This is a genomic window from Natrinema sp. CRL1 (genome assembly GCF_059162405.1).
This window is the reverse complement of sequence record NZ_JBLVOY010000001.1, coordinates 107,178-162,544: the sequence shown is the minus strand read 5'-3', so window position 1 is coordinate 162,544 and position 55,367 is coordinate 107,178. Positions and strand designations below refer to the sequence as shown.

56 protein-coding genes (1 of these 56 only partly in view) are annotated in these 55,367 nt (G+C 66.4%); 29 read left to right on the top strand and 27 right to left on the bottom strand.

The genetic code is table 11. From position 1 onward, the window contains the following. A protein-coding gene (locus ACJYUO_RS00885; RefSeq protein ID WP_494343540.1) for an amidohydrolase crosses the window boundary here: on the top strand, positions 1–463 show its 3' end. Its footprint begins 815 nt before the window's first position; only the last 463 of its 1,278 coding nucleotides appear in the window; its start codon lies beyond the left edge, outside the window; the stop codon is at positions 461–463. 119 nt (positions 464–582) lie between these two features. Here the strand turns inward: ACJYUO_RS00885 and ACJYUO_RS00880 are convergent, their stop codons facing one another. Next, positions 583–1,383, bottom strand: a complete 801-nt coding sequence (locus ACJYUO_RS00880; protein WP_494344412.1) for a DUF4397 domain-containing protein — start codon at positions 1,381–1,383, stop codon at positions 583–585. A 434-nt stretch (positions 1,384–1,817) separates the two neighbouring features. Next, complete coding sequence (locus ACJYUO_RS00875; protein WP_494343539.1) at positions 1,818–3,224, bottom strand: geranylgeranyl reductase family protein; 1,407 nt, start codon at positions 3,222–3,224, stop codon at positions 1,818–1,820. A gap of 189 nt (positions 3,225–3,413) precedes the next feature. Here ACJYUO_RS00875 and ACJYUO_RS00870 point away from each other — a divergent pair, with 189 nt between their 5' ends. Then, positions 3,414–3,749, top strand: coding sequence for a 2Fe-2S iron-sulfur cluster-binding protein (locus ACJYUO_RS00870; protein ID WP_494343538.1), 336 nt, complete (start codon positions 3,414–3,416; stop codon positions 3,747–3,749). Between the two features lie 4 nt (positions 3,750–3,753). Here ACJYUO_RS00870 and ACJYUO_RS00865 read toward each other — a convergent pair whose 3' ends face one another. Further along, positions 3,754–4,986: an MBL fold metallo-hydrolase gene (locus ACJYUO_RS00865; RefSeq protein ID WP_494343537.1), complete on the bottom strand. Its 1,233-nt coding sequence runs from the start codon at positions 4,984–4,986 to the stop codon at positions 3,754–3,756. 86 nt (positions 4,987–5,072) lie between these two features. Here ACJYUO_RS00865 and ACJYUO_RS00860 point away from each other — a divergent pair, with 86 nt between their 5' ends. Next, positions 5,073–5,705 carry a rubrerythrin family protein gene (locus ACJYUO_RS00860; protein ID WP_494343536.1) on the top strand — a complete coding sequence of 211 codons (633 nt, stop codon included), beginning with the start codon at positions 5,073–5,075 and terminating at the stop codon, positions 5,703–5,705. Between the two features lie 101 nt (positions 5,706–5,806). Here ACJYUO_RS00860 and ftsZ read toward each other — a convergent pair whose 3' ends face one another. Then, on the bottom strand, positions 5,807–6,976 hold the full coding sequence (ftsZ, locus tag ACJYUO_RS00855; RefSeq protein WP_494343535.1) for a cell division protein FtsZ: 1,170 nt from the start codon (positions 6,974–6,976) through the stop codon (positions 5,807–5,809). A 158-nt stretch (positions 6,977–7,134) separates the two neighbouring features. Further along, positions 7,135–8,469, bottom strand: coding sequence for a D-aminoacyl-tRNA deacylase (locus ACJYUO_RS00850; protein ID WP_494343534.1), 1,335 nt, complete (start codon positions 8,467–8,469; stop codon positions 7,135–7,137). Between the two features lie 593 nt (positions 8,470–9,062). Here ACJYUO_RS00850 and ACJYUO_RS00845 point away from each other — a divergent pair. Together ACJYUO_RS00845 and ACJYUO_RS00840 are read left to right on the top strand one after the other, a co-directional pair. Next, positions 9,063–11,507, top strand: a complete 2,445-nt coding sequence (locus tag ACJYUO_RS00845) for a PAS domain S-box protein (RefSeq protein ID WP_494343533.1) — start codon at positions 9,063–9,065, stop codon at positions 11,505–11,507. A gap of 67 nt (positions 11,508–11,574) precedes the next feature. Further along, positions 11,575–12,921, top strand: a complete 1,347-nt coding sequence (locus tag ACJYUO_RS00840; RefSeq protein ID WP_494343532.1) for a DUF7344 domain-containing protein — start codon at positions 11,575–11,577, stop codon at positions 12,919–12,921. Between the two features lie 50 nt (positions 12,922–12,971). On the opposite strand, the gene ACJYUO_RS00835 is transcribed toward ACJYUO_RS00840, so the two are convergent. Then, positions 12,972–13,916 carry a calcium/sodium antiporter gene (locus ACJYUO_RS00835; protein WP_494343531.1) on the bottom strand — a complete coding sequence of 315 codons (945 nt, stop codon included), beginning with the start codon at positions 13,914–13,916 and terminating at the stop codon, positions 12,972–12,974. A 250-nt stretch (positions 13,917–14,166) separates the two neighbouring features. Between ACJYUO_RS00835 and ACJYUO_RS00830 the strand changes: the two genes are divergently transcribed. The 5 genes from ACJYUO_RS00830 to ACJYUO_RS00810 all read left to right on the top strand — a co-directional run bounded on the left by ACJYUO_RS00830 (position 14,167) and on the right by ACJYUO_RS00810 (position 19,259). Next, the gene (locus tag ACJYUO_RS00830; RefSeq protein ID WP_494344411.1) at positions 14,167–14,970 is read left to right on the top strand and encodes a shikimate dehydrogenase; all 804 of its coding nucleotides are present in this window, start codon (positions 14,167–14,169) and stop codon (positions 14,968–14,970) included. Positions 14,971–15,045: 75 nt separating this feature from the next. Beyond that, the gene (locus tag ACJYUO_RS00825; RefSeq protein WP_494343530.1) at positions 15,046–15,852 is read left to right on the top strand and encodes a helix-hairpin-helix domain-containing protein; all 807 of its coding nucleotides are present in this window, start codon (positions 15,046–15,048) and stop codon (positions 15,850–15,852) included. Positions 15,853–16,022: 170 nt separating this feature from the next. After that, positions 16,023–17,630: an aminodeoxychorismate synthase, component I gene (gene pabB, locus ACJYUO_RS00820; protein ID WP_494343529.1), complete on the top strand. Its 1,608-nt coding sequence runs from the start codon at positions 16,023–16,025 to the stop codon at positions 17,628–17,630. After that, positions 17,623–18,387 carry an anthranilate synthase component II gene (locus ACJYUO_RS00815; protein WP_494343528.1) on the top strand — a complete coding sequence of 255 codons (765 nt, stop codon included), beginning with the start codon at positions 17,623–17,625 and terminating at the stop codon, positions 18,385–18,387. The genes pabB and ACJYUO_RS00815 overlap by 8 nt, the downstream gene beginning before the upstream one ends. Beyond that, the gene (locus ACJYUO_RS00810) at positions 18,384–19,259 is read left to right on the top strand and encodes an aminotransferase class IV (protein ID WP_494343527.1); all 876 of its coding nucleotides are present in this window, start codon (positions 18,384–18,386) and stop codon (positions 19,257–19,259) included. Before ACJYUO_RS00815 ends, ACJYUO_RS00810 begins: the two co-directional genes overlap by 4 nt. Here ACJYUO_RS00810 and ACJYUO_RS00805 read toward each other — a convergent pair. After that, positions 19,247–19,660, bottom strand: coding sequence for a hypothetical protein (locus tag ACJYUO_RS00805; RefSeq protein ID WP_494343526.1), 414 nt, complete (start codon positions 19,658–19,660; stop codon positions 19,247–19,249). The two genes, ACJYUO_RS00810 and ACJYUO_RS00805, sit on opposite strands and share 13 nt — an antisense overlap. A 103-nt stretch (positions 19,661–19,763) precedes the next feature. Further along, complete coding sequence (locus ACJYUO_RS00800; protein ID WP_494343525.1) at positions 19,764–20,873, bottom strand: saccharopine dehydrogenase family protein; 1,110 nt, start codon at positions 20,871–20,873, stop codon at positions 19,764–19,766. Positions 20,874–21,017: 144 nt separating this feature from the next. On the opposite strand from ACJYUO_RS00800, the gene ACJYUO_RS00795 reads away from it, so the two are divergent. Then, positions 21,018–21,440 (top strand): Rieske (2Fe-2S) protein, encoded by a 423-nt coding sequence (locus ACJYUO_RS00795; RefSeq protein WP_494343524.1) that lies wholly within the window; start codon positions 21,018–21,020, stop codon positions 21,438–21,440. On the opposite strand, the gene ACJYUO_RS00790 is transcribed toward ACJYUO_RS00795, so the two are convergent. Together ACJYUO_RS00790 and ACJYUO_RS00785 are read right to left on the bottom strand one after the other, a co-directional pair. Beyond that, the gene (locus tag ACJYUO_RS00790; RefSeq protein ID WP_494343523.1) at positions 21,437–21,805 is read right to left on the bottom strand and encodes a DUF7344 domain-containing protein; all 369 of its coding nucleotides are present in this window, start codon (positions 21,803–21,805) and stop codon (positions 21,437–21,439) included. The two genes, ACJYUO_RS00795 and ACJYUO_RS00790, sit on opposite strands and share 4 nt — an antisense overlap. A gap of 181 nt (positions 21,806–21,986) precedes the next feature. After that, positions 21,987–22,277, bottom strand: a complete 291-nt coding sequence (locus ACJYUO_RS00785) for a transcriptional regulator (protein WP_494343522.1) — start codon at positions 22,275–22,277, stop codon at positions 21,987–21,989. 136 nt (positions 22,278–22,413) lie between these two features. On the opposite strand from ACJYUO_RS00785, the gene ACJYUO_RS00780 reads away from it, so the two are divergent. After that, complete coding sequence (locus ACJYUO_RS00780; protein ID WP_494343521.1) at positions 22,414–23,388, top strand: nucleotidyltransferase family protein; 975 nt, start codon at positions 22,414–22,416, stop codon at positions 23,386–23,388. Between the two features lie 65 nt (positions 23,389–23,453). Next, positions 23,454–24,203 (top strand): hypothetical protein, encoded by a 750-nt coding sequence (locus ACJYUO_RS00775; protein ID WP_494343520.1) that lies wholly within the window; start codon positions 23,454–23,456, stop codon positions 24,201–24,203. 183 nt (positions 24,204–24,386) lie between these two features. On the opposite strand, the gene ACJYUO_RS00770 is transcribed toward ACJYUO_RS00775, so the two are convergent. The 4 genes from ACJYUO_RS00770 to sppA form a co-directional block, all read right to left on the bottom strand. Then, positions 24,387–25,277, bottom strand: a complete 891-nt coding sequence (locus ACJYUO_RS00770) for a hypothetical protein (RefSeq protein ID WP_494343519.1) — start codon at positions 25,275–25,277, stop codon at positions 24,387–24,389. Positions 25,278–25,592: 315 nt separating this feature from the next. Continuing rightward, positions 25,593–26,318, bottom strand: coding sequence for a diphthine--ammonia ligase (locus ACJYUO_RS00765; protein WP_494343518.1), 726 nt, complete (start codon positions 26,316–26,318; stop codon positions 25,593–25,595). Positions 26,319–26,366: 48 nt separating this feature from the next. Continuing rightward, on the bottom strand, positions 26,367–27,695 hold the full coding sequence (locus tag ACJYUO_RS00760) for a DUF373 family protein (protein ID WP_494343517.1): 1,329 nt from the start codon (positions 27,693–27,695) through the stop codon (positions 26,367–26,369). A 102-nt stretch (positions 27,696–27,797) separates the two neighbouring features. Continuing rightward, a complete protein-coding gene (sppA, locus tag ACJYUO_RS00755; RefSeq protein ID WP_494343516.1) occupies positions 27,798–28,793 on the bottom strand; it encodes a signal peptide peptidase SppA in 996 nt (331 codons plus the stop codon). Positions 28,794–28,903: 110 nt separating this feature from the next. Between sppA and ACJYUO_RS00750 the strand changes: the two genes are divergently transcribed. After that, entirely contained in the window at positions 28,904–29,263 is a 360-nt protein-coding gene (locus tag ACJYUO_RS00750) for a hypothetical protein (RefSeq protein WP_494343515.1), read from the top strand. A gap of 56 nt (positions 29,264–29,319) precedes the next feature. Here the strand turns inward: ACJYUO_RS00750 and ACJYUO_RS00745 are convergent, their stop codons facing one another. The 5 genes from ACJYUO_RS00745 to ACJYUO_RS00725 all read right to left on the bottom strand — a co-directional run bounded on the left by ACJYUO_RS00745 (position 29,320) and on the right by ACJYUO_RS00725 (position 35,679). Further along, positions 29,320–30,693, bottom strand: coding sequence for a carboxylate--amine ligase (locus ACJYUO_RS00745; RefSeq protein WP_494343514.1), 1,374 nt, complete (start codon positions 30,691–30,693; stop codon positions 29,320–29,322). Between the two features lie 90 nt (positions 30,694–30,783). Next, positions 30,784–31,218, bottom strand: a complete 435-nt coding sequence (locus tag ACJYUO_RS00740) for a nuclear transport factor 2 family protein (protein WP_494343513.1) — start codon at positions 31,216–31,218, stop codon at positions 30,784–30,786. A 209-nt stretch (positions 31,219–31,427) separates the two neighbouring features. Next, positions 31,428–32,309, bottom strand: coding sequence for a coiled-coil protein (locus ACJYUO_RS00735; protein WP_494343512.1), 882 nt, complete (start codon positions 32,307–32,309; stop codon positions 31,428–31,430). Positions 32,310–32,620: 311 nt separating this feature from the next. After that, complete coding sequence (locus ACJYUO_RS00730; protein ID WP_494343511.1) at positions 32,621–34,543, bottom strand: glycoside hydrolase family 2 protein; 1,923 nt, start codon at positions 34,541–34,543, stop codon at positions 32,621–32,623. 53 nt (positions 34,544–34,596) lie between these two features. Beyond that, a complete protein-coding gene (locus ACJYUO_RS00725) occupies positions 34,597–35,679 on the bottom strand; it encodes a tubulin/FtsZ family protein (RefSeq protein WP_494343510.1) in 1,083 nt (360 codons plus the stop codon). Between the two features lie 165 nt (positions 35,680–35,844). Here ACJYUO_RS00725 and ACJYUO_RS00720 point away from each other — a divergent pair, with 165 nt between their 5' ends. The 4 genes from ACJYUO_RS00720 to ACJYUO_RS00705 all read left to right on the top strand — a co-directional run bounded on the left by ACJYUO_RS00720 (position 35,845) and on the right by ACJYUO_RS00705 (position 39,901). After that, positions 35,845–36,270, top strand: coding sequence for a DUF5791 family protein (locus ACJYUO_RS00720; protein ID WP_494343509.1), 426 nt, complete (start codon positions 35,845–35,847; stop codon positions 36,268–36,270). Between the two features lie 92 nt (positions 36,271–36,362). Then, complete coding sequence (locus ACJYUO_RS00715; protein ID WP_494343508.1) at positions 36,363–37,622, top strand: sulfite oxidase; 1,260 nt, start codon at positions 36,363–36,365, stop codon at positions 37,620–37,622. A gap of 125 nt (positions 37,623–37,747) precedes the next feature. Beyond that, the gene (locus tag ACJYUO_RS00710; RefSeq protein WP_494343507.1) at positions 37,748–38,647 is read left to right on the top strand and encodes an SDR family oxidoreductase; all 900 of its coding nucleotides are present in this window, start codon (positions 37,748–37,750) and stop codon (positions 38,645–38,647) included. A gap of 63 nt (positions 38,648–38,710) precedes the next feature. Further along, positions 38,711–39,901 carry a DHH family phosphoesterase gene (locus ACJYUO_RS00705; protein ID WP_494343506.1) on the top strand — a complete coding sequence of 397 codons (1,191 nt, stop codon included), beginning with the start codon at positions 38,711–38,713 and terminating at the stop codon, positions 39,899–39,901. A 113-nt stretch (positions 39,902–40,014) separates the two neighbouring features. On the opposite strand, the gene ACJYUO_RS00700 is transcribed toward ACJYUO_RS00705, so the two are convergent. Continuing rightward, positions 40,015–40,185, bottom strand: a complete 171-nt coding sequence (locus ACJYUO_RS00700; protein WP_494343505.1) for an HVO_0758 family zinc finger protein — start codon at positions 40,183–40,185, stop codon at positions 40,015–40,017. A 171-nt stretch (positions 40,186–40,356) separates the two neighbouring features. Between ACJYUO_RS00700 and ACJYUO_RS00695 the strand changes: the two genes are divergently transcribed. From ACJYUO_RS00695 to ACJYUO_RS00685, 3 genes are read left to right on the top strand one after another with little or no spacing between them, the layout of a single operon-like run. Further along, positions 40,357–41,502, top strand: a complete 1,146-nt coding sequence (locus ACJYUO_RS00695; protein WP_494343504.1) for a glycosyltransferase family protein — start codon at positions 40,357–40,359, stop codon at positions 41,500–41,502. 33 nt (positions 41,503–41,535) lie between these two features. Next, entirely contained in the window at positions 41,536–42,036 is a 501-nt protein-coding gene (locus ACJYUO_RS00690; protein WP_494343503.1) for a DUF7109 family protein, read from the top strand. Next, positions 42,033–42,626, top strand: coding sequence for an NUDIX hydrolase (locus ACJYUO_RS00685; RefSeq protein ID WP_494343502.1), 594 nt, complete (start codon positions 42,033–42,035; stop codon positions 42,624–42,626). Before ACJYUO_RS00690 ends, ACJYUO_RS00685 begins: the two co-directional genes overlap by 4 nt. Positions 42,627–42,635: 9 nt before the next feature. On the opposite strand, the gene ACJYUO_RS00680 is transcribed toward ACJYUO_RS00685, so the two are convergent. Then, positions 42,636–42,869: a hypothetical protein gene (locus tag ACJYUO_RS00680; protein WP_494343501.1), complete on the bottom strand. Its 234-nt coding sequence runs from the start codon at positions 42,867–42,869 to the stop codon at positions 42,636–42,638. Positions 42,870–43,059: 190 nt separating this feature from the next. After that, positions 43,060–43,530: an MGMT family protein gene (locus ACJYUO_RS00675; RefSeq protein ID WP_494343500.1), complete on the bottom strand. Its 471-nt coding sequence runs from the start codon at positions 43,528–43,530 to the stop codon at positions 43,060–43,062. 190 nt (positions 43,531–43,720) lie between these two features. Between ACJYUO_RS00675 and trpC the strand changes: the two genes are divergently transcribed. Genes trpC through ACJYUO_RS00655 form a run of 4 tightly spaced genes read left to right on the top strand, consistent with a single transcriptional unit; the run spans position 43,721 to position 47,575 of the window. Continuing rightward, positions 43,721–44,512, top strand: a complete 792-nt coding sequence (trpC, locus tag ACJYUO_RS00670) for an indole-3-glycerol phosphate synthase (protein WP_494343499.1) — start codon at positions 43,721–43,723, stop codon at positions 44,510–44,512. 25 nt (positions 44,513–44,537) lie between these two features. Next, on the top strand, positions 44,538–45,857 hold the full coding sequence (gene trpB, locus ACJYUO_RS00665) for a tryptophan synthase subunit beta (protein ID WP_494343498.1): 1,320 nt from the start codon (positions 44,538–44,540) through the stop codon (positions 45,855–45,857). Next, on the top strand, positions 45,854–46,756 hold the full coding sequence (gene trpA / locus ACJYUO_RS00660) for a tryptophan synthase subunit alpha (protein WP_494343497.1): 903 nt from the start codon (positions 45,854–45,856) through the stop codon (positions 46,754–46,756). Before trpB ends, trpA begins: the two co-directional genes overlap by 4 nt. A gap of 24 nt (positions 46,757–46,780) precedes the next feature. Further along, positions 46,781–47,575 (top strand): 2-amino-3,7-dideoxy-D-threo-hept-6-ulosonate synthase, encoded by a 795-nt coding sequence (locus ACJYUO_RS00655; RefSeq protein ID WP_494343496.1) that lies wholly within the window; start codon positions 46,781–46,783, stop codon positions 47,573–47,575. Positions 47,576–47,674: 99 nt separating this feature from the next. Here ACJYUO_RS00655 and ACJYUO_RS00650 read toward each other — a convergent pair whose 3' ends face one another. Further along, entirely contained in the window at positions 47,675–48,622 is a 948-nt protein-coding gene (locus tag ACJYUO_RS00650; protein ID WP_494343495.1) for a cation diffusion facilitator family transporter, read from the bottom strand. Positions 48,623–48,806: 184 nt separating this feature from the next. Here ACJYUO_RS00650 and ACJYUO_RS00645 point away from each other — a divergent pair, with 184 nt between their 5' ends. Continuing rightward, positions 48,807–49,379 (top strand): SprT family zinc-dependent metalloprotease, encoded by a 573-nt coding sequence (locus ACJYUO_RS00645; protein WP_494343494.1) that lies wholly within the window; start codon positions 48,807–48,809, stop codon positions 49,377–49,379. A gap of 68 nt (positions 49,380–49,447) precedes the next feature. Then, entirely contained in the window at positions 49,448–49,987 is a 540-nt protein-coding gene (locus ACJYUO_RS00640) for a hypothetical protein (RefSeq protein WP_494343493.1), read from the top strand. Positions 49,988–50,024: 37 nt separating this feature from the next. Here the strand turns inward: ACJYUO_RS00640 and ACJYUO_RS00635 are convergent, their stop codons facing one another. Then, on the bottom strand, positions 50,025–50,699 hold the full coding sequence (locus ACJYUO_RS00635; RefSeq protein WP_494343492.1) for an HAD family hydrolase: 675 nt from the start codon (positions 50,697–50,699) through the stop codon (positions 50,025–50,027). 409 nt (positions 50,700–51,108) lie between these two features. Here ACJYUO_RS00635 and ACJYUO_RS00630 point away from each other — a divergent pair, with 409 nt between their 5' ends. Further along, complete coding sequence (locus ACJYUO_RS00630) at positions 51,109–51,975, top strand: HFX_2341 family transcriptional regulator domain-containing protein (protein ID WP_494343491.1); 867 nt, start codon at positions 51,109–51,111, stop codon at positions 51,973–51,975. Between the two features lie 53 nt (positions 51,976–52,028). Here ACJYUO_RS00630 and ACJYUO_RS00625 read toward each other — a convergent pair whose 3' ends face one another. Further along, positions 52,029–52,610 carry a hypothetical protein gene (locus ACJYUO_RS00625; RefSeq protein ID WP_494343490.1) on the bottom strand — a complete coding sequence of 194 codons (582 nt, stop codon included), beginning with the start codon at positions 52,608–52,610 and terminating at the stop codon, positions 52,029–52,031. A 233-nt stretch (positions 52,611–52,843) separates the two neighbouring features. Here ACJYUO_RS00625 and ACJYUO_RS00620 point away from each other — a divergent pair, with 233 nt between their 5' ends. Next, positions 52,844–54,046 carry a 3-dehydroquinate synthase II gene (locus ACJYUO_RS00620; protein ID WP_494343489.1) on the top strand — a complete coding sequence of 401 codons (1,203 nt, stop codon included), beginning with the start codon at positions 52,844–52,846 and terminating at the stop codon, positions 54,044–54,046. Positions 54,047–54,186: 140 nt separating this feature from the next. Here ACJYUO_RS00620 and ACJYUO_RS00615 read toward each other — a convergent pair whose 3' ends face one another. Further along, positions 54,187–54,624 (bottom strand): DUF7575 domain-containing protein, encoded by a 438-nt coding sequence (locus ACJYUO_RS00615; RefSeq protein ID WP_494343488.1) that lies wholly within the window; start codon positions 54,622–54,624, stop codon positions 54,187–54,189. 60 nt (positions 54,625–54,684) lie between these two features. Further along, entirely contained in the window at positions 54,685–55,359 is a 675-nt protein-coding gene (locus ACJYUO_RS00610) for a type I 3-dehydroquinate dehydratase (protein ID WP_494343487.1), read from the bottom strand. Positions 55,360–55,367: the final 8 nt, after the last annotated feature.

The window sequence follows — 55,367 nt, the reverse complement described above, 5'->3', positions numbered from 1 at the left end:
CGTCGTCGAGGGCGGCAGCGCGGCGAATGTCATCCCCGACGAGGCCAGAATCGTCTCCGAAGTCCGCGGCGAGACGACCGAGCTCATGGAGTACATGAAGGGACGAACCCGACAGGTGCTCCGGAGTGCCGCCCGGATGCACGACTGCGAGATCGACATCGAAACCGGCGCGGAGGCACCCAGCGCGACCAGCGACGAGGCACTCGTCTCGATCGTCGCCGACGTTGCAGGTGACACGGCGGGCGTCGAACGCGTCCTCGAGCGCGACGAACTCGGCGGCAGCGAGGACGCGACCTACCTGATGCGGGCGGTACAGGCAAACGGGGGAACGGCCTGCTACGTCGGCGTCGGCACCGACCACCCCGGCGGCCACCACACCGCGACGTTCGACATCGACGAAGTCAGTATTGGACACGGGATCGACGTATTGGCGGGGGCAATCGAGCGACTCGGCGATCGGTAGCCGTTACCCGACTCGAAACGCGCTTGGCAGCTTTCCCGACCCGTCGCTGTTCGGTACGCACCTGCCGACGGCGTCCTGGATCGAACGGCTTCGGTTCCAGTGTCGATCCGTATCACCGATCAGGCGTCCATGACGACCTCGAGGTCGAACGCCTCGTCGGCGGGAGCCGAGTCGGGCTCGAGGTAGCCGACGGCGAAGGCGCTGTAGACGCTGCCACCTTCCGGTGCAACGTCGAACGTCGCGACTACGTCGCCGTCGTTGGTCTCGGTCGCTGGCCGGACCTCGAGGGTGTACTCGCCGCCGGGAACCTCGGCCGTCGCCGTGTCGCCGAAGGCAGCGTCTTCGAATAGCACGGTTTCGCCGTCGCTGACCGTCACGTCGACCGCGGGGGCGTCCGGCGACGCGTGGACCAGTCGGATCCGCGCGTTGTCGCCGGGATCGCTGACGTCGTCCTCGAGGATCGCCGGCTCGAAAGGCTGGTTCTCCTCGGCCAGTTCACCCAGCGCCGCGATCGTGAACGACCCCTCCGCGATCTCGAGGTCCTGGTCGAAGACGACGGTGTCTGCGTCGCCGGCGGCGGTGATCATCACCTCGTAGGTACTCGGCTCGAGTTCGAGATAGTCGCTGACGTCCCGGAAGGGAACGTCCTCGAGGACGGCGTCGCCGTCGACGTAGACGTCGACGTTGGGGGCGTCGGGCGAGAGGTGTGCGACCCGGACGTTCGACATCGAGGAGTCCATGCCGTCGTCGGAGCCGGAATCCTCTCCCATGTCTTCGTCTTCGTCCATCCCGTTGCCGGAGTCGTCGCTCGAGTTGTCGTCGCCATTGCCGTCGTCGCCGCCCATACAGCCGGCGAGTGCGATACCGCTTGCAGTGCCGATCAGTGTCAGTGCGCGTCGACGCGTGTGGTTCTGTACCATCATAACCCCTTATTTGACCGATAGGAAAGCCAAAATACCCTAACAGAGTAGGGGAATGTTCACGGGAATCGATAGTACAACTCTGCGAACTGTCCGCCGGCGGCCGAATCGGACGGATACTCGAGATCAGGATCGATGCGGCCCGCTCGAGCGGTCACTGGCCGGGAGCGGGCTCCGAGCGCCGCGAGGAGCCCGCGACTCGGGGGAGGGCAGGCCGCCACCCGATACCGACCGCGAGCGAACCCGAAGGGTGAGCGAGCGGGCCGACGACTGACCCGGAAGCCGCGCGACGCGCGGCTGGCGGGGAAGGAGGAGTGTTCTCGTGAACGGAGTGAACGAGAGCTCGGAAGACGCGAAGCGTCTTCCGGTGCTTTTCATCAAAGTTTTGCCGAGTGCGGTCGCTTTGCGACCGCACGCAGAGCAAAAGTTTGGCTCTAGTACTTCGGGTCCGCCCCTGTCGTCTCGTAGACCGCCTCCATGAGGTCGTCGCGGCGGGCCTGCCAGCCGGCGAGGCCCTCGGGGCTGGTCGGGTAGTTCTCGTAGTGCGAGAGGAGTTCGTCGGCCCGTCGCTTGGTCTGGTAGAGGTTCCAGATGGTTCCCCAGTGGCCGCGGCTCTTGATCAGGGACTCGAGTTTGAGTTTGAGCCCGATGTCGGCGCTGCCGGAGTAGAGTGCTTCGGCGAGTTTATCGCCGGGCATCGCGGCGAGCAAGCCCATCAGGTCGTCGACGTCGACGGCCGTCGAGAGGATGTTGTAGACGTCCAGGGCGGCGTAGCGCGCGCCGAAGTGGTCCATCACCTTCTCGTTGTACTCCCAGAGGGTGTCCTCGCTGAAGTCGCCGGTCTCGAGAGCCTCGATGGCCCGTTCGGCGGCGTACTTGCCGCCGTAGGCGGCCCCGGCGATGCCGCCGCCGGTGGTGGGGTTGACGTGGCCCGCGGCGTCGCCGATTGCCATGTAGCCCGGGTGGACGGCCGAATCGTAGGGCCGTCGGGTCGGCAGCGCCGCGCCGAGTTTGTCCTCGACCTCAGCGCCCTCGAACTCGGGGCGGTTCTCGAGGTCGCGTTTGAGGTCGTCGACGAGTTGCATCGGCTCCTCGGTCATCTGGAAGCCCAGGCCCGCGTTGATCTCGGTGTCGGTCCGCGGGAAGTACCACAGATAGCCCGCGGCGCGTTCGGTCGGCTTGAAGACGAGCGCGTCGTCCCACTCGACGGGTTCGTCGACGCGGACGATCTCGCGGTAGGCCGAACAGAAGTGGCTGTAGTCGACGTTGGTGTCGAACGTCGAGTTCGAGAAGTCGACGTTATCCTGGAGCACGGAGAGCGAGCCCGCCGCGTCGATGACGATGTCGGCCTCGTACTCGAGGGGGTCGCCTTTCCGGATCGCCTCGACGCCCGTGACGCGGCCGTCGTCGTTCTGGACGACGTTTTTCACGACGGTATCGTAGTGGAAGTCGACGCCGGCGTCGCCCGCGCCGTCGATGATCCGCCGGCCGTACTCCCAGCGGTCGATGACGGCGAGTTCGCCGGGGACCGGAATCTCGAGGACGGTGTCCTCCTGGGGGATCTCGAAGCGGCCGTGATCGACGCCCGTGTTGGTGAAAGCCGGCTCGAGTTTGGACTTCGGGATCGCCTCGGGGAAGGCGTCGGCACCCTTCAGCGCGTCGCCACAGGCGATGTGACCCGCCTCCTCTTCGTCTTTCCGCTCGAGGATGACGACGTCGTACCCCTCCCGTGCGATGGTCGCTGCGGCGTAGCACCCTGCGGTGCCCGCTCCGACGACGACCGCGTCCGGCGACTGCGTTACCGTCGTCGTGGCGGCGGCCGACTGTTCCTGCGTACTCATACCAACAGTGTGGACACCGCGGTAAGAAAACGTTTTATAGTCGATTCGTCGGACTGTCAGGGGCGAAATCATGCGGCGGGGTCGATCGAGGAGTCGGGAGACGAACCGCGACGCCGTCTCGCGGAACCGGCACACTGGTTTCCCGCGGGTAGATAAAGAGTTTTAGTGAGGTCTTCCGTACCGGGCTGTATGACTGCGTACACCATCGAGTTCGTCGGGACGGGTGAGACCATCACCTGTACCGACAAGGAGACGATCCTGAGCCGGTGTCTCGAGGAAGGGATCGCCCAGGAGTACTCCTGCCGAGTCGGGATGTGTCTGGCGTGTTCCGCCGAGATCGTCGAGGGCGAGGTTACCCAACCGGCCGCGCGGGGACTCACCGAGCAGGAGGCCGAGAACTACGCGCTGACCTGTATGGCGCGACCCCAGTCCGATCTGAAACTCGACCGCGGCAAGTATCCGCCGAGCATCGAGGACGACCTCAAGTCGGGTGGCGCGAACGACAGCGCAGTGGCGGACGACTGACCCGTCAGTCGGCAACTGCGCAGTTGTTCGGTCCCAACTCGAGTTCGAACGCCGTCTCCTCGTCGACGTCTTCGCGCCCGAGGTTGACGGCCACGATCCGCTCGTCGTTTGCCGGCCGCGGCGGGAGGTCGCTCGTGGCGTGTTCGACGAACTCGTCTTCGGCCATCGAGAGCGCCGGGAGCCGGTCGCGTAGGGTCTCGAGTCGGGCGATATAGCTCCCGTCGTCTCGCGGCTCGGCGGCGTCGCTGTAGTGACCCGGCGCGATCGTCGTATCGGCCGGCTGCTCGAGGATTCGATGCTGAAGCGTCTCGTACAATCGCCGCGCAGCCGCGGCCGCGTCCTCGGCACCGCGCTCGAGGTCCGGCCGACCGACGCCCTCGAGAAACAGCGTGTCGCCGGTGAACAGGAGCGGGGCGTCGTCGCCCTCGAGACGAAACGAGACGGATTCGCTCGTGTGACCCGGCGTTGCCAGAACGGTCAGCGTCGCGTCGCCGATTCGGATTTCGTCTCCGTCCTGCTGGGCGTGCGAAGCAGGGCTCGCGGAACGCAGTTCCGCGGCGTCGGCGACGGTCGTGGCGTCGAACGCGAGCCCACGGTCGCGAGCACCGTCGGGGACGACCGCCTCGGCGTCGGCCCGCGACGCGAGGTCCCGGACGCCGCTGACGTGGTCGGCGTGGACGTGGGTATCGATGGCGTACTCGATCGTCGCGCCCCGGTCGGCAGCGTCAGCCTCGTACCGGTCTACAAACGCCCGCAGTGGGTCGATCACCGCCGCCTCGCCGCCGCTGACGAGCAGGTAGGCGAGACAGCCACTCGAGGGGCGGTCGTACTGTCGGACCGTGGCGGGCGCGTCGACCTCGAGTTCGCGGGCCGTGTACAGCTCCGCCCACGCGTCCATGCCCCCGGCGAGGTTGCGCGCCTCGATGCCCGCGTCCCGGAGGAGTTCGACGGCGTGGCCGCTCGCTTCGCCGTGGCCACAGACCGCGACGATCGGCTCCTCGAGGTCGGCGACGAGGTCGGTCACGCCGCCGGTAGCCTCGGCTTGGATGAACTTCGCGTGGGGAATCTGGACGGCCTCGATCCCCTCGCCCGTGAGGTGCCAGCGCTCGAATTCGTCGCGGTTGCGGACATCGAGGACGGTCGCGCGGTCGCCAGACTGCAGCAACTCGGCCAGCGCGCCGGGAGCGATCGAGGACGGGTCGTCGGCCGGATCGGCGGCGTCGCTCCGGTCTGTCATATCGTTCGATACGAGCCCGGTTCGGTTAAAGCCGCGGCCGGGCGACCCGCACCAACGTTCAACAGCCTCCGCGGTGTCGGTTCGGTATGGACGCCGCCGACTTTCAGGACTCGATCGCGGAATCGATGGCCGTCGAACTCGAGCGGCTCGGCTCGTCGAAACTCCTCGTCGCGCTCACCGACGCGGACCTCGCCGAACCGACCGTCCTCCGGATCGCCGCGGCGAGCGAGCGGGCGGCGATGGAGACCTTCGAGGCGTGGGCCGACGACGAAGCGCACGCGGACGCGCGACGACTCTTCGGCGAGCATCGCGAACAGGAACGGGACCACTACGATCGGATTGCGGCCGACCTCGAGGACGAGTCAGCGATCGACGGGGACGCCGGACCGATGCACGAACACCTCCGATCGCTGGAGGCAACGGCGGCTCGACTCGGTGGGCTGGTCGGGCGAGCGATGGTCGGGGATCGAACCCACCTACAGCTCGTGAACTTCTTCGTCAACGAGGGCGACGAGGGACGCGCCGATCGGTTCCGGGAGTTGCGGACCGAAACGAACGCACAGGGAGAGCAGGCGGCCGCGTTGCTCGCAGACGTCTGTACCGAGGACGACGAGTGGGAGCGAGCGCGGACGGCCGCCGAAGAGACGATCACCGCGGCCTACGAGTCGTACGCCGATTCGCTGGACGACCTCGGTCTCGACCCGAAACCGATCTGTTGAGGGGTGAGACGTGAGCGGAGAGCGATCAAAACCGCCGTCGATTCGCGGAGAGAAACAACTGCGTGGACTCGAATCGCGACGCAGGCTCGTCGAGCGCTCGATTACTCGACGAAGTCGATGTCTTCGCCCTGGGCGGGCGCTTCGGGCTGGACGGCGTCCTCGCCGTCGGGGCGACCGTAGATCTGTGGCGATTCGACGCCGGTGACGACGATCATCGTCCGCATGCTGCCCTCGAGGGACTCGTCGATCGAGGTCCCCCAGATGATGCGGGCGTCGGGGTCGATCCGGTCGTAGATCTCCTCGACGACGCCTTCGGCCTCCTCGATGGCCATGTCGTTGCCGCCAGTGACGTTGACGAGCGCGGAACTCGCACCGGAGATATCGACATCCAGCAGCGGCGAGCGTAGCGCGGTCTTGACCGAGTCCTCGGCTTTGGCTTCGGAGTCGGATTCGCCGAGGCCGATCATGGCGACGCCGCCCCGTTCCATGACGGTGCGAACGTCGGCGAAGTCCAGGTTGACGAGGCCCGGTTTCGTGATCAGTTCTGTGATTCCCTTGACACTACGCATCAGCACCTCGTCGCTGACCTTGAACGCCTGCCTGACAGGGAGTTTGCCGACCGAGTCGAGCAGCCGGTCGTTGGGGACGACGATGACGGTGTCGGAAACGTCGCGCAGGCGCTCGAGGCCGGCTTCGGCGTTCGTCCGCCGAACTTCGCCCTCCGCGGTGAAGGGCGTCGTGACGATTGAAATCGTGAGCGCGCCGGCCTCGCGGGCGGCTTTGGCGACGACCGGTGCAGAGCCCGTGCCGGTGCCGCCGCCGAGGCCGGCCGTGACGAAGACCATGTCGGAGCCGTCGATGGCGTCGTAGATGTCCTGTTGGCTCTCGAGAGCGGCCTCCTCGCCGACTTGGGGAAGCGAGCCGGCCCCGCGCCCGCCGGTCTTCTCCTCGCCCATGAGGATTTTGGTGTCGGCGTCGATCTCCACGAGGTGTTGGACGTCGGTGTTGGCAGCGACGAGTTTCGCGCCGTGGATGCCCTCCTCGTGCATGCGGTTGATCGTGTTCCCGCCGGCACCGCCACAGCCGACGACCGTAATATCGGTCTGGAGATCCTGCAGAACGTCCTCGAGTTCGTCGTCGGTCATCGTCCCGGTTTGTCGGCCGTCCGACTCGGTCCCGCCGGGCGATTGCCCGCCCTGTGGCGCGTCGGCGGGGTCCGCGGCCTCCCCGTCCTCGGCCTCGTCGATCGCGTCGTCGATTAGAGAGTCCATTCTTGGCCCTGTCTAAACGATGGAGCATAATTACCTTTCCCCTACACGTCAGCCGCCTGTCTGACACGTTAATAGCGTCTTATGTGTCTGGACGAGAAGAGATCGAATCAGCCGGACGGGAGGCCGTAAGTGTTTCTTACTGTCGGTCCACAATCCGATCAGATCGGAAACCGGCGCGTCCGTTCGGTCCGAACTCTCTCGGGACTGACCGTTTCCCCGTCGACTGTGACCGAGTCGCCGTCGGCGAGCGCGCCGAACTTCGGTCCTTCCGGCACGCCGACCTGCCGCGCCAATCTGGGATCGAAAGCCGTCTCTTCGACGACGACGGCGTTGTCCTCGATCCGCACCGCGTCGTACTTTTCAGCGAGCACCTCGGCCAGTCTCTCGATGATGGCCTCGAGTGGCTCGCTCGAGTCGTCCTCGGGTTTGGGAACCGCCGCTCGCGAGCCGACGCGGCTTCCGCCGTTGTCGGTCGTGAAGGCGACGGACTCGGCCTCGACGATCGCTCGAACGCGGTCCGGAGCGATCCCTTGTGCGGTGCTCACGAGGTCGGCCGGCAGCTCGACGACGGCAAAGTGGTCCGCGAGTCGGTCGCCAAAGCGGACGCCGTCGTCGACGGTTTCCAGCTCGGACTCGACCGCGTCGACCATCTCGAGCGGCCGGTCGTCGACCTCGCGCAGCCACGTCTCGCTGACGATCCGGCAGTCCATCGACTCGAGGGTCTCCTCGAGAACGGGCCACTCGCCGTCGAGCAGCGCGATGTCGGCCTCGCTGGCGTCGAAGGCGCGCTCGAGGACGTCGCGATGAGCCGTCGGGTGGTCCATCGCCTCGAGCGCCCAGTCGGCCGCGACGTGGCCGACCGCCCACGACGTTTTCCGAACGATTCGCTCGAACCGCGGGGCGTAGTGGTTGCCGCCGAAGCCGACGACCTGTTTCGGGCGGTGGGGGTCTGCGTCTCGAAGCTCGAGGATGGCGCGGGCGACGGCGTCGGCACCCGCGGGGTCGTCCCACTGTTCGTCGCCGCTGCCGAGTTCGGCGAACAGCGACGGGCAGCCGACATCGGTGGGGCCGTGGTGGGTGGCCTCCATACCGACCTCGTAGTCGTCGGGGGCGTACTCGTCGAAGGCCTCGAGCAGGCGGGCGAGCGCGTTTGGGGCGGCATCGGCCAGCGCGTCCGGCTCGCCGCCGAACTCGGCCGGGCCGAAGTTCCCCGTGAAGTGGCCCGTCAGCAGCGCCCCGGTGTCGCCCGAATGCCGTGAGGCGAAAACGAGCAGGTCGGGGTCGCAGTCGAAGGCGTCGGCGGGGCGCTCGAGGTCGATGTGGAGGTCGTCGAACGAGCGCAGTTCGGCTCCGTCGGTCCGGTAGACCGTGCCGCCGCCGTCGGCCGCCGGCTGAGTGTCGTCGGTCCGTTCCGTCCAGTCGGCGCGCTCGCGGAGGCGGTCACAGATGTGCACTGAGGCACGGTCGGCCCGGCTCTCGACGATGGCGATCACGGGATAGCGTCGGTGACGGGACGATGAATAGGCTACGCTTTCGCTGCATCCGAGTTTTTCCGAGACATGAACACCCGGTTCGCCCCTTTCCAAGCACATAAGTTTTGTATATATATATATATATATATATTGTAGTTTGTAAATCGGGCATGTTGATCTGAGATCTCCACTGAGGTCCAATTACGTCACAAACTTCACAATTAAAGATAGTGTACAGACAAGAAATCCAAGTAGACCCAGTGATTCGCCCCAAATCTGGTATATAATGTCAAAGTGAAGCGAAAATGTAGAAAACACAATTGTTGAAAGCCCATACAGCATTAGGCTATCTATTTCGTCCATACAGCGTTCTTCTATTCGAATGCCAAAATAATTTTATACTTTATATATAAAACTTTATTAATTGTATTATTATAAAATTTATAATTTTAGTCATGATATAAGTTACTGAGAGAACCGGTCTATCAACGGTTCCGAAACGATACGGAGATTCCTGTTGAATACGGTACAGACTCAAGAAACCGTGGCAAGAGCGGCCTGTAGTTTTTCAGGTGTGGTGAGATAACATGCACCACTATGGGCTGGTGGCTAGCATGAGCGAGAACCCTTCTAAGCGAACGGACTCATCGCAGGAGGCGGATCGATCCGACGACTGTGGCGATAAATCGGTTGACTGCCAGTTTGACATTTGCGATCTCAGCGCGCTCGTCAGTGACTGCGCCATCACACTGCTGGATGCCAGCGGCCGCGTCGCCGCGTGGAACGATAGTGCACGTCAGCTCATGGGGTACGACGAAGCGACGATCGTTGGCTCGCACTACCGGACGTGCTTTCCGCGGGACGCCAGCGAGTCCGGTCGACCGGAACGGATACTCGAGCGAGCGCGCACGAGCGGGAGGACAGAAGCCGACGGCTGGCGGCTCCAGAGCGACGGCAGCCGGTTCTGGGCGCACGAGGAGCTCGCGCCGATCCGCGGGGGCGGCGCGGTCGGACGCGCCGCGTCAGACGAAACCGATCTTCGGGGGTACGTCTGGTTCGTCCGCGATCGTACCGAGGACCGCGAGCGCAGGCGGCGGCTCCGCGAAGCGAAAGCCTTCGCCGAGAGCGTCTTCGAGGCACAACCGGACGTCGTCTACGCGTTCGACGCAGACGAGAACTACCTCGAGTGGAACGACCGCGTTCCGGAGGTGACGGGGTACGTCGGCTCCGAACTGACCGAGATGAGCCCGCTCGAGTTCGTCGCCCCGGAACACCGAGAGCGGATCGCCGAGGCGATCCGCCGAGTTCTCGAGGAAGACGAGTACGTTACCGTGGAGGCGGACCTCCTCACGAAAGACGGGCGTCGAATCCCCTACGAGTTCAACAGCGCTCGGATCACCGACGACGACGGCAACGTGCTGGGGTTTACCGGCGTCGGCCGGGACATCACCGACCGCAAGGCCCGCGAACGGGAACTCCGCGAGGAGAAGGCGTTCACGGAGAGCCTCCTCGAGGCCCAACCGGACATGTTCTACGCGTTCGACACCGAGGGAAACCTGCTCGAGTGGAACGAGCAGTTCCAGCGCGTCACCGGCTACGATCGGGACGAACTCACCGGGATGCATCCGCTCAAGTTCATCGCGCCGGAAGACCGGGCGCACATCGGCGACGCGATCGATCGAATCCTCAAGGACGGCGAGCGCGTCACGGCCGAGGGACGGATCCGTACGAAAGCCGGGCGGCGGATCCCCTACGAGTTCAACAGCGCTCGAATCACCGACGACGACGGCAGCGTGCTCGGGTTTACCGGCGTCGGCCGGGACATCAGCGACCGCAAGGCCCGCGAGCGGGAACTCGAGCGCCTCGAGCGGCTCAACGCGGTCGTCCGGACGATCGACGAGACGATGGTCGCGGCGGAGACCCGCGACGAGATCGAAACGGCGGTCGTCGAGGAATTCGCGGCCACCGACGTCTATCGGTTCGCGGTCATCGGGCAAGCGGATCCCGCGGCGACGACCGACGGCTACTCGTGGGAGCCGGAGGCGTGGGCGGGGATCGACGCGGCCGTGGCCGAGGGCGTGCTCTCGTCGTTCGTCGACCCGCCGGTTGACGGCCCTGGCGAATCGCCGTTCGAGACGCGGACCGTCCAGTGCTACCGGAACCTCCGCGAGAGCGCGGTCGATATGTGGCGGGTCGACGCCGAGGATCGGGGCTACGGCTCGGTTGCAGTCGTGCCGATCGCCGCGAGCGATCGCGTCTTCGGCGCGCTCGTGATCGCCGCCGACGAGCCGACGGCGTTTGCCGACCGGGAACGGGGCGTGCTCCAAGAGTTCGGCGGCACGATCGGTCACGCGATCAACGCGATGGCGGTCCGGCGGCTGCTCTATATGGACACCGTCGTCGAACTCGAGTTCGAATCGACCGACCGCGGGGACGTCTGTATCGATCTCTCGAACCGGGGGAACTGTACCCTCTCGATCGATCACGTCCTGCCGCTGACCGACGGCGTGTTCGTGTTCTACCTCACAATCTCCGATATCGATCCGGCTACGGTTAGAGACCTCGCGCGGGACGACCCCTCGATCACGGAACTGCGCCGTATCGACGACGCCGAGGCGGAGAGCTACTGGGAGGTCGTCGTTCGCGGCTCGACGATCACCGACCTGCTCGGAGAGTACGGCGCGCGGCTGCAGTCGAAAGTCGTCCGCGACGGCGTCGCGACGTTTACGGTGCAGGTGAGCCCCGACGTGAACCTGCGCGAACTCGTCGGCGCGGTCACGTCGGCCTACCCCAACACCCGGCTCGTCTCGAAGCGAACCGTCGATCGGCCGGTCGAAACCCGCGGCGACTTCCGGCGCACCGTCGAGTCGATGCTGACCGAGAAACAGCGGCTGGCACTCGAGGCGGCCTACCATGGCGGTTACTTCGAGTGGCCGACCCGAAACAGCGACGCGAGCGAGATCGCGGATCGGCTCGATATCGCACGCCAGACGTTCCACCAGCATCTCCGAGTGGCCCAGTCAAAGCTTCTATCGGCGTATTTCGGCGGGGATGACTGATAACAACTCAGCGATACCAGAGCATGCTGGTACACTTCTTTCCCCCGGCAACCGTCTCTAGCGACCAATGAGTTCGCTCCCGGACACCGAAATGGCGACCGCGTTGGACATCCTCGCGGAGCCCGAGCGGCGATACGTACTCGCTGTGCTGCTCGATCGCGAAGGGACGTCCGCCGGCGATGTGACGCCGGTGTCGGCGTCGGACCCGATGTCGATCGCCGCGCTCGCGACCGAGGTCGCGACGCTCGAGCACAACTGTCCCATCGTCACCGACGACCAGTGTGAGGGGGTTCGCGTTTCGCTGCTTCACAACCACGTTCCGCGGCTGATCGACAGCGGTGTCCTGTGCAACCCCGCTAGCGATGACGCGACGAGGGTCGCGCTCGCTGACCATCCGCTGTTGGATCTCGACTGGGTCCAATCACTTCTCACCGACCCGACCGGCGAGACGGTTGCCGTCGACGAGGCGACGCTGAACCGAACGCTCACGGCGCTTCGAAATCCGCGTAGCCGTGCCGTCTGCGCCGCGCTCGCGAGGCGGCGCGGATCCGTCGCGGTCGCCGACCTCGCTGCGGCGGTCGTCGCCCGAGAGGGCGGCGACGGAACGCAACTGGTCGACGTCACCGAGGCGGAGTGTCGAACCGTTGCGACGGCGCTCGCCCACGAACACCTCCCCGCACTCTCGGACGCGGGGCTCGTGGCGTACGACGACCTCGCGAACGGGGTCGAACTGGCGACCGACGCGCCACAGTGGCAGGTCGACTGGCTCGCCGACGGCCCGCTCGACGATGCCGCCAATCTCGTCCGAGACGCGGCGGACCGGCAGGCCGACACGGCCGAAACGGGTGCCGCGATCGAGGAGTTCGGGACCGCGTCGACCGCGCCGAAAACGGCCGGAAACGGCGACGGCACGGACATCCGTACGGATACCTGCTGGACGCTGCAGGGGCGAGCGAACGTCTTGGACAGGGGCCGGGAAATCGCCGACGAGGCGGACGAGGAGCTGTTCGTCATGGTGCCGACCGGCGAGATGATCCGGCCGGCGTGTCTCGAGCGCTGGCTGGCGGCGGCCGACCGGGGCGTCGACGTCTACGTCGCATCGCGGTCGCCGCGGGTCCGCGACACTGTCCGGTCGGCGGTGCCGAGTGCGACCGTCTGTGAGCCCCAGTTCGACTGGCTCACCTTCCCGATGGAGGGGGAACGCCACGGCTGCGTGGTCTTCGCCGACCGCGAGTCGGCCATGTTGGTGACGATCGACGAATCGGGACCCGGCGGGGAGTCGCGGGTCGGCGCGATCACCGGCGACGACCGGGCGAACGCGCTGGTCTCGGTCGTCCGTGAGCAATTGGGGCCGCGTCTCGATCGGCTGACGCCGACCGGCGACGAACGCGACGGGACGCCGCTGCCGTTGTGACTCTCGAAGAAGCGACGCGGGAATTCTGACGGACGCTTCGAAGCGAGCGATCAGGGAACTAATAGGGAGATAAAGCCGAGATAGCCGGCGATGAGGACCGCACCGTCGATCCGGGTGAGCCGACGGCCGTACCCCATCATTCCGACCAGCACGACGGTAAAGCCGATCATAATCGGGAGCTCGAATCTGAGCGTCGCGGGTTGGATCTCGATCGGGGTAATCAGGGCCACAATCCCCAACACCGCGAGAATGTTGTAGATATTCGAGCCGACGACGTTACCGATCGCGAACTCGGTCTCGCCCCGGACAGCCCCGACGACCGAGGCGGCCAGTTCCGGGAGCGACGTGCCGAGGGCGAGCACCGTCAAGCCGATCACGAGATCCGAGACGCCGAGTGCCGACAGCAGCCCCGTCCCGCCGGCGACGAGCCACCGCGAACCGATGACGAGCGCGACCAATCCGCCGATCACGAGCGCTACGTCCCGGAGCGAGACGCCATCGCCCGCGTCGGGATCGTCCGCCATCGGCGCGGGATCGACGTTGGCATAATAGAGGAGAAACGCCGTGAATCCGGCGAGGACGAGGAGGAAAATCGCTCCCTCGAGGCGGCCAATTCGGCCGTTCGCACCCAGTGCGACCAGCAAGACTGCGGCGAGAATCATGACGGGGACGTGCCGGCGCATGACCCGTTCCCCGATCGGAAGCGGTTTGATCAGGGCGGCGGCCCCGAGCACGAGCCCGATGTTCGCGATGTTCGAGCCGACGACGGCACCGAGGCCGATGTCGGTCGAGACGTTCAGCGCGCCGATGGTCGAGACGAACAGTTCGGGCGCGGTCGTCGCGAACGCGACCACCGTCACGCCGACGGTCGTCGCCCGGAGTCCGATCCCGAGCGCCAGCCGACCCGCGCCCGCGACCAGCAATTCGGCACCGCCGTACAGCGCGATGATTCCGCCCGCCAGCAAGAGGAGAAACAACGGCGTTCCGGAAAGCATGCGGTCGGCTACTCAGGACGCGGTGAAAAACGGCCCGAAACGGGACCGGCTCGCGTGACCGCCGTTGGCCCGATACCGAACGGGACACGCTCGCGACTCCGCCGACGCGTCACGCTCCGTCGAAACGGCGAGCGCATCGCGTTCGACGACGGCTCGAGCCGCCCCTCGAGAGCCGACTCGACAAGCGACGAGACCGTCCGAAGCCAGACCGATTATAGTCCCGCCGCCTCGAGTGTCAGGCGAAATGGCTATGGACGTATACGGTCTGCTCGGCAACCCGGTCGGCCACTCGCTGTCGCCGCCGATGCACGAGGCGGCCTACGACGAACTCGGGCTCGAGGCGCGCTACGTAACCTTCGAACCCGACGAGGAGGATATCGAAGACGCCGTTCAGGGTGCCGACGCGCTCGGCATCGCGGGGCTGAACGTGACGATCCCGTTCAAGCAGGACGCCCTCGAGATCGTCGCACCCGAGGATCTTGCGGCCCGGATCGGCGCAGTCAACACGATTGACTTCTCGGGGTCGGGACCGCCGACGGGGTACAACACGGACGCCGTCGGCGCGTTGCGCGCGTTGCGCGATCACGACGTAGACATCGAGGACGCCCGAGCGGTCGTTGTCGGTGCCGGCGGTGCCGGGCGGGCAGTCGCCTTCGGTCTCGCGGACGCCGGTGCGACTGTCGCGATCGCCAACCGGACCGAGCAGACGGCCCACGAACTGGCCGACGAGGTGCCGCGGGCTACCGGCCACGGGCTCACGGCCCTCGAGAAATTGGTCGGCAACGCTGACATCCTGATCAACGCCACGAGCGTGGGGATGGAAGAGGACGCGACGCCGGTACCCGCCGACGCGCTCCACGGAGATCTAGCGGTACTGGATGCAGTCTACCGGCCGCTCGAGACGCGGCTACTGGCCGACGCCGCCGAGGCCGGGGCGACGACCGTCGACGGCGCGTGGATGCTGCTCTATCAGGGCGTCGAGGCCTTCGAGATCTGGACGGGACTGGACGCGCCGGTCGCGGTGATGAACGAGGCGCTGCGCTCGCGGCTGTAAGCGAACGGACACGATAGCTCCCCTCCCTGTCAGTATCAGGCGAATTTAAGTGCCGGAGCCGACTACATCGAGATAATGGCAATCCTCCAAAAGCTGAAGTCCCTGTTGGGGTTCGACGAGTCGGACTCGGAGCGGGGAGGCACTCGAGAGGTCGGGGTAACGGTCGAACGGGAAGGGTCGACGGGCGACGGGAGTGGTGTCGGCCCGGATCGAGACGACTCGGCGACCGGCGGGCGTTCGACGGGAGCCAGCGAGCCACCACAATCGGCCGCGACGGGCTCGGGGACATCGAAGTCGACCGAACCAGAGACGGAATCGGCCGCGGCTTCGGCCGAGACCGTCGAACCGGCGGAAACGGCTGAGACGGACACGGACGAGGCTTCGGCGACGACGGAGCCGCCGGCGGAAACCGCAGAGTCGTCGCCGGTCGAGGAGGCCGAACCTGACGCCGAACCGGCCGCAGACACCGAGACGGACGAGGCGGACACAGCCGCCGAGAGCGAGCCGGACGCCACGGCCGAGACCGACGAGGACGCGGCCTCGAGCGGCGGTGACGACGCCGACGAGACTGTCGACGGACCCGACGCGGAATCGGATACCGGCGCTGCAGCGGTCGACGCGAGCGAGGCCGAACCCGAAGAACTCGAGGAATCCGAGCAGGCCGAGGCTGAGACTGAAGCCGAACCCGAGACCGACGAGTCCAGCGGGGAGTCGGTCGACGTGATCAAGGGAATCGGCCCGGCCTATGCTGACCGGCTCGCCGGGGCGGGTGTGGACACCGTCGGCGAACTCGCCGCCGCGGACGCCGCCGAACTATCCGAACAGACCGACATTTCCGAGAAGCGCATTCAGGGCTGGATCGACCGCGCCGAAGTCCGGTAATCGACCCCGCCCCGACCGTCGACCCCATTCTCTCGTCTCTGCTTTCTCGCTCTCTCTTCGACGTTGTTCTCGCTCGTCACTCGCGCTGTGTTCGCCCGTTGTGCAAATCTTCGCCGTTGGCGAGGCCCGGAACCGCAAGCGAATTACTGACCGGGTCCGTCTCGACGCACATGAGCGAACCGCGCGTCGTGACGACGCTCGACTCGTTTCGGGCCGCCGTTCGCGACCACAGCGGCGCATCGGCTGCGGACGAGGTCGCGTCGCCGACGCAGGCCGGACTCCGCGTCCCGGTCGAAGTCCGCGCGACCGTCGACGATCCGTTCGTCGCCTACCGGCGAGCACGCGACAGCGACGGGGGTGCCTTCCTCGAGACGACCGGCGGCCAGCCCGGCTGGGGCTACTTCGGCGTCGATCCGGTCGACCGGCTCACCGTCGGTGCCGACGCGACTCTGCGGGCTCGAGACGACGAGCGGTCGCCGAGCCTCGCCGCGCTCGAGGGGCTGCTCGCGGGCGACCGGCTCGCACGCGGCGACTGTGACGTGCCCTACCCCTGCGGGGCCGTCGGCTGGCTCGCCTACGACATCGCCCGCGAACTCGAGGCCCTGCCCGACTCGGCCGTCGACGACCGGGGACTGCCCCGGCTCGAGGTCGCGGTCTACGACCGGCTCGTCGCGTGGGAGGAGCCGACCGAGGGCGACGTGACGCTGCGGATCACGGCCTGCCCGCGGGTTCCCGTCGATCCCGCCGACGGTGAACCCGCAGCCGCCGCCCTCGAGGCGGCTTACGAACGCGGCCGCGAGCGGGCGCTGGACCTCGCACGAGCCGTCCGCGAGGGCGACGCCGAGATCGGCGAGCCGCCGGTCTCGAGCCCGGAAGCGACCTTCGAAAGCGACTGCGGCCGCGAGGCGTTCGCCGACCGTGTGCGCCGAGTCAAGGAGTACGTCCGCGACGGCGACACCTTTCAGGCGAATATATCGCAGCGGCTGGTCGCACCCGCCGCGGTCCATTCGGTCGCCGCCTACGACGCCCTGCGGCGGGTCAACCCAGCCCCTTACTCCTGTCTGCTCGAGTTCCGAGCGGCCGACTTGGTGAGTGCGAGCCCCGAACTGCTGCTCGAGCGCGAGGGTGACTTCGTCCGAACCGAACCCATTGCCGGCACGCGCCCGCGGGGAGACACGCCCGCGGACGACGACGCGCTCGAGGAGGATCTACTGACGGACGAAAAAGAACGCGCTGAACACGCCATGTTGGTCGACCTCGAGCGCAACGACCTCGGCAAAGTCTGTGCCTACGGTTCCGTCGACGTCGAGGAGTACCGCCGGATCGACCGCTACGCCGAGGTGATGCATCTGGTCTCGAACGTCACCGGCCGGCTGCGGCCCGACGCGACCCTGGCCGACGCCGTCGCGGCGACGTTCCCCGGCGGCACGATCACCGGCGCGCCGAAGCCGCGGACGATGGCGATTATCGACGAACTCGAGGCGACTCGTCGCGGTCCCTACACGGGCAGCGTCGGCATCTTCGGCTTCGACGGCCGAGCCACCCTCAACATCGTCATTCGGACGCTGGTCCGTCACGCCGACGAGTATCACCTGCGGGTCGGTGCGGGCATCGTCCACGACTCCGATCCCGACCGCGAGTACGACGAAACCCTCGACAAGGCCCGCGCGCTCATCACGGCCGTCGACGACGCGCTCGGCGAACGGGCCGAACTGGGGCTCGAGGCAGCGGACAAAGCGGACTCGGAGCGAGCCGACGGGGGTGAGACCGGTGACTGAGTCCGCAGCCGAAACCCGGATTCTCGTCGTGGACAACTACGACTCGTTCGCGTACAACCTCGTCCAGTACGTCGCCGAAGCGATCGCTTCGGCGGGCCCCGCGGCGTCGCCGCGGGACGTTGGCGAACTCGCGGACGAGGTGATCATCCGACGGAACGACGAGATCGACATCGCGGGCGTTCGCGACCTCGAGCCGACCGGGATCGTCGTCTCGCCAGGACCGGGAACGCCACAGGAGGCGGGCGTCTCGATGCCGCTGTTTTCCGAGACCGAGTACCCGATTCTCGGCGTTTGTCTCGGTCATCAGGCGCTGTGTGCGGCCAACGGCGCGCCGGTGGTCCACGCGCCCGATGTCGTCCACGGAAAGCCGTCGGCGATCACCCACGACGGCACGGTGCTCTTCGACGGACTCCCGTCGACGTTCCAGGTCGGGCGCTACCACTCGCTGTCGGTCGAGCGCACGGACCTGCCGGCGTCGCTCGAGGAGACCGCCCGGACGGCAGACGAGCGCGGCGTCCTGATGGCGGTCCGCCACCGCGAGAAACCCCATATCGGCGTGCAGTTCCATCCTGAGAGTATTCTCACGCGGGCCCACGCCGACGCGACGACCGGGTCGGACGGGGCGAACGGCACAGATGATACGAGCAGCACGGACGACGGGACCGGCGACGACATCTCGCTCGAGCTCGGCAAGCGGATGATCGAGAACTTCTGTCGGTTCGCCGCGGCGACCGATCTGGGTGCAAACCGAGAATGAGCGACGACCTCATCTACCACGTCGACGGCGACCTCGTCCCCGCGGGCGATGCCACCGTCAGCGTCGACGACCGCGGGTTCCGGTACGGCGACGCCGCGTTCGAGACGCTTCGGGCCTACGGCGGCACGGTATTTGCATGGGACGACCACGTCGAACGCCTCGAGCGAACCTGCGAGTCCCTGTCACTTGAGCACGGATTGTCGGCCGCGGACCTGCGCTCGCGGATCGACGAGACGCTCGCGGCGAACGACCTCGCGGACGCCTACGTTCGCCTCTCGATTACGCGCGGGGTGCAGCCGGGCAAACTCACGCCCCAGCCCGAGGTCGATCCGACCGTCGTGATCTACGTCAAGCCGCTTCCGCGGGGCGGCCTCGAGGGCGAGTCCGTCTGGGACGTCCCGGCGACGGCCCAGACGGTCGAAACGCGGCGGGTCCCCGACGAGGCGATCCCGGCCGGGACCAAGACCCACAACTACCTAAACGAGATCCTCGCTCGCGCGGAACTCGAGGGCGACGCGGACGAGGCGCTCATGCGCGATCTCGAGGGGAACATTGCGGAGGGAGCCACGAGCAACCTGTTTTTCGTCCGCAACGGGACGGTGCACGCGCCGTCGACCGACGGCCCCGTGCTGCCGGGAATCACGCGGGAGATCGTCCTCGAACTGGCTCGCGACGCCGGGATTTCGGTCCGGGAGGGACGGTACGAGCGGGCGGCCGTGCTCGAGGCCGATGAAGCGTTTCTCACGAATCGCACGTGGGAAGTTCGGCCGATCGCGACCGTCGACGGGCACGCTATCGGCGGTGGTCCGGTCACGGATCGACTGGCGGGACTGTACGACGAACGCGTCGAGGAGTCATGTTACGAAGGCTGAGGCCGATCACCGACCCGACGATGCAGCCAGGGCAGGGAACCGCCACCGAGATACGTCCACAGGAACGCGACCATCGCGCGATGGATGGACTGGGTGAGCAGGGTTCCGGCGAGAAAATAGCCGCCCGCAAACAGACCGGTGGCGACGGCCGATGCGGCGAACGTCCACAGAACACCTTGCGACCACGACTGCCCTCGCGGGCCGTACGCTTCGTGTGCGGAGGGGACGAGCACGCCGATCGTGACGAGCAGGAGAAAACCGGCCGCGAACTCGCCCCAGTACCACGCGCTGCCAATGCCGACCGCCATCGCGACCGGAATCACCGTGAGCAGGACCGGCAGAGATCCGGAGCGGAGATCGTCACGGAACCGGTCGCGCAGGGTCTGCCGAGTGGAAGGCATCTATACCGATTGATACAAACGGTGGGATAAAAACCCGTTCAGTGACTGAACGGGTTCGATTTCAGTTGCGGGTCGTAAAATTCGACGCGATAGCGAGGGTGACTCAGTCGTCAGATTCGACGGCCGGCGGACTCGCCCCACCAGACTCGGCCGGTGTCTCGACCAGTTCTCGCTCGGTTCCCGTGAACTCGAGTGCGAACTCGCTCCCGAACGCGCTTGCCGGCGTCTGGAAGCCGGCCGGGATCACATCGTCGCCCTCGATCACTCGCTCGGCGGCCGTCACCGCCGACTCGACGGTGAGCGCGTAGGGGTTCGGCGTTCGCAGTCGTGCGCGGGCGCGCCGGTCGCCGGCCTCGTCGCGGACCTCGCCCCAGACGACGGCGCTGCCGGTCGCCAACTGCTGTTCGTCCGGCCCGTCGAGGCGGGCGTCGATCAGTCGCTTCAACAACCCCTCGACGGGACGACTATCGAGAAGCCACTCGAGGGAGTCGACGGCCGACAGGGCTCTGGTCGCCCACGACGGCGCGGCGGCGTAGACTTCGACCGACTCGATACCGGTGCTGTGGGCGGCGGTGACGACGTCGCCCCACGGGACCGTGACGGCGTGTTCGGGGCCGTCGCCGAAGTCGACCTCTCGCGTTCGGAACGCGGTCGGGACCTGAATGAGGCGGCCGTTCCGCCGGACGACGCCGCCGCTTCCGAGGTGCTCGACGAGCGTTCGGGCGGTGCCCCGCGAGATCCCGCCGCCGCCTTTGATTCCGAGCGCCAACCGGTCGGCATCGGGGAGTTGCTCGGCGAGAAAGGCCGCCAGACAGTCCGAGGGCACGACGTCGAAACCGACGCCGGGAAGCAGCGTGATCCCCGCCGCTCGAGCCGCGGGGTCGCGCTGGCGGAGACACTCGAATACCGGAAACTCGCCCGTGATATCCAGATAGTCCGTCTCGGTCTCGAGGCAGGCCTCGACCAACGGTTCGGCCGTCTCGACGAACGGACCGGCGCAGTTCAAAACGGCATCGAACGTCGCGAGATGGGAGGCGACATCGGCCGACTCGAGGTCGAAGGTCCGACCCTCGACGCCGAGGTCGTCGGCTTGGGCGGCGACCGCACGGCCGTTCCGACCCGCGAGAGCGGGCGAGCCACCCCGCGCGACGGCCTCGCGGGCGATCAGCTGCCCCGTGTAGCCGTAGGAGCCGTAGATGAGAAGGGAGTCCATAGGCGGCGTTGGACAGAGAGTGGGTTAAAACTCCGTCAGACATTTGCTCGCTCGTTGTCTTGACATCCTCCCCGCGCTAAAGCACGGGGCTTTCTCCTTGATTCTCCGTAACGTTCAGGATGACCGACTCGTAACTGGTTGATGATGGAGACAGGACGGATCACGGCGCTTTCGGCGGTCCCCGATGACTCGACGTTTCTGTTTCGCGTCGCCGACGAGGCCGGCGAGGAACGGGAAGCGATCCTCGTCGCGGACGCGGACACAGACGAGGGCGTCGCCTGCTGGCTGAACTACTGCCAGCATCTCACGCACATCAAACTGGACAAGGGATCGGGCGCGCCGATGCGAGACGGCGAACTCGTCTGTGCGAACCACGGTGCGTACTTCGAGGCCGACTCCGGGCGCTGTACGTTCGGACCCTGCGAAGGCGCGTATCTCAGCGACCTCGAGATCACCGTCTCGGACAGTGACATCTACTTGACCGACGAGGCCTACGAGTTCGTCGGCACCGGCCCACTCGAGAGCGACGACCTCGACCGGACCTCGACCTCGAACGTCGAGTTCTAGACGGCGTTAGGCGCGACGAGGTCCCGCTCCTGATCGTACTCGAGCAGGCCGGCGTCGACGAGCCGCGGGAGGTGGTCGTGGTAGAGGGAGAGATAGACCTCTTGGACCCGCTCGGCCGAGATGTTCGTCACGCTGTGGCCCGTCTCGCGAACGGCGACTTCCTCGGCCGCATCGGGGAGTGTGAGTTCCTCGCCGTAGGTCCGCATGACTGCGAGCAGCAGCCGACGGCGCTGGTCCGCGAGGAGTGCGAACGCGTCGTCGAGGGACTCGGTCGACGCGTCTGACTCGTCGTGGTCGTCGAGCCAGTCGAGTACCGTTCGGACGAACTCGACGCAGTCGCGCTCCGAGTGGGATTTGGAAGTCATGTATTCGTGGGTCTCGAGTCGAACGGCCGCAGCGGAGAACGGACGATATCGCGGTTCGACGGCCGCCGTTCGCTCGAGTGTTCGTGTCGGGTTCTCGCCTGCGCCCTAAATATTAGTATCGAATCGGACCCGCAATTATCGCTCCTCGGTGACAGTCACCTCGCGACGACTGTGCACCCGTTCACTCGATCGTAAAGGTCGGCTCGTCGATCGACTCGCTCTTGCAGTCGGGACACCGCGAGGGGAGATTCAACAAGTCGTCGTAGTCGTCGAACCCGCAGTCTCGACAGGTCGGCGGCGCGACGAGCAGCCGTTCGTCGGTCCCCTCGACCGATCGGGAGACGTGTTCGACGTGGCCGATCACCGCGTGGGGTGTCAGATCGAGTCGGGTCGCCAGTTCGCTCGGGGTCGCGGGTTCGGCGCGGAGGGAGTCGGCGAGTCGCTGTCGCGTCGTTTCGTCGGCCTCTCGCATACCTTGGCTCACGGCGGTCGCATATTTATACTGTCCGCCGTCGGTCACCACGTGGGGGCTCGCGTCGGCGACTCGAGCGGCGTGACAAACCGGTGAAAGGGCAAGTAACTTACCCGGTGCAGGTGAACATCGACGCATGAAGGCCGTCGTCCTTGCAGGCGGGTACGCGACGCGAATGTGGCCGATTACCAAACACCGGCCCAAGATGTTCCTCCCGATCGGCGAGTCGACCGTCGTCGATCGCATCTTCGCCGAACTCGAGGCTGACGATCGGATCGAGGAGGTCTACGTCAGCACGAACGAGCGATTCGCGCCCGATTTCGAGGCCCACCTCGCCGACAGCGACTTCGAGAAGCCCCAGCTCTCGGTCGAGGAGACGACCGAAGAAGACGACAAGTTCGGCGTCGTCGGCGCGCTCGCACAGCTGATCGACCGCGAGGATGTCGACGACGACCTGCTGATCATCGCCGGGGACAACCTGATGAGCTTCGACGTCTCCGCGTTCCTGGACTACTTCCAGGAGCAAGAGGCCCCCACCCTCGCAGCCTACGACGTCGGCTCCCGCGAGAAGGCGAAATCCTACGGGCTGGTCGAACTCGACGGCGACCGAGTGGTCGACTTTCAGGAGAAACCCGAGAACCCGAAGAGCACGCTCGTTTCGATCGCCTGTTATGCGTTCCCCCGCGAATCGCTCGATCTGCTCCCGACCTACCTCGAGGACGGGAACAACCCCGACGAGCCGGGCTGGTTCGTTCAGTGGCTGCAAAACCGCGAAGCGACCTACGCCTACACGTTCGAGGGCGCGTGGTTCGATATCGGCACCCCCGAGAGCTACCTCGACGCCGTCGCGTGGCACTTGGATGGGGAGTCGCTGGTCGCCGACTCGGCGACGCTCGAGGATACCACGATCGGCGAGAACGTCCACGTGATGGACGGCGTGACCCTCGAGGGCACCGACCTCGAGCACACGGTCATTTTCCCAGAAGCGACGGTCCAAAACGGCGATATCCGCCGCTCGATCATCGATCAAGGGACCCACATCGAGGATCTGGATCTCGCCGGGGCGCTCATCGGTGCCCACACGACGATCACGAACGGCGCGGACAAGTAACGGGCTCGAGCACGTTACTACCCGTACAGCTATACGCCGCCCGTGTGACATGTTCGAACAACGCGATGAGCTCCGACCAGACGGTCCGAGCGGTCCTCGAGCCGTACGCCGACAACGTGCCATACGAGGAACTCGCGGCCGACTTCCGCGAATACCGGCGCTGGACCGGTAACGATCCCGTATTGCTCCTCGCCGAAGCCGCGGTCTCGACGACGGGACAGGATTTTCTCGACGGTATCGTCCCGGCCGTAACCCGGTTTCACGAGGCGTTCGTCGCGACCGGTCCCGTCGACTCGTTTGCAGCCCTCGCCGGACTCGAGCGCGAGGACGAGGCGCTCGCGGCCGCCTTCGGTGCCGAGCGAAACCGATACGTCCTGCTCGAGGCCGCTCGCGTTTTCGCGGAGCGACCGGAAGCCGACGATCTGGACGCGCTGGTCGCGTGGGCGAGCGAGGCGGATCAGTACCGATACGCCGACGATCCCGTCGGCTCGATCGCCGGCGTCGGCCCCTCGAGTTTCCAGTACCTGCGCCAACTCGCCGGCGTCGGGACGATCAGACCCGTGCCGGCAGTCGCGGCCCTGATCGACGCCATCGATGGCGAACTCGCGTCGTCGTCGCTCGATACCGCGACCGACCTGCGGACGATCGCGTCCGGCGAGTGGCTGTCGATCACGTCGCCGTATACGGCACTCGAGATCGATCGACTCGCGTGGTGGGCGGCGACGGATCCGGACGAACGGGAGGCGGTGGCCCGAAGACACGAAACACCGATCGACGAGGCGGCCCGTTCGGGCTCTGCGGACTCACGCGAGTAGATCCCGCACTTCGTCGAGTCCGGTCTTCGCCGCGTTCGTCGTCTCGAAGGGCTCGATGATTGCTGCGGGGAAGGTTCATCCGATCGGCGAGGGTCATTAGCGCCTCGAGTGTCGTGCTCCCGACCGGCGCGGGCTTTGCCATTGGGGCTGTTGCATTCCGGCCACTGTGGCTCCCGGTGGCTCTCAGGGGAGATTTAGCGTCACGTTCTCGGGCGCTGTTTCGACGGTAACAGTCACCGTTCGACCCTCTCGTACGATCTCGGTGACGGTGGCAGCGTCCTCCGCGAAGTCGTCGGCCGCCGCCTCGAGGTCAGCCGCGTCGGCGGCGGCCTCGTCCGTGTACCGGATCACTCCGACGGTGGTCAATCGGTCGTCGGCGAACCGCTGGGACGAGCCGACCCCGACGTGCGGGTCGGTCCCGCCGACCTCCACCTCCGTCTCTCTCGCGACGGACCCGCTCACGATCGCGCCGGGCGGTAGCTCCGCGACCAGCCGTGAGAACTCGTCGTTTTCGTCGACGAACCGATCGCCGTCGCCGTTGGCGGCGTCGATCGCCGACTCGAGGGCCGCTCGAGGACCGCGCTCCCGGCCGGCCGGATCGGTGGCGGCGACGAGGTACTCGTCGGTCGCCGCGAACGCGAACCCCCCGGGAGCGCCGGTGTAGACCTCGAACTCCCCGTACCGCCCGTCGTCCTCGAGACCGCGGTCGGCCGCAATCGTACTCCCGTCGAACTCGCCCGACAGAACGGACAGCCGGTCGACGGTAAGCGAGTAGGCGACAGACTCGATGTCGAACCGCTCGCCGAACACGTCCCGATAGGACTCTCGCATCGCGTCGGCGTTCGCGAACGCATCGGTCTCGAGGAGTCCAGCGACATCCGTGTAGCCAAACCGGACATCGGAGAGGTCGCGATTGGACGGATCGAACAGCCACTCCGTGTAGCTCGTGGGTCCGCCGTCAGTTTCGGACTCCGTATCCCTCGCCGTGGTATCGTTACACCCGGCGAGGCCCGCGACGCTTCCGGCCGCCGCGAGTCCGATCCCCCGCCGAAGGAGGTGCCGCCTCGAGGTCATGCGTCGCTACTACGACAGTCGCGTTATAAAACACGTTCGAATCGTGACAGCTTTCGGAGGGCGTTATTCTAATTTCGCATCCGTAATCCGCAACCGTCCTCGCGTTCCGTCCTACTCGGTCTCGTATTCGAGGTCGATCCGTCGATCCATGTGCGGCCCGTCGACCACGAACGTCTCAGAACCACCTTTTTTCCTTCTCGGGTCAGCCTCCGGCTGACCGCTCGAGCAAAAATTTGGACCAAAAAACCCCGCTCGTTCGCTGTCTCACGGCCGATGGCCGTTCGCCGCTTCCCCGCTCACTCGCGGTACAATAGCCTATTCTAACCGTGCATCCGTAATCCGCAACCGTCCTCGCGTTCCGTCCCACTCGGTCTCGTATTCGAGGTCGATCCGTCGATCCATGTGCGGCCCGTCGACCACGAACGTCTCGAACTCGCCGCCCTCGCCCAAAATATGGACGCCGTACTCCTCGTTGAGCGCCTCGAGTTCGTCGATCGCTTCGCGGTCGAGGGTCCGGCCGAGCCACGACTCGTCTAATCCATGGGCCGCGACCTGGATGATCGTGATCTCGAAGCCGGCCTCGAGCATCGCGTCGGCCAGTTCCCGCGGCTCCTCTTGCCAGAGCGGGGCGAAGAGGTCGCAGTCGAGTCGGTCGCACATCCCCCGAATGCGACTCGTCTGGTACTCGCTCTCGACGGCTCCCGCAGTGACGCCCGCGATGCCGCCCGGGAGTTCCTCGTCGAGTTTCTCGAGGGCAGCCTCGAGGGGCTCGAGTTCGTCGTCGCCCTGCGCGCCCGAGTCGGTGGCCGCGTCGGCCGCGAAGTCGTCTGGTTCGACATCGATCAGTTCGATACCGGTGCTCTCGGCGGCCAGTGCCGCCAACTCGGTCGCGGGGACGTGATACATGTAGGAGTCGCCCGCCGGGTGGACCGTAACCAGCCGTTCGACCGGGAGCCCCGCCTCGAGGGCGCGGTACAGCGCCCACGAGGAGTCCTTGCCGCCCGAGAAGAGGCTCACCCACGCGCCGTCTGCGTCGCTCATGGTCGGTGGTCGGCGGGGACGGGTAAATGGATACCGAGTCCGACCCGATCAGCGGTTCCGGTCTTCGGACGAATCCGGGTTCGCGTTCGCGTCGGAACCGCCGTCGGTGCGCTCGGGATCGGCTACATCCGGTATCGGATCGGCCTCGGTGTTTGCGCCCGCGTCAGCGCCGGGGTCCGGTTCGCGGTCGCCGCCCGTATCGGCCGCGCCGCCGTTTGCGAGCGGCGCGTCCGAGCCGCCGTCGCTGCGTTCGGCGGCGTCGCTCGAGCCGCTGACCGAGGACGCGATTCTGGCTCCGACGAGGCTCACGACGATGGCGGTGACGACGAACAGCGCGAGTCGCTCGCCGGCCCCCATCACGAACTGCTCGTTCGAGAGAATGCCAAGTTCGTACGCCGGGACGACAAAGGAGTCGATGACCTCCTGTTGCTCGAGGAAGTACGCGGCGAACCCGCGGACGACGAGTCCCACGGCGACGACGATAAACGGCAGGTTGAGAAACGACGTCCGGATCGGGTCGTCGCTGATCGCCTCGTCGAGCAGTCGGCCGGCGCTGGCGGTCAGCGCGGCCATCGCGAGCCACGGGACGCTATCGAATGCGAATCGGGTCGCGGGGATCACGAATCCCGGCGTGTCGCCGAGGTTCGAGACGGCGAGCGCACCGACGAACAGGCCGACGAAGGTTAGCCCGGCCGCGACCACGTAGGTGACGACCGAGACCTGTCCGGAGTACAGCGATTCCCGCGTCTGGTGGGCGAATCGGGTCAGGAATTCGTCGATATTGAAGCCCTTGTAGAGCAGGAACAGGCCGATGACGGTCGTGATTGCGGCTGCGCCCATCGCGGGGCCGACAGTGGTCGCGAGCACCGGAAAGACCAGTAGCGTCAGCCCGATCGGGACGAGGACAGTCTGGCGGAGCTCCTCGTCCGCGAGGAACTGCTTGAGCAAGTAGTACGTCGACTCGATGTCGCGGGCCTGCCGGACGACCACTCGATCGACGGAGTCGACGCGGACGCGGCTCTCGACGATCGGGATCAGCCGCTCGTCTTCGGCACTGTCGGTCACGACGATCGCCGAGTCCGGCTCGTAGTCGGCGATGAGGTCGTCGAGTTGCTCGGCGACCGCCCGATCGGCCGACACCATCGATTCGTGATCTCCGGAGACGACCGCGACGACGACCTCCTCGTTTTCGTCGCGCAGGTTCTGGGCGACCCGCAGCGACTCGAGTAAGGTATTGACTCCCGAGTCCTCCGGATCCGCGAGGCCGACATCGGTCACGAGCGCGCGGACTGCCTCCCAGCCGACGACGGGCGAACGGAGGCCGGTCTTGCGGCCCACGTCGTCGGTCCGGTCGAGACAGACGACCAGCGTTGTCACGGTAGCCGATCCATTCTGTGCAACGATAAAACCACTTACTCGTTCGAACGGTCTCGGTCCGTCTCGACTGCGAGGACGACCGCTCGAGCGGCCGATCTCGAATTAGCTCCGCAGTCGGAAGCCGCGCCCGTCGCCGAGCCCGGCGATGCCGGCCCCGAAGGCGTAGGCGACCTGCTGGGCACCCGCACCGACGCGGGCCATCAGCGGGCGCTCGGGTTCGAACTCCTCGACGGTCACCTCGTCCGTCTCGAGACGGTCAGCGAGTTCGGTTTCGATCTCCCGGCGCGTGCCGAGATGGTCGACCAGTTCCATCTCGTGGGCTTCCTCACCGAGGTAGATCCGCGCCTCGGTGTCGCGGACGAACGCCGGCTCGAGATCGCGGCCGTCGCTGACCCGCTCGACGAAAGTGTCGTAGTAGTCGTCGATCAGTCCCTGCAGGTACTCGCGTTCCTCGTCCTCGAGTTCCTTCAGCGGGGTGCCGGCGTCCTTGAACTCGCCCGCGGCGAAGCGCTCGTAGGAGAGGCCGACCTTCTCGGCGAGGTCGCTGGCGTTGACCCGGGAGCCGATGACGCCGATCGAGCCGACGATCGAGCCCTCGCGGGCCCAGAGTTCGTCACAGCCGCTTGCAATCCAGTAGCCGCCGCTGGCACAAACGTCGGTCGCGTAGGCCACCGTCGGCCCGTCGAAACGCTCGGCCGCGAGCCGGATGTCGTCGCTGGGGACGACCTCGCCGCCGGGCGTGTTGAGCTTCAGGAGGAGCGCCTGGACATTCTCATCTTCGTTCGCACGGTCGATTTGGTCGACGACGTCGTCGGCCGGCGTCGCGCCGGGACTCGTCGGGAGCGGTCCGCCGCCGCCGTCGCGACTGATCGGCCCTTCGACGGCGACCTCGGCGACGTCGTAGCTCGGGTACAGCGACCTGGCGGCGTTGCTTGTGAACCGCAGACCGACGAGGACGGCCGCGAGCGCGACCAGCACGCCCAACAGATCCGTCAGCGTCTCCGGGTAGATGATAAAGAAGGCGATGGCGACCGCTGCGGACGCGAACCCGCCGAGGACGACCGTCAGGAGTCGATTGAGACCGTCGCTACTGACCACGGATAGCACCTCGAGTCATACCGATATCTGGGAGCGAGTCCCGTTAAGCGTTGACGTTCCGAGAGGAACGTATTAGATTTTTAACTAACGGCGAACAATATTCCCAATCGATGGATCAGCTGCAGAGAGAACTACTCGTCGCAGGGGGCGGGATGTTCGTCCTCGGAACGTATGCCGCCATCACCGGCCGACTCGGCGAGATCGAGACGAATACGGTCGTTCTCCTCGCCGCTGCCGCTCTCGGAACGGGCGGCACTGTCATCGAGTACGTGTGGGATCGGACGATACTACGGGTGCTATTGGCCGCCGCTGGCGGGGGGAGCATCGGTGTACTCGTTTCCAGCGGCGCGTGGGTCGAAGTCCTCGGAGCGTTTTTCTCGGGTATCCTTCTCGCTACGGGCGGCCGGTATTCGCTCGAGCGGTGGCTCTCTGACTCGAGCTCTCCCGCGGAGTCGGCCCCCTCGAAATAACACGCGAACGAACCACTCGTTCGCGATCGCATTCGGCTACCCGCGGGTCCGCCCCGTCAGCGCCGCCTCGAGTCGGATCTGGACCCGCCGTCGGTCTGGGCCGACCGCGTCGGGTCCCCCTCCGCCGGCGGCCCCGTCTCGGACGGCTCCGTGCCGCCGTCCCCGATTTCCGTCTCGATCTCGGCTCCGGTTTCGGCGTCCCGCTGGGTCTCGGTCGCGGGCTCTTCGTCGGACCGGCTATCTAGCCACGCCCGAACGAGGTTCACGCCGTCCTGGAAGAACGGTACCGGATCGTCGGCGACCGCGTAATCGAATCGCGGGTGATCGACGAGCGACGTGGCCACCTCGCGTGCGGCCGCCCCGAGCGACGGCCGCTCAACGAGCGGGTACTCCTCGGTCGCGACGCTGTGTAAGTAGCTGAGTTCGCCCCGGAGGAGGTGCCCGCCCATCCCGACCTCGTAGGTCGGGTCCGTCGCGATCGGCTCGTCCATCGCCAACTGCCAGTAGTAGGCGGGAAAATCGGCACCCGCTCGCACCGAAAACGGGAGCGACGACCAGAACCGCGGGTTGATCTCCATCAGCTTGAACTCGCCGTCGCTGGGATCGCGCAGAAACTCGACCATCGCGAGCCCGTGCCAGTCGAGTTCGCTGAGCAGGGCCCGGCCTGCGGTCTCGAGTTCGGGAATGTGGACCGATTCCCGGTAGGCGCTCGGACCGCCGCAGTATTTCCAGCCCCGGCGCTGGCAGTGCTGGAAGGTCGCGACTGGCGTCCCGCGGTCGTAGAGCGCGAAAAAGCCGAACTCCCGCGAGTCGGGGATCCGCTCTTGGACGATCGGAACGTGCCCGCGCTTCTCGAGGACCGCCTGCGGATCCGGCCGGGTGTCCGGGCGCTGGTACTCCGTCGAGCCGATCTCGGCGTCGGCGAACCGTGCGCCGAGGTAGGCGGGCGAGGCCACGGTGTAGCGCGGTTTCACGATTGTCTCCTGACTCCAGTCGTCCCACTGATCGAGGAGGGCGGTCTCGGGGGCACCAACCCCGGCCGCGTCGGCGGCCGCGAAGAGTTCGACGCGGTCTTGGACCCGTCGGAGCGTCTCGAAGTCCGGCCACGGCGTCGCGATCTCCGCGGCAAACTCCTCTTTGCGTTGTGAGAGAACGTAGATGTCTTCCTCGCGGACCGGAATAATCGTCTGTACGTCCGGGCGCTCGGCGAGCGAAAGCAGCGCGTCTCCGTAACCGGAGAGATCCGTCTCCGGATCCGGCAGGCGAACGAACTCGTCGCGATAGCTCGAGCTGGCCGCCGGAGTCGACCGTGACTCCGAACCCACGATAGTCCGAACGCCGCGCGGGTGGAGCGAGCGGAGACAGGCGACGGTGCTCGGCGCGTCGATGCCGGGCACGAGCACGCTCGCGTCGTCCCTGTGTCGTTGCATAGCCGATAGCTGGGGGTCTTGTTGCATTGTTATAGATCGGATACTTAGCGGCCTCGAGCGGCGCTCCCGTTTCCTCCGAGAGACGCGGCGTTAGGCATCGAATACCCGCCGTTCAAGCGCGGAATCCCTGTACGCCGTCCACCGCCGTATCCGTCCGTCTCGCAGGTCGAAGACGTGGGCGAACGCGATGTCGAAGGCGTCCTCGCCGACCGTTCCGACGTAAGCACCGGCTACGACCGCCGTTTCGCCGGCGTCGATGAACCGTTCCGGAAGCGCCTGGAGGTGGTCGGCTCGTCGGGCCGGTTCCCGCACCGCGCTCTCGAGAACGCTGTCGATTCCCGAACTGGTCCGCTCGGCCCGCTCGCCGGGCGTGGCGTCGATCCACGTCACGTCATCCGTCAGTGTCGCTTCCAGTTCCGCCGCGTCGTCCCGGCCCGTAACGACGCGGTTGAAGGCGGCGTAGAACTCGGTGAGCCGTTCTTCGGGAGTCGGGCGCTCGGCCGGTCGCTGCTCGTTGGCTGTCATATGGGGACTCGAGCGGATCGAATACGCGGGCGGACAAAAGAATACGATTCAATTACACGAAATGAGAACGTCATCGAACGTGTCACGACGGGCGGCCGGACGTCGCACCCGGGCCCGGTCGCGGCCGGCCGAGACACAGAGCGGGCGCTACACGAGCGCTCGAGAACCCCGAAAACTCGGGGAGCAAAATCGCGGTAGACGGGATCGACTTAGAGCAGTCCGGTCTTCTGGAGCTTCATCAGGTCCTCGGTGTCGAGGGTCTCGCCTTCCTTGAACTTCTGATAAATTTCCTCGGCCTCTTCTTTGGCCTCTTCTTTCTTCTTGTCGCGCTCGGACTTGCGCTCCTCTTCTTCCTTCTTGTCCAGTTCGCGCAGGCGCTTCTGGACGCGGACGAAGTCCTCGTGATGCCGGTCGGCGGCCTCCTGGGCCTCGACGAACTTCTCGTGCATCTCGTCGGCCTCGTCACGGATGTCGTCGGCCTCCCGATAGGCCTCGATCATCTGGTTGTGGTGTTCCTGAGCCTTGTCCGCGAGCTCCGTGACCTTCTGGTGGTGCTGGGAGGCGTCCGAACGGACCTGCTCGGCCTCTTCGACGAGTTCCTCGAGATCCTCGTTCTGATCGAGTTTCTGCTTGCGCTCCTCGTACTCCTCGCGCTTGTTCTCGATCTTCTCGATGAGTTCCTTCTCGTCCTCGCTCGAGAGGACCTCGGTCTGTTGCTTAAACTCGAGTTCCTCGATCTCTTCTTCGAGTTCCTCGAGGTCCTTGCCCTCGTCGAGCTCCATGTCCGATTTGAGCTGCTCGACCTTGTCGAACAGTTCGTTGGCCTCGGCGTTGAGATCGTTGCGGCTCTCTTTGTGTTCTTGGACCTGCTCGTTGAGCTCGTCGCGTTGCTCGCGGTGCTCTTGGGCCTCGTCGACTTTCTCGCGGGTCTTCGCGTTGAGATCGTCGCGTTTGGAGGCCCGGTCGGAGGCCATCTGGTTCAGCTCGTTTCGCCGGTCTCGGAGTTGACCGGCCATCTTGATGAGCTGTCCCTTCGATTTGTTTTCTAAGTCGTCCTCTGTCAGTTCGATGTTCTTCGATTCGTCTACCATGTTAGTCAAACCTCTGTGCCATACCCGCACCGGGGGAACAGTCGAGCGATCGCTCGAGTCGGATGCCGACGGCTCGGCGAGTGACTCAGGAGAGATCGGTCGACTGTTCGGAGCGACTGCTCACGATCTGCGAAACCTCGGTGAATAAGATTTCCTGTCATCGATCGTCGAGCGATACGCGCCCCGGTGGCGTTCTGGTGACAGATACTACTGGCCCCTATAATTTAAATGTACCGGTCGCCAGACCCCTGAAACCGGTTGACAGGGGCCTCGTTACCCCTTGTTGAGGATTAACACGGCCCGACGGTAGCTTATAAATGATACCGGTTACGGATCGTCCGATCGTCGACCGCGACCTCGAGGTCGACCCGGTCGGCGTCCCGCGGAATCCGGGCCGTTCCGGCGGCCGCCGTCTCGAGCGGGTCGACGCTAACTCGTTCCGTCTCCGTCGTCTCACCAGCCCGCCAGCCGACGACCGCCTCGAGTGCCTCGTGGGTGTCGTTACAGAGCGTCACGCCGACCGTTCCGGGGGCTGCCGGCCCGTCGAGGACGGCCTGAATCGGTTCGTACGACTGTGCGATCGCCTCGGCGGCCGGCTTCGGCTCGCCGTCGGCCGTGTGGATGCCCATCCCGCCGCCTGGTGTACCGTCCCGCAGCGTCGACGCCGCGAGGACCCCACAGCCCCGCCGCCGGAGCGCCTCCGCGACCGTCTTCAGCGTTCGCGCCTGCTCACGTTGGGACCCCGCCGCGTCGTCGGCTCCCCGCTCGAGCAGCGCCGGCTCGAGCCCCGGAATCGCCGCGAGATCGGCGTCGTCATCCACGATCGAGCCGGCACCGAAGCCGCCGACGACCTCGCCGAGCGACGGGTAGGTCTCGAGCAGCCAGTCGATATCGGCGGCCTCGAGGTACTGCCAGCCCGGAAAGAGCCGGGCTGCGTCCGGGTCGGTCCCGGGCGGGCCGGTTACCGGGACGATCGGTACCCCGTCGGGGAGCGCCTCGGCGATCGCGGCGGCGGGGTCGCGATCGATCGAGGTCTGCCACGCTCGGTACCGGAGGGCGAGCTTGGCGAGCAGGCCGCTCCCGAGGGGGTCGGCGTACGGATCCGTCGGGAGGTCCCGAACGCCGTACACCGCGAGGCTGGGGTGAGAGCCGTATTCGCGCGCCACCGCGGCCGCCAGTTCCCTCCCCCGATCGGTGGGAAGGGCTGCCCCGCTCGCGGGCAGGTCCTGCCAGACGAGGAGCCCGGCCTCGTCGCAGGCCTCGTAGAACGACTGCGGCGGGACGTGTGCGCGCGGCCGAAGCAACGTCGCGTTCGCGTCGACGGCGCGGCGGACGTCCTTGCCGGGGTCGCCGCCGGGCAGGCGCGTAAAGCCGCGTGCACGGACCCGTCGACCGTTGACCAGGAGGCCGTCACTATCGCGTTCGACCCGGCGGAGGCCGACGGTCCGTTCGACGGCGTCGCCGCCGAGTTTCGCTCGGACGGTGTACCGGTTCTGCGGGCCGTGCTCGCGGGGCCACCACAGCGACGGCTCCCGGATCGGGATCGTCTTCGAAACCGTGGTTCGCTCGCCCGCGTCGGCCTCGACCGGGACGCGCTCCATCGACGCGCCGCCGCGGAATCCCTCCGGGCGCAGCGACAGCGTCACCGCGTCGTCGATCGAGGCTCCGGCGTCGATCTCGAGTGTCACGTCGATCGCGGCACCCGCACCGTCGGTGATCGCGTTCGCAGCCGCGATTGCGGTCGCGTCGATGTTCTCCCCCGAGTTCGAGTCCGGCCCTAACCGAGGCCGGGCCTCGACGGTCCGAAGGAAGGTTCGCGGTCGCGACTCGACCTCGAGACCCCACCAAATCCCCGGCGTGCCGAGGCGGTCGGGAACCGCGTCGGTGCCGTAGATACCGGCGAAGGCATCGGGCCGCTTGCAGACGATGAGGAGTTCGTTCTCGGGTTCGGGATCGAACTCGAGGTGGGCCGGAACGAAGTGTGGCTCGTGTGTGGTCAGTCGCGTGCCGTTCATCCAGATTGTCGCCCGGTCGTAGGCCCCGCGAACGTCGAGGAGGGCGCGCTCGGTCGCATCGGTTCGGGGATCCGCGACCGTCGTTCGGTACGCGATCGGTCCCTCGCCGGCGACCGCGGCCGGTCGGCCGGGGACCGAAACCGGTCGCCACTCCGCGACGGACGGCGGGTCGTCACCGCCGCGGTCCGTGACGACCCCGGCGGTCCACTCGTCGGTCATTACGACCGTGAGCGAACCCGAGGTAAAAAGCCCTTCCGACGGTTCAGAACGGTCTAAAAGAGGTTCTCGAGCCGGTCGTCGGTCAACTGGTCGGCGTGGTCGGTCGATTCCGCCTCCTGTTCTTTCTTGGCCTCGCGAGCGCGGTCCATGAACCGCTGGATGCGATCCGACCGCTCCGCGCCGCCGAGCAAGACCAGGGCACCGAGGCGGTCGCTGTCGAGCGGGAAGTCGCCGCCGCGGACCTGCATGCTGCCGGTCTCGTCCTCGAGCCAGTGGCGGGCCTTTTCGACGCCCTTCCGCGGAATCGCGTCGGGATCGCCGGCGATCACCAGCAGAGCCGAGTCGGCCTTCGTGGCGTCGGGCAGGCTCGTCCCGGTCAGCAGCGCCTGCCGCGAGACAGTCATCGTGGTGGTGATGTTCTCGCTGCTGTCCTCGCTCGCGATTTCGGTGGCATACCCCAGCGCCGCGACGCCGCCCGCACGGAGGGTGTTGATGACCTCGCTCGAGTCGACGACGCTCTCGCCGACGCCGTCGACGGCCTCGCCGGAGGCAAAGAGCAGGCCGACCCGCGTTGCGATCTTCTCGTTGATCGTGTCGAACGCGCCTTCGACGCTCTCGCCTTGTTCGTGCCACGCGTCGTTGTCGATCAACAAGGTCGAATCGGCCTCCCGCAGCAGCGTCTTCAGCGAGCGGCCGGCGTTGGCCTGATAGAGCGCTCCCTCGTTGCGGCCCGGCAACACGCCGAGGGCGTAGACTGGAACGTCGTAGATCTGCTGGAGGTGGTGGACCAGCACGGGCGCGCCGCCGCTGCCGGTACCGCCGCCGAGGCCGGCGACCACGAAGATCGCCTCGGATTTCGAACTCACGCGGCCGTCGAGCGAGTTCAGCACCTGCTGGATGTCCGACTGCATTACTTCCGTGCCGAGTTCGTTGTCGGCACCGACGCCGTGGCCGTTGACGCGGTCGGCACCGATCAACTGCGTGTCGACGAACTGGAGGGACTGGAGGTCGGCTTCCGCGGAGTTGACGGCCAGCGCACCTTGGACGGCTCCGAAGCCCATGTCCGCGTCGAACCGGGCGAGCCGTTCGGTGACGTTTCCGCCGGCCTGACCGACTCCGATCAGGGAGACTTTCATGTCACGTCCATATGAGTGGCTCCTGTTTAACGTTTCGGTGATCTGATACGCCGCATCGCCGCTCGAGCAGGCATCCGTTCTCCACCCGGTGATTGGTAACGACTCTCGTTTCGGAGGTCGGCGAAGGTCACAATACCTTTCTGCCGTATTCCCGTCGTCTCCGGTATGTTCTACGAACAGCGGATGACCGTCCCCGACTCGCCCGCGGCGCTCCGGGCCGAGTACGAGGACGATCTCGCAGCGGTCGTCGAGCAGCGTGGGGCCGCGGACGCGGCGGCCGACACCGACCTCGAGCGAGAGACCCTCGAGGCGCTTTCGGCGGGTGACTTGCCCGATCTCACGCTCGAAGAAGCGGCGCAGGTACAGGCGCTCGCGGAGGGCACGCCCGATCCGGAGACGATCGTGACGATGGCGCTCGAGCACCTGCTGTTGGGAATGTCGACGGCGGTCCTCGACGTCGACGCGGTCGAGAGCGACCTCGAGATCGACCTAGATGCGAAAGAGATCCACCAGAAGATCGAGGGACGAGCGCCGATGTCGTTCGCGGAGTTCGTCCACATCCAGCACGTGATCGCGGACGGCGCGCCGTAGGCGGTCTCGACCGTAGCGGAGCGCGTTGCTGAGGTTCGTAATGGGTGGTACCAGCCCCCAGGATTTATCGCGATCGGCGGTGTCCGAACGGCATGTCGAATTCGGAGCGCAGCGAGAACCGGCGGCGCGAGATCGACGCGATACTGGATCGTAAGGACGGCACCGAGGCCGTCACCGACCACGCGGATCGATATCGGGTCGTCGGGGCCGCAGACCGGAGCACCTACGCGAATTGGCTCACGCCCGTCGAGGACCACTACGTCTGTCACCGCAACGAGACGCTCGATCCCGAGGCCGACTCGTGGACTGTCTCGTTGAGCGGCGCGGTCGATCGGGAAAGCGACCTCGGGATGGACGCGATCCGGGAGGAGTATCCCACGGTCGCAGTCGCGCACACGATGGAGTGTGCCGGCAACGGGCGCGGGTACTTCGAGCCCGAGACGGGGAGCGTCCAGTGGGAGTACGGTGCCGCGAGCACCGCGTTCTGGACGGGCACACCGCTGCGCTCGATCCTATCCGATCACGGCGCGGCGACCGACGACGGCACGTGGCTCACCGCGGTCGGCGGCGACCGCCCCGAGGTCGACGGCGAGAACGATCTGTTCGCTCGCTCGGTCCCGATGGCCAAGATCCTCGAGGACTGCATCCTCGCTTACGAGATCAACGGGCAGCCGTTGCCACCCGAGCACGGCTACCCGGTCCGATTGCTCGTCCCCGGCTGGTACGGCGTCAACAGCGTGAAGTGGGTCACCGAACTCCGCGTGATGGACCAGATGGTCCACGGCCCGGCGTGGACGGACCGCGACGGGGACGATTACACCCGGTGGCAGCAGTCGTCCTACCGCATCCACCCCGAGGGCGTCGAGCCCGACTCAAACGCGACCGTCTCGACGTTCGACACGTGGGAGCAGTGGGAGTCCGACGAGATCGATCACCCCTACACCTTCGACGAGAACGTCAAGTCCACGATCGGCTTCCCCGAGGACGGCGCGACCGTCACCCCGCGTGCGGACGGCGTAATCGAGGTCCTCGGCGTCGCGTGGGCCGGCGACGACGACGCGACGGCGATCGAGATCTCGACCGACGGCGGCGAGAGTTGGGCGGAGGGCTCGTTCTTCGGCCCGGACTACGACTGCGCGTGGCGGCTGTTTCGCTACCCCTGGGAGCCCGACGAGGGCTCGTACACGTTGGTCTCCCGCGCCACGGACGAGCAGGGGCGTCGACAGCCCGCGCGCATCTCGCAACCCGAGGACGCCGACGAGGCGGACGCAGAGGAGGAATACCCGTTGAATGAGGGCGGCTACGCGGAGAACGCGTCTCTCCCCCACGCAGTTGAGGTCACCGTCGAGTGAGTGCAGGCACATCCCTGACCGAGGGGGATGTTGGGAGAGTTTGGATTCTCGAGAAACTGTGCGGTATCGACCGAAAATGCGCCCTCGAACGGTGAAATTATGTGCAGTCGACAACGAGAACGGGTATGAACGTTGCAATTCTCGGCTGCGGGCACGTCGGCATCGAACTGGGCCGACAGCTCGCGGCGCGGGGCCACGATCCGATCGGCGTTCGCCGGTCGGCCGACGGCGTCGAGCAGATTAGGGACGCCGGCTTCGAGGCGGTCCGAGCGGACGTTACCGACCGCGAGGCACTCGGGGCGGTCCCGGACATCGATGCGATCGTCTTCGCCGCCAGCAGCGGCGGGCGCGGGGCCGAGGCCGCACGGAAAGTCTACGTCGAGGGGTTACGGACGGCGATCGAGGCATTCGGCGAGCGCGAGAACGCCCCCGACAGGCTCGTCTACACCTCCTCGACGGGCGTCCACGGCGACCACGACGGCGGCTGGGTGGACGAGGAGACGCCGCTCGAGCCGACCACGGAAAAGACCGAAGTGCTCGCCGAGGCAGAACGGATCGCGCTCGAACTGCCCGAGGAGTACGGCTTCGACGGCACCGTCGCGCGCTACGCCGGGCTCTACGGCCCCGGCCGGTACCGACTCGAGCGCTATCTCGACGGCCCCGTCACGGCGGGGTATCTGAACATGGTCCACCGCGACGACGCCGCCGGTGCGGTCCGCTACCTGCTCACCGAGGACCTTGCGCGCGGCGAGATCGTGCAGGTAGTCGACGACGAACCGGCCTCGAAGTGGGAGTTCGCGGACTGGCTGGCCGACGAATGTGGCGTCCCGGAGCCGCCGAAACAGACCAAAGACGAGCGGCTCGAGGATGGCGACCTCTCCGAGGCGGGGCGACGGCGGATCCTGACGAGCAAGCGGTGTTCGAACGAGAAGCTTCGGAGCCTCGGCTACGAGTTCGCCTATCCAACCTTCCGCGAGGGGTATCGCGACGCGATCGAAACGTACCGCGAGGCGTCTGCTTACTGAGGATTCCCTCGTATCGGGGGAAATCGGGGCAAATTTCATGGTGGTTGGATTTGATTTGCCGGTATGAGCTATCGGCGCGCCTCGGCGGGCGGTGCATTCGTCGGGGCGAACCCGTTGGTGACCGAGTCGCTCGGCGACTCGGTCCGGTCTCTCGAGCCACTCGTTCTCTCGCTTCTCGTTCTCGCCGTCGTCGGGGTCGTCCTCGGCGGCTGGTGGGTGATTCGGTGGTTCCGCCGGCCGCCGGGCGCGCGGCTCCAGCGCACGCTCGCCGGGCACGACGCGGTAACGGTATTGATGCACCCGAATCCCGATCCGGACGCCATGTCGTGTGCGATGGGCGTCGCACGGATCGCGGAATCGGTCGACACCGATGCGACGCTGCAGTTTTCCGGCGAGATCCGCCACCAGGAGAACCGCGCGTTCCGGACCGTCCTCGACCTCGACCTCGAGTCGATCGAGGCGAGTTCACAACTGGCCGCCGACCCCGTGGTGTTGGTCGATCACAACACGCCGCGCGGGTTTACCGGAGCCCAGACCGTCGAGCCGATCGCGGTCGTCGACCACCACCCCGGCAACGGGGCCGGGACGAAGTTTACGGACGTCCGAACCGACTACGGCGCGGCGTCGACGATCATCGTCGAGTACCTGCACGATATCGGCGCGACGATGGCCGACGAGGACGGCTCGAGCGGGTTTCAGGTATCACAGGAGCTAGCGACGGGACTGCTCTACGGCATCCAGTCGGACACGAACCACCTGACGAACGGCTGCTCGCGGGCGGAGTTCGACGCCTGCGCCGCGCTGTTTTCCGGCATCGACGAGGACCTACTCGACCGGATTGCCAACCCGCAGGTCAGCGACGACGTGTTACAGGTCAAGGCAACGGCGATCACCGAAAAGCGGGTCGAAGGTCCCTTTGCCGTCTGCGACGTAGGGGAAATCGGCAACGTCGACGCAATCCCCCAAGCCGCGGACGAACTCATGCACCTCGAGGGGGTCACGGCGGTCGTCGTCTACGGCGAACACGACGGCACGCTCCACCTCTCCGGGCGCTCGCGCGACGACCGGGTCCACATGGGCGAGACGCTGCGCCACGCCATCAGCGACATTCCGATGGCGAGCGCCGGCGGCCACGCGCGGATGGGGGGCGGCCAGCTCTCGGTCGATCACATGAACGGGATCGGGCCCTCCGACGGAATCAGCCGCGAGGAGTTCGAACAGCGACTCTTTGCCGCGATGTCCGGCGAACGGTAAGCGCGGAGATCGTCGTCGCACACGGTCCGGAGTGGGCCGTTCGTCGACAAAAAGGAACGGCCGGCACGACCGCTCGAGTCCCCGCCGTCGTCTCGTCGGTCGCGGCCAGTTTGCTACCGGATCTCTTTCCACTCGGAACCGCAGTTCGGACAGATGCGGACCGTCTTGATCTCGTCCGGGTCGTTTTCGGTCTTCAGCGGCTTCTCACACTCGCCACAGACGAGCCGATCGTAGGTATCCTTCTCGAGTTCGCCGGCGCGGAGTGCCTTCCGGACTGATTGCATGTTCGCCCTGTAGGCAGGAGGGGAAGAAAAAGACCGGTGCTTTATCCAGTCTTGAGTCGGTTTCCGCGTTCCGATGGGACGAAATACCCGGCGGCTCGATGTCGCCGCTGCCGGCAGCCCTATCTGGCCGCATCCGTGGCCGTTTTACCGGTCCGCTCGAACACCACACCGATGGAGTACGTCCAGGAGCGGATCGCCACGCTCCACGAGTTCGGCGAGGGAGACGGTCCGGGGAGCGCCCTCGCCCGCGACGCCGCCGCTGCGGTCGCCGACACGGCCGTCGTCGTCCCGATGACCGGTCGCGAGTACGAGAGCCCCGCCGCCGAACGCGTCCTTTACGAACTCGAGTCCCTCGAGCCGGGACCGGCCGCCGTCTTCGTACCCGTCCGCGCCGAGCCCGACCGGATCGGCCCGTTTCGCGAGTGGCTCGACACCTTTGGGCTGCCGACGCGCGTGCTCTGGTGTAACGCGCCGACCGTCGACGCCTTGCTCGCCGACGCGGGACTCGGCGGCGAGTTCGGCAAGGGCCGGGACGTCTGGCTCGCGCTCGGACCCGCCACCGACGCCGCCGACGCCGTCATCGTCCACGACGCCGACGCCCGGAGCTACGAGGCCGGACACGTCCGTCGGCTGCTCGCGCCGCTGACGATGGACTTCGAGTTCGCGAAGGGGTACTACGCCCGCGTCGAGCGCGGCCGGCTCTACGGACGCCTCTTTCGACTGTTCTACGAACCGCTGATTCGGACCCTCTCGGACGCCCACGACGCCCCGATCGTCGACTACCTCGGCGCGTTCCGGTACGCGCTCGCCGGCGAGTTCGCCGCGACCGCCGGCCTCGCCCGACGGCTTCGCGCGCCCCGCGCATGGGGACTCGAGGTCGGGACGCTCGGCGACGCCTACGAGGTCGCCGGTTTCGATGGGACGGCACAGGTCGACCTCGGCCGCCACGAGCACGACCACCGCGCGGTCGCCGGCGACTCCGGCCTCGAGGGGATGAGCCGCGAGGTCGCCGCCGAACTCCTGCGAGTGCTCGAGGAACACGGGGTCGCCCCCGAATACGAGACCTTACCCGAGCGATACCGGGCAGTCGGCGACGGGCTGATCGACCAGTACCGCGCCGACGCGGCGTTCAACGGGCTCGAGTACGACCCCGCGGGCGAGCGGGATCAAGTGGCCCGCTACGCCGAGTCGATCGCGCCGCCGGGACCCGACGCGCGCCTTCCCCGCTGGGTCGACGCCCCGTTCACGCCGGCCGACGTGCTCGCGGCGGCCCGGCCGTGGCGCGAACGGCGGCTCGGATCGCGCTCGCAAGACTAAAGACTAATCCCGTCACCCGCCGTTGGATCGCGTATGGACGCGACCGCCGACGAACTGGCCGGCGTGGTCGACCTCTTCGGCGGGGTAACCCGCGCGGAGTTAGAGCGGGCGCTCGCCGAGGCCGCCTACCGCGCCGACGGGCAGTCCGTCGACGACGACGCCCTCGGGGCGGCGATCGACGAGGCGCTCGAGTCGTTCGCACTGGTGCGGTACGAGCCCGGCGCGGACGCCGCGGCGGCGTCGACCGCGGACGGCGAGGCGCTGCTGGTCGCCGGCCCGACGGCCTTTCCGACGGTGCCCGAACACGCGGAGGACGTTCCACATATTCTCGACATCGAGCGGCGACAACTCGACCGCGACGCGCTGGGAGCAGCGACCCGAACGCGCCTGATCGACGCCGCCGACGAGGCCATTGCGTCGGCCGACACCGAGCGGCTCCGAACCCTGATCGACGTTAGTTACGACGTCGAGGCGTGGGCCCCGGTCGATCTCGCGGACGAACGGACGCGGCTGGAGGACGCACTCGAGGAATGACGGCGCGGAGACTGACTCTCGAGCCGGTCGCGAACTACGAGCCCACCGAGATCGGCGATCAGGAGTTCGACGCGGCGGTCCTCGCGCCGATCGTCGACCGCGACGGCGAGGACCACCTGCTCTTTACCCGGCGGGCCGACCACCTCGGCGAACACCCCGGACAGATGAGCTTTCCCGGTGGCGGGGCCGAACCGGAAGACGAGACCATCCTCGAGACGGCGCTCCGGGAGGCAAACGAAGAGATCGGCCTCGAGCGCAGCGAGGCCGAGGTCGTCGGCCAACTCGACGACATCCGGACGGTCACGGAGTACGCGGTCACGCCCTTCGTCGCGCACGTTCCAGATCGGGAGTACGTCCGCGACGACAGCGAGGTCGCAGAAATCGTCGTGCTGCCGCTCTCGGGACTGCTCGATCCGGACAACTACGAGTACGAACGCCGCTCACACCCCTACTACGGTGAGATCGTCATCCACTACTTCCACGTGAACGGCTACACCGTCTGGGGCGCGACCGGCCGGATTCTGGTGCAGTTGCTCGAGTTGGCGACCGATTTCGAAGCGCCCGAGAAGGTCGATCGGTCGGCGTTTTGAGCGGATTTCTCACCGTCTTGGCTGTCGATCTGCCGTTGCGGTATCCTCTCGCGGGTGAGCTTTGACGAAGAGCGGCCACGCCAGCAGCATCAGCCCAACAAACAGAACGGCAAATAGCAGCCCGAGATATGCCGTTGGGAGGCCCAGGAGGGAGAGGAGAACCGTGATAGAGATGGCGAGGACAACAACGCTCATCACGACGAGTTGCATTTCATTGTACCCGCCTGTCGGGTTCGCGTTCATACGCATACCTTCTCATAGTATGACAAGTATCTTACTGTGGTGGAGGATACCAGTCAAGAAAGTGGGGAACGACGATTAGGTTGAAATCGGGCTCCGTTCCACCCCGTTCAGAGAGATACGTCGCTCTCCTCCACTCACCCCGTTTTTCACGCAAATTCGAACAAAGAAGCTGTGGGACCAGCTACTGCGGTTACAGCCCCTCGAGCGAGCGCAGTTTCTGCTCGACGTCCGGCGGCGCGGCGCTCGGACCGTCGCGCACGCGGTGGTCCGGAATGAGGATCGGGGCCGGGTTCTCGGCGAGCGCGGTCCGGACGAGGATGATGTCGTCTTCGTCCTCGTGATCGAGCCCGGAGGTCATCCGGGCGAGGGTCTCGACGGTCACCTGATCGCCGTAGGGGATCTCTCGAACGCCCTCCAGAACGGCCCGCTGATCGGTCGGCATGGTCATCGCGACAGTAACGTTCTCGAAGGTGACCGGCTCGAGCCCGTCGAGGTACTCGAAGAGTTGATCGAGCACTTCGTGGTCGTCTCCGGCATCGTCGTCGGGGATCTCGGGAAACGAAACGCTCAGGACCCGCCCGCTGGCGGCTCCGAGCTGGACGTACCGACCGAGATACGGCGATTCCCGCGCGTAGATTCCAGCGTCCGTAACGTCCTCCATAGCCGACCGTAGACGATCCGGGCTTGAATAGCCGCCGGTCCTCGTTCTCGAGGTGATCGTTGCCCGGGACTCGACTGCTGGGTATCGAGTCTCGGTCCGGCCGGCCTCGCCTCGCTCGTCGCACCGCAGGATGCTACCGGCTGGGGATGACGCAAGCCTTATGTACATATGAGTACGTCGATGTACAATAATGAACTCCGATACGGAGCTCGCTCCCGCGGTGCAGTCGATACTCGAGGCGGCACGGGAGCGGTCGGGCGGGGAGGGCGTCGTCGACGTCGACGCGCGCTCGCTTTCCGACGCGCTGGCCGCCGCCGAGGCCGACGGGCGAGTCCCAGTGATCGCGGAGGTGAAACCGACGAGTCCGACGGCCGACGGCGCTCGAGAGGACGATCCCGTCGAACTCGCCGAGGCGATGATTGCGGGCGGCGCGGCGGCGATTTCGGTCCTCACGGAGCCGACCCACTTCGGCGGCTCGCCGGAAGCGCTGACCCGCATCCGCGAGGCCGTCGACGTACCCGTGTTGCGCAAGGACTTCGTCCTCGAGGAATCGGGGATGGACGTCGTCGAAGCGGACCTCTTCTTGCTGATCGCCAGGTTCGTCGACGATCTCGAGGCGCTCGTCACGGCCGCCCGCGAGCGGGGCTTCCAGCCCCTCGTGGAGGTCCACGACCGGGCGGAACTCGAGACCGCGCTCGAGGCGGGGGCCGACATCATCGGCGTGAACAACCGGGATCTGGGACGACTCGAAGTCGACCTCGAAACCTTCGAGTCGGTCGCGCCCGAGGTGCCGGACGACGTAACGCTGATCGCCGAGAGCGGCGTGTCGTCGCCGGCGGACGTCCGACGGATGCGCGCGGCGGGTGCTGACGCCCTGCTGGTCGGCAGCGCCATCATGGACCACGGCGCGGGCGACAGCGACGTGACCGAGAACACGCGGCGACTCACGCGGGCGGAATCGGCGGAGACGGATCAGCCATGAACGAACACGACGGAGACACACAGACATGAGCACGGAACGCGAACGAGACGGCGAGAGTCGATCCGACCGGGCGGGGACGTTCGGGGAGTACGGCGGCCAGTACGTCCCCGAAGCCCTGATGCCGGCGCTACAGGAACTCGAGGACGCCTACGAGCGCTACGTCCTCGAAAACGAGGACGGCTTTATGGACGAGTTCCGCGAGCGGATGCGGGATTTCGGCGGGCGGCCGACGCCGCTCCAGCGCGCGGATCGATTGAGCGAGCGCTACGACCGCGAGGTCTACCTCAAACGTGAGGACCTGCTCCACGGCGGGGCACACAAGCTGAACAACGCGCTCGGGCAGGTTCTTCTGGCCAAGTACATGGGCAAAGAGCGGATCATCGCCGAGACCGGCGCGGGCCAACACGGCACCGCGACGGCGATGGCCGCGGCCCACCTCGACATGCCCTGCGAGATCTACATGGGACGGACCGACGTCAACCGCCAGCGACCCAACGTCTACCGTATGCGGATGAACGGGGCCGAAGTGAACCCGGTCGAAGCCGGCAGCGCTACGCTCAAGGAGGCGATCAACGAGACGATGCGCGACTGGGCGACGACGGTCGAGTGGACTCACTACGTGATCGGTTCCGTCGTCGGCCCACATCCCTTCCCGCAGATGGTCCGGGACTTCCAGGCGGTCATCGGCGACGAGATCCGCAACCAGATTCGAGAGAAGGCCGGTCAACTGCCCGACAGCGTCGTCGCCTGCGCCGGCGGCGGCTCGAACACGATGGGGACATTCCACGCGTTCGTTCCCGATGAAGGCGTGGATCTCATCGCCGTCGAGGCCGGCGGCTCGAGCCTCGAGATCGACGCCGAGGAGGGCGTCGCGCCCAACTCCGCGACGCTCTCGACGGGCACCGACGGCGTCCTCCACGGCGCGATGACGAAGCTCCTCCAGAGCACCGACGGTCAGATCATGGAGTCCCACAGCGTCAGCGCGGGACTGGACTACGCCGGCGTCGGCCCCGAACTCTCACATCTCGTCGAGACGGGGCGGGTCACGCCAGCGAGCGTCGACGACGACGACGCGCTCAACGGCTTCCACCGGCTCTCGCGGCTCGAGGGGATCATTCCGGCGCTGGAGTCGAGTCACGCGATCGGCTATCTGGAACGCGCGGCGGGAACCGCCGCGGAAGGAGCGAGCGGCGACAAGCCGCGAGCAGAAGCGCACGAGGACCTCGGCGACCTCGTCGTCGTCAACGTCTCCGGGCGCGGGGACAAGGACCTCGAAACGGTGCTCGAGGAGACCGAGATGCGCGATCTCGAGGCCGCACCCGACGTGGAGGTGTTCGACTCGTGAGCGAGTACGACAGCGACGTCGAGGCTGCCATCCGCGAGGACCACCCCGCGCTGATCACCTACATCACGGCGGGCGACCCCTCGCTCGAGGACACCAAGGAATACGTCGAAGCCCTCGATCGCGGCGGCTCGGACCTGATCGAACTCGGGCTCCCCTTCTCGGAGCCGATCGCGGAGGGCCAGACGATTCAGGCCGCGATCAACCGCGCGCTCGCGGCCGGGACGACTCCCGAGGGCTTCTTCGAGTTGGTCGACGACCTCGAGACGGAAGCGCCGCTGCTGGTGATGACGTACTACAATATGATTCTCCAATTCGGGGACGAACCTGACGTGCGGCCGTTCGTAGAGCGGGCCGCCGCCGCGGGCCTCTCAGGGATCATCGTCCCCGACCTGCCCGCAGAGGAGGCCGAGCCGCTACGGGCCGCCTGTGACGACTACGGGCTCGATCTCGTCTTCATCATCGCGCCGACGACCGAGGGTGAGCGCCTCGATACCATCATGTCTCACGTCTCGGGCTTTGCCTACGTGCAGGCCCGCCTCGGAACGACGGGCGCACGCGCGAACGTCTCGAGTGCGACCCACGACAGCCTCGCGCGGCTCTCGGAGTACGACGTGCCCAAGGCCGTCGGCTTCGGCGTCAGCGAGGGCGACCACGCGGCCGAGATTATCGAGGCGGGTGCCGACGGCGTCATCGTCGGCAGCGCGCTCGTCGACATCATCGCTGAGCATGGCCCAGCGGGCTCCGGGACGGAGTCCCAGAACATCGCCGAGGCCGACACGCCAGACGATGCGGTCGACCAACTCGAGGCGAAAGCCCGCGAACTCAAGCGCGGCGCACGCCGCGGCGCGGACTCTATCACGGTCGACCTCGAAGATACACCGGAACCAGAACAGCCATAACGGCAAGCTTGCTACACTCCCGCAATGACCACAGGAATCGACGCACGACTCGAGCGAATCGGGACAGACGGATCGTTCGTAATCGTCCCCATGGACCACGGCCTCACGATGGGTGCCGTCCAGGGACTGAAAGACATCGAATCGACCATCGACGGCGTCACCACCGGCGGTGCGGACGCGGTTCTCACGCAGAAAGGGATCGCGCCCCGCGTCCACGAGAACAAGAACGGCAAGGGCTACATCGTCCATCTCAACGGCTCGACCACGATCGGACCTGACGAGCAGGACAAGCGGCTGACCGGCACCGTCGAGGAAGCGATCCGAGCGGGTGCCGACGCCGTCTCCTTCCACATCAACGTCGGCTCGGACTACGAACCGGACCAGATCAGCCAGCTCTCTGAGGTCACCGAGACGGCGAAGCGCTTTGGTATCCCGGTCCTCGCGATGGCCTACGCCCGCGGCCCCGGCGTCGATTCCGAAGACCCCGAAGCGCTCGGTCACGCGGTTCGACTCGCCGAGGAACTCGGCGCTGACATCGTCAAGACCGGCTACAGCGGCGACGCCGAGAGCTTCCAGCACGTCGTCGAGTCGACCCGGCTCCCGGTCGTCATCGCCGGCGGCTCGCGGGGCTCCGACCGCGAGACGATCGAGATGGTCCGCGGCGTGATGGACGCCGGCGGTGCCGGCATCTCCATGGGCCGCTCGATCTTCCAGCACGAGGACCCCGAGGCCATCGCGCGAGCGGTCGCCGGCGTCGTCCACGACGATCTCTCGGTCGACGACGCGCTGGCCGAGGCAGGGCTGGCGCTCGAGGCCTAACTCTTCGATTATTTACCGTCGCGGTTCGCGTTCGACTCACAGCGTTGACTGCGTTCTGTATCGAGCGGTCCCCAGTTTCGTCCCGGCGACGACCAGTACTCAGTGACAGTGCGTATCGAGATGCACGTCGCGATCGGCATAGCGCGGGGAGAGTTCGACGGTGGCGTGATCGACGCCGTAGCCGGCGAGTTCGTCGTGGACGCGACCGACGACCGCGTCGGCCTCGACCATCGTCTCGACGTCCGTTTCGACGTGGACCGTCGCGACGGTGATTTGGCTGCAGATCTGCCACGCGTGGAAGTCGTCGACTCGATCGACGCCGTCGATTTCGGTGAGATGCAGCCGAATGTCGTCGCTCTCGAGGGGTGTCTTGAGGAAGAAGATCTCGCCGCTGCCGCGCAGGACCGCGATCGCGGACCACGCGACGACGGCGGCGATCAGCGCCGCGGCGATCGGGTCGATCACGCGGATGCCGGTCAGTTCGATGGCGACCACGGAGACGATGACGGCGACCGAGCCGCCGGCGTCGCCGAGCAAGTGGTAGAACGCCCCCTTCTCGTTGAGGCTCATCGCATCGCCGTGGAGCACGTAGACCGAGCCGAGGTTGACCAGCAGGCCGCCCACCGCGATGGCAATCGTCGGCCCGGCCCCGATGGCGACGGGCTCGAGGAACCGCTGGTAGGACTCCCAGAGGATGAATCCCACCATCGGGAGGAGCAACAGGCCGTTGAGGAAGGCGGCGAAGGGCTCGAGGCGGTGGAGGCCGTACGACCAGCGGTCGTCCTCGCCGTAGCGTTCGGCGACGTGGGCGGCGGCAAAGGCCATCACGTAGGCGAGCGCGTCGAACAGCATGTGGATCGCGTCGCTGATGAGCGCGACCGATCCGAACGCCAGCCCGCCGGCGAGTTCGACGACGAAGCCGACGACGTTGATCAGCGAGACGGCGGCGAGCTTGCGGCTGCTCGTCGAGTCTCCACCGTGGCCGTGCCCGTGGTCGTGGCTGTGGCCGTGGTCGTCGTGAGCGTGTGCCGACTCGTTGCGACTCATCCTAGTTCGAACGCAGTGGGTCCGACTTATTAAGTCGGCTGCTATGAGACGAGGGTATCTATGCTAATCTTAGCAAGTATCTTCGAATAAGTTACTAAGATTGGGAGGCCCCGTCGCAGTTTGCCTCACGCCTCGGAGAGGATTGATCGGAAGAATTTCGGCGACGTACTGCCTCCTCGAGTCCGTGACCGACGGCGAGGAACTGACGCTCGCGGACGAAATCGTCGCTCGGGCGCGGATTCACGCCCGGGAGGTGATCGACGAGTCCGAGCTGGCGGTCGATCTCGCAGCCCTCGAGTGGGACGTCTCGGCGCGGGCACGCCGTCGCGCGGGCTGCTGTCGCTGGCACGCCGACCGCGAGGTGGCGACGATCGTTCTCGCGCGACGGGCCTACGAGAAGTACGACTGGCCGGATTTCGCGGGAATCGTCCGCCACGAACTCGTCCATGCGTGGGAGTTCCAGCAGTTCGGCGAGTCCGGCCACGGCGCTCGGTTTCGCGAGCGGGCCGCGGCGCTCGAGGCCCCGCGCTACTGCGAGGCGTTCGCGCGGCCGCGGTACGTCCTCCGGTGTCTCGCGACCGATTGTGATTGGCGGGCGAAGCGCCACCGCGCGTCGAAACCGGTGAAGTCTCCCGACCAGTACCGCTGTGGGACCTGTGGCGGGTCCTACGAGGTCGAGCACGTGGCGAGCGGCCGGACGTGGACGACCGCGAGCGGCTACGGCGGCGCGAAGGCGGCGCTGGACGAGGAGTGGTAAGCCATCGAGTGCGACCGAATCGAGTCGAGCGCGGAACACTTATTCGCCTCACGATACCTGTTTCGGACATGGGAATACTCGATCTGATGCTGGGCAACTCCGGTCCCGGCGAGCAGGGCGTCGCGGCGAAGTCCTACACCCTGCCCAAGGACACACACGACTTCGTCTACCCCGTCGCGGTCCGTCGCGAGGAGGTCGAGGCGTTCGCCGAATTGCTCGAGGCCGAAGCCGACGCGCCGGCACTCGAGGCCGAAGCCGCCGATCTGGAGACCGCTTTCGAGGGACTGGCCGGCGAGAGCGGGCCCGATATCGATACGGACGAACTCGCCGAGCGGATGCAACAGCCCCGACGCGCGGTCGAACCGGTGATCGAGTCGTGGCGCGACGCCCTCGAGCGCGATATCGGCGTCGTCTACGCGCGGCCGAACACCTACGAGGCGCTGGTGGCGTTCGTCAAGTTCTGCAAGCAACGCGACGAGGACGAGGCCGACGCGTTCGCCCTCCCCGAGAACTTCCAGAAGGCGGCAGCCCTGCTCAAGCGACTCGAGGAGGGAACTGACACCCAGTATCGGGCCGTGGTACACACGGATCTGCTGCCGGACGAGTAGTCCGAGCAACCCGGACGATCAGTTGGCTCAGACCGGCTCAGACGATCGTTTCGAACGCCTCGAGCGACGCGAGTTCGTAGGTCGGCACGTGTTCATCGGGGCCGTCGTCGCGCCCAATATCGAGCCACGCCGAATCGATCCCCATCGCGTTGGCCCCCGCGATATCGGCGTGGAGGGAGTCTCCGATATGGATCGCCGCATTCGGCGCGACCTCGAGTTCGGCGAGCGCGCGCTCGAAGGGGGCCGCGTTCGGCTTCGGCAGGATGCCCGCGCTCGGCTCAGTGAACACCTGCACGTCGAAGGCGTCTGCGATGCCCAGCGACCGGAGTTTCTGCATCTGTGTTTTCCGGCCGCCGTTCGTGATGAGTCCGACCTGACTCCGGTCGCGAGCGTGCTCGAGCGCCGCTTTCGCGCCGGGTCGGAATCTGACGGCGGTCGGGTCCTGGACCGCGAGGTATTCGGACGCGAGCGTCGGTGCGAGATCGGGAGTCACGCCGGCTCGCTGTGCGACTTCGGTAAAGAGGTGCTCGTAGAACTCGCGGTCGGTCTCGGCGGTCGGCAGGTGAGGGACGGCGGCCCGCAGCTCCGCGGGCGTACAGAACGGCTCGCAGTCGGCGCGGTCGAAGGCGGACTCGAGCAGGGCCGCGGCGTCCTGGGTCGGCTCGCAAAGTGTGCTATCGAGATCGAAACAGATCGCGTCGTAGGCGGCCATCTGGATCGGTGTACGAGCGCGGGCGTTCTCAACGTTTCGCCGACTAGTTGCAGTAGCCGTCGTTGTGACCAGTAGCGACGAGAACACGCCGAAAGCCCCGACGAGGATCGGGGAGGGCGGACGACACAAGCACTGGAGCGAGCGAACTCGGTGAGCGAGTGAAGCGCGCAGCGAGTCCGCCGACTCGAGCCTCGTCGCCCCTTTCAGTCCCACCCGGCGGTGGGTTGGCCGAGCGGCCGGTACTCAGTGGTCAATCGGATCGGTGGTAGTTCGAATACCTATAGTAGCTCTTGAAAGTCACTGCACACCCGATTGCAGGACAGCGTTGCGATCGGTATGTACATCGTTTCAAGAGCTACTATACTCCCGATTCCGCAGCAGTTATTTTTGCTGACACGCCGCTTGTCGTATGGAGGTCGTCAAGCGAGTTCACGTCGTGCCGCTGGGCTACGAGTTCGATCGGATCCTCGAGCCGATCCGAACCCAGCGGGCGGATCTGGTCTACCTGCTCGAGGACGATAGCACCGGTAGTGGGGAAATGGACGGGAACGGAGCCGGGGAGGGAGACGGTCACGGCGAGCGAAACGCGACCGCGGCCGCCAACTATCACGACGAGTTACGCGAGGAACTCGAGTCGATCGTCCCCGAGGTGCGGATCAGGAAGTGCGATCTGACCGACGTATACGCCGTCCTCGGCGACGTGACGACGATCGCCGATACCCACGCCGAGGATCAGGTGTACGTCAACGTTTCGGGGGCCGGCACGATTCCGGCGATCGGCGCGACGATCGCGTGTATGGACGTTTCGACGGACGCCCACGCCTACTACGTCGAGCCGTCGGAGTACGCCCACGACGGGACGACCGAACCCGGCTCGTTCGGTGTCAGCGAGATGGAGCAGGTGCCGACCTACCCCATCGAGTCGCCGACGCGCGAGCAGGTCGCGGTCATGGAATTCCTCGCCGAGCCGGCCGCGTGGGACGGCTTTCACGACGACCGGACGGCACCGCCGAAGAAGAAAGACCTCATCGAGTACGCGCGGGATCAGGAACTCGCTTTCATGGCCGACCGACGCTCGCCCGACGAACGATCCGGCGAGGACAAGGGTGCGTTTCGGATCCTCGACACCCACGTCCTCGAGCCGCTTTCCGAGGACGGGTACGTGACGATCCAGTCGGTCGGCCGCCGGCGCGTCGTCGAACTGACCGAACGGGGCGAAAACGCCTACCGGGCGTTCCGACACAAGCTCATGGACGAGAGCGACGGATCGCGATAGGGCGCTGCTGAGCAGCGGTGGAGGGGGCAACGTCAGCGGTGGGGCGACAGCAGTCAATTCTCGTCGTGGATCCGTGCGTACAGTTCCGTTCCCAGTCGAGCTAGCTCGAGGTCGGCCTCGAGGCGCTCGATGTGGTCACGAAGCGCCGCCGCTTCGAGCCCCGGGAACTCGCGGTCGGTGCGGGAATCGAGGTGACTGCTCGCCCGCGCGAGCAGGAAGGGCGCGGCGTCAGCGAGGTGCGAGCCCGGGAGCTCGGGGCCAGCGTTGCGGCCGCGCTCGACCGCGGCCAGCACTTCCCGTGCCACGATGAGCGTCTGACGCAGCGAGCGGATCTCGGCGTCGTCCGCGGGCGGCGTCAGGTGTGCTGCCAGCAACTCGTCGGCCGCGACGACTCGCTCCCGATCGACGTCGAACGCGTCCTCGAGTGACTCGAGGGCAGGTTCGGTGACGTCCGTGCGCCGACATGCGAGCCTGATGGCACCCAGCACGGCCGCGGGCCGGCCGTACTCGAGGACAGCCAGCTCGCCCGCGTGTTCGAACGCTGCGCGAGCGACCTCGGCCGCGGGTTCCACCTCGAGCCGGTGGGCGGCGCAGTCGATCGTCAGTTCGGTCTCATCGAGGTGGCGCTGACCCATACCAGAACGTTCGCCCGGACAGATATTATCAACTTCTGAGAAAGTATTCAGACTATCGTTACTATCGCTACTTTCCGGACTATAGTAGCTATTTGGACAGTGTTGCCAGTCACGACGGTATGGGGCACAGGACCGAATTCGGCGAGACGGCCGATAGTCCGGTATTGCTCGTGCTGTCTGACGTTCCTGTTCGATTCGCCACGTTCAAGCCGGTTCCCTCCGAGGGTCGATTTATGACGCGAGCTGTCTGGGTAAAAGCCGACGACACCGTCGGTGACTGGGACGACCGCCGAGAGCGGATCACCGCCGCGCTCGAGGCGGGTGCAGACTGGGTACTGGTCGACGAGGACGACGTGTCCCGCGTCCGAGAACTGGGCGATATCAACGTCGCCGCGTTCCGGACCGACGGAGACGTGACGCTGGTCGATGACATCGACGACGCCGAGGCCGACGGCGCAAGCGATACGGAGCCGGCCTCGCAGGCGGACGCGATCGTCGTCGGGAAAGACGGCGAGGGCGACGCTACCATCGACCTGCCGGAGGACTTCTCGGGGTCGGCGGATCTCTCGACGCTGCGCCGGAACGGCGACTTCGAACGCGGCGCGTACGTCCGCATCCTCGGCAAGGAGTACGAGCGCTTCGCCGAGACTGCCGCCGAGGAGGCAGACCACACGATCGTCGTCGGCGAGGACTGGACGATCATCCCCCTCGAGAACCTGATCGCCCGCATCGGCGAGGAGACCGACCTCGTCGCGGGTGTCACCAGCGCCGAGGAGGCCAAGACGGCCTTCGAAACCCTCGAAATCGGGTCCGACGCCGTCCTGCTCGACTCCGGCGATCCCGACGAGATCCGGAAGACCGTCGAAATGCGGGATCAGGCTGCACGCGAACGCCTCGACCTCGAGTACGCCGAAGTGCTCGAGATCGAGCGGGCGGGCAGCGCGGACCGAGTCTGTATCGATACGGGCAGTCTGCTCGAGCACGACGAGGGAATGCTCGTCGGGTCGATGAGCCGCGGACTGGTCTTCGTCCACGCCGAAACCGCAGAATCGCCCTACGTCGCCTCGCGGCCCTTCCGGGTCAACGCGGGCGCGGTCCACGCCTACGTTCGCACGCCCGACGGCGGCACGAAGTACCTCTCGGAACTTCAGAGCGGCGACGAGGTCCAGGTCGTCGACACCGACGGCAACACCCGCGAAGCCATCGTCGGCCGAGTCAAGATCGAGCAGCGGCCGATGTTCCGCGTCGCGCTCGAGACCGAGGACGGCGACAGGGTCGAGACGCTGCTCCAGAACGCCGAGACGATCAAAGTCGCCGCCGGAGAGGGCCGCAAGGCCGTGACGGACCTCGAAGCCGGCGACGAGATCCTCCTGTACGCCGAGAACACGGCCCGCCACTTCGGCGAGCCGGTCGAAGAGAGCATCATCGAGAAGTAACGGGTTCAATCGATCGATTCAATCCGCGACCGCAGTCGTCTTCTTCAGTCGCTCGCTTCATACCGATTGCTGTACCGATTTACCGGCGCAATCGCCGCCCGGGTCGCGGTTGCACCGGAAATGACGTACAGTAAACCGTATCAGAGATCGTTCGTCTCCGCCTCGGGCTCGACGGGCTCGAGGCGCGTCGTACACCAGTGACAGAACTCGAGGTCCGCATCGATTTCTTTGCCGCACTCGGGGCAGGTCGGCCCCTCCGTGGCGTCGGCCCCGACAGAGGAGTGGCCGAGCGCGCGAAACGTCGAATCGATCGCGGCGAACAGGGCGATAAACGAGAGGAGGAACTGCGCTATCGCGTCGGTCTCCGCGGCCATGATATCCGCGTACACGGTAATATCGTCGACGCTCGTTACCGGCCCGGCGGCCGTCAGCTGGTCGATCGGAAGAAAGAGGACGCTCGCCGACACGAAAAGCCCGGCGAACGCAGCGGCGCGGAGCCAGTCCCGAATGAGAATGTGACCCGCGCCGGGCATGATCACGGAGAGGCCGGCGGCGAGAAGCGCACGGAGCCATGTCATTGTACGTGGGGATGGTAGGGATCCCCTGCCCTTAACATTCCGATTCTCGTTGTTTTCAGCTCACGCGAGTTGTGCGACCAGATCGGCGAGCGTCTCGAGGTCGTACTGGCCCGGCGCGGTCGCCTCCGCAGGATCCACGGGCGCGTAGCCGATCTTCGAGCCGTAGACGGGAGCCACTGCGCGCGTGTGACTCCCGATCTCCCCCATCGCCATCGTCGCCACGGTATCGCCGTGCGAGGCCAACTGCTCGGTCGCAGAGAGTAACGCGAGCGTGTCCGCCTTTGACTCCGCAGTCACCGCCAACTTCGCCACATCGGCGTACTTGCCCGCCTCTGTCAGCGTTCGAACCATCTCTTTACGGGGCGCCGTTCCCTCGAAATCGTGGGCCGACGCGATGATCGACACGTCGCGATTGCGAGCCGTCTCGAGCAGGTCCTCGGCTTCGCCCTCGAGGATCGACTCGAGTTCGATATCGATCGCTTCGACGCCGTCGTTGCCTGTCGCCGCCGCCAGCGCCTCGAGCCGACCGTCGTCGACTGCTTCTCCGCCTTCCCAGTCGGCGCGGTTCGTGGCGATGATCGGCAACTCGCCGTCGTAGGCCTCGAGCGCGGCCAACGGCTCGTCGGTCAGATCCATCCGAAATTCGATCGCGTCCGCGTGCTCGCGGGCTGCGGGTTCGTCGGAGAGATCCGCCGTCGCGGCTGCGAGGACGAACGAGTCGAAATCCAGTCCCATTGCTATGG

Coding starts and splice junctions, on each gene's coding strand:
- ACJYUO_RS00810 (WP_494343527.1), top strand. CDS start 18,384: ATGAGCGACGACCTCATCTACCACGTCGACGGCGACCTCGTCCCCGCG.
- ACJYUO_RS00730 (WP_494343511.1), bottom strand. CDS start 34,543: ATGACCGACGAGTGGACCGCCGGGGTCGTCACGGACCGCGGCGGTGAC.
- ACJYUO_RS00680 (WP_494343501.1), bottom strand. CDS start 42,869: ATGAACGCGAACCCGACAGGCGGGTACAATGAAATGCAACTCGTCGTG.
- ACJYUO_RS00650 (WP_494343495.1), bottom strand. CDS start 48,622: ATGAGTCGCAACGAGTCGGCACACGCTCACGACGACCACGGCCACAGC.
- ACJYUO_RS00725 (WP_494343510.1), bottom strand. CDS start 35,679: ATGAAAGTCTCCCTGATCGGAGTCGGTCAGGCCGGCGGAAACGTCACC.
- ACJYUO_RS00805 (WP_494343526.1), bottom strand. CDS start 19,660: ATGCCTTCCACTCGGCAGACCCTGCGCGACCGGTTCCGTGACGATCTC.
- ACJYUO_RS00740 (WP_494343513.1), bottom strand. CDS start 31,218: ATGACAGCCAACGAGCAGCGACCGGCCGAGCGCCCGACTCCCGAAGAA.
- ACJYUO_RS00745 (WP_494343514.1), bottom strand. CDS start 30,693: ATGCAACGACACAGGGACGACGCGAGCGTGCTCGTGCCCGGCATCGAC.
- ACJYUO_RS00865 (WP_494343537.1), bottom strand. CDS start 4,986: ATGACAGACCGGAGCGACGCCGCCGATCCGGCCGACGACCCGTCCTCG.
- ACJYUO_RS00790 (WP_494343523.1), bottom strand. CDS start 21,805: ATGACTTCCAAATCCCACTCGGAGCGCGACTGCGTCGAGTTCGTCCGA.
- ACJYUO_RS00830 (WP_494344411.1), top strand. CDS start 14,167: ATGGACGTATACGGTCTGCTCGGCAACCCGGTCGGCCACTCGCTGTCG.
- ACJYUO_RS00875 (WP_494343539.1), bottom strand. CDS start 3,224: ATGAGTACGCAGGAACAGTCGGCCGCCGCCACGACGACGGTAACGCAG.
- ACJYUO_RS00765 (WP_494343518.1), bottom strand. CDS start 26,318: ATGAGCGACGCAGACGGCGCGTGGGTGAGCCTCTTCTCGGGCGGCAAG.
- ACJYUO_RS00655 (WP_494343496.1), top strand. CDS start 46,781: ATGACCACAGGAATCGACGCACGACTCGAGCGAATCGGGACAGACGGA.
- ACJYUO_RS00795 (WP_494343524.1), top strand. CDS start 21,018: ATGGAGACAGGACGGATCACGGCGCTTTCGGCGGTCCCCGATGACTCG.
- ACJYUO_RS00620 (WP_494343489.1), top strand. CDS start 52,844: ATGACGCGAGCTGTCTGGGTAAAAGCCGACGACACCGTCGGTGACTGG.
- ACJYUO_RS00785 (WP_494343522.1), bottom strand. CDS start 22,277: ATGCGAGAGGCCGACGAAACGACGCGACAGCGACTCGCCGACTCCCTC.
- ACJYUO_RS00675 (WP_494343500.1), bottom strand. CDS start 43,530: ATGGAGGACGTTACGGACGCTGGAATCTACGCGCGGGAATCGCCGTAT.
- ACJYUO_RS00700 (WP_494343505.1), bottom strand. CDS start 40,185: ATGCAATCAGTCCGGAAGGCACTCCGCGCCGGCGAACTCGAGAAGGAT.
- ACJYUO_RS00860 (WP_494343536.1), top strand. CDS start 5,073: ATGGACGCCGCCGACTTTCAGGACTCGATCGCGGAATCGATGGCCGTC.
- ACJYUO_RS00635 (WP_494343492.1), bottom strand. CDS start 50,699: ATGGCCGCCTACGACGCGATCTGTTTCGATCTCGATAGCACACTTTGC.
- trpB (WP_494343498.1), top strand. CDS start 44,538: ATGAGCACGGAACGCGAACGAGACGGCGAGAGTCGATCCGACCGGGCG.
- ACJYUO_RS00690 (WP_494343503.1), top strand. CDS start 41,536: ATGGACGCGACCGCCGACGAACTGGCCGGCGTGGTCGACCTCTTCGGC.
- ACJYUO_RS00610 (WP_494343487.1), bottom strand. CDS start 55,359: ATGGGACTGGATTTCGACTCGTTCGTCCTCGCAGCCGCGACGGCGGAT.
- ACJYUO_RS00705 (WP_494343506.1), top strand. CDS start 38,711: ATGAGCTATCGGCGCGCCTCGGCGGGCGGTGCATTCGTCGGGGCGAAC.
- ACJYUO_RS00840 (WP_494343532.1), top strand. CDS start 11,575: ATGAGTTCGCTCCCGGACACCGAAATGGCGACCGCGTTGGACATCCTC.
- ACJYUO_RS00625 (WP_494343490.1), bottom strand. CDS start 52,610: ATGGGTCAGCGCCACCTCGATGAGACCGAACTGACGATCGACTGCGCC.
- ftsZ (WP_494343535.1), bottom strand. CDS start 6,976: ATGGACTCTCTAATCGACGACGCGATCGACGAGGCCGAGGACGGGGAG.
- ACJYUO_RS00880 (WP_494344412.1), bottom strand. CDS start 1,383: ATGGTACAGAACCACACGCGTCGACGCGCACTGACACTGATCGGCACT.
- ACJYUO_RS00615 (WP_494343488.1), bottom strand. CDS start 54,624: ATGACATGGCTCCGTGCGCTTCTCGCCGCCGGCCTCTCCGTGATCATG.
- ACJYUO_RS00735 (WP_494343512.1), bottom strand. CDS start 32,309: ATGGTAGACGAATCGAAGAACATCGAACTGACAGAGGACGACTTAGAA.
- pabB (WP_494343529.1), top strand. CDS start 16,023: ATGAGCGAACCGCGCGTCGTGACGACGCTCGACTCGTTTCGGGCCGCC.
- ACJYUO_RS00720 (WP_494343509.1), top strand. CDS start 35,845: ATGTTCTACGAACAGCGGATGACCGTCCCCGACTCGCCCGCGGCGCTC.
- ACJYUO_RS00835 (WP_494343531.1), bottom strand. CDS start 13,916: ATGCTTTCCGGAACGCCGTTGTTTCTCCTCTTGCTGGCGGGCGGAATC.
- ACJYUO_RS00800 (WP_494343525.1), bottom strand. CDS start 20,873: ATGGACTCCCTTCTCATCTACGGCTCCTACGGCTACACGGGGCAGCTG.
- ACJYUO_RS00710 (WP_494343507.1), top strand. CDS start 37,748: ATGAACGTTGCAATTCTCGGCTGCGGGCACGTCGGCATCGAACTGGGC.
- ACJYUO_RS00870 (WP_494343538.1), top strand. CDS start 3,414: ATGACTGCGTACACCATCGAGTTCGTCGGGACGGGTGAGACCATCACC.
- ACJYUO_RS00825 (WP_494343530.1), top strand. CDS start 15,046: ATGGCAATCCTCCAAAAGCTGAAGTCCCTGTTGGGGTTCGACGAGTCG.
- trpC (WP_494343499.1), top strand. CDS start 43,721: ATGAACTCCGATACGGAGCTCGCTCCCGCGGTGCAGTCGATACTCGAG.
- ACJYUO_RS00685 (WP_494343502.1), top strand. CDS start 42,033: ATGACGGCGCGGAGACTGACTCTCGAGCCGGTCGCGAACTACGAGCCC.
- ACJYUO_RS00640 (WP_494343493.1), top strand. CDS start 49,448: ATGGGAATACTCGATCTGATGCTGGGCAACTCCGGTCCCGGCGAGCAG.
- ACJYUO_RS00750 (WP_494343515.1), top strand. CDS start 28,904: ATGGATCAGCTGCAGAGAGAACTACTCGTCGCAGGGGGCGGGATGTTC.
- ACJYUO_RS00695 (WP_494343504.1), top strand. CDS start 40,357: ATGGAGTACGTCCAGGAGCGGATCGCCACGCTCCACGAGTTCGGCGAG.
- ACJYUO_RS00845 (WP_494343533.1), top strand. CDS start 9,063: ATGAGCGAGAACCCTTCTAAGCGAACGGACTCATCGCAGGAGGCGGAT.
- ACJYUO_RS00630 (WP_494343491.1), top strand. CDS start 51,109: ATGGAGGTCGTCAAGCGAGTTCACGTCGTGCCGCTGGGCTACGAGTTC.
- ACJYUO_RS00715 (WP_494343508.1), top strand. CDS start 36,363: ATGTCGAATTCGGAGCGCAGCGAGAACCGGCGGCGCGAGATCGACGCG.
- ACJYUO_RS00780 (WP_494343521.1), top strand. CDS start 22,414: ATGAAGGCCGTCGTCCTTGCAGGCGGGTACGCGACGCGAATGTGGCCG.
- ACJYUO_RS00770 (WP_494343519.1), bottom strand. CDS start 25,277: ATGACCTCGAGGCGGCACCTCCTTCGGCGGGGGATCGGACTCGCGGCG.
- ACJYUO_RS00775 (WP_494343520.1), top strand. CDS start 23,454: ATGAGCTCCGACCAGACGGTCCGAGCGGTCCTCGAGCCGTACGCCGAC.